45 protein-coding genes and 1 other RNA gene (1 of these 46 running past the window's edge) are annotated in these 57,671 nt (G+C 38.9%); 20 read left to right on the top strand and 26 right to left on the bottom strand.

Annotated features, from left to right (window positions below; translation table 11 throughout):
• From Q0976_RS12940 to Q0976_RS12930, 3 genes are all read left to right on the top strand, one after another.
• On the top strand, positions 1-1,041 hold the 3' portion of the coding sequence (locus tag Q0976_RS12940) for a DEAD/DEAH box helicase (protein ID WP_299494239.1). The gene continues 294 nt to the left of window position 1, outside the view; only the last 1,041 of its 1,335 coding nucleotides appear in the window; its start codon lies off the left edge, out of view; its stop codon occupies positions 1,039-1,041.
• A gap of 111 nt (positions 1,042-1,152) precedes the next feature.
• The gene (locus Q0976_RS12935; protein ID WP_299494238.1) at positions 1,153-1,590 is read left to right on the top strand and encodes a DUF3010 family protein; all 438 of its coding nucleotides are present in this window, start codon (positions 1,153-1,155) and stop codon (positions 1,588-1,590) included.
• 35 nt (positions 1,591-1,625) lie between these two features.
• The gene (locus Q0976_RS12930; protein ID WP_299494237.1) at positions 1,626-2,132 is read left to right on the top strand and encodes a M48 family metallopeptidase; all 507 of its coding nucleotides are present in this window, start codon (positions 1,626-1,628) and stop codon (positions 2,130-2,132) included.
• Here Q0976_RS12930 and Q0976_RS12925 read toward each other — a convergent pair.
• Complete coding sequence (locus tag Q0976_RS12925) at positions 2,126-2,446, bottom strand: cupin domain-containing protein (RefSeq protein WP_299494236.1); 321 nt, start codon at positions 2,444-2,446, stop codon at positions 2,126-2,128. The genes Q0976_RS12930 and Q0976_RS12925 overlap by 7 nt on opposite strands.
• Before the next feature lie 93 nt (positions 2,447-2,539).
• On the opposite strand from Q0976_RS12925, the gene Q0976_RS12920 reads away from it, so the two are divergent.
• Positions 2,540-3,100 carry a hypothetical protein gene (locus tag Q0976_RS12920; RefSeq protein WP_299494235.1) on the top strand — a complete coding sequence of 187 codons (561 nt, stop codon included), beginning with the start codon at positions 2,540-2,542 and terminating at the stop codon, positions 3,098-3,100.
• A gap of 17 nt (positions 3,101-3,117) precedes the next feature.
• Here Q0976_RS12920 and Q0976_RS12915 read toward each other — a convergent pair whose 3' ends face one another.
• Both Q0976_RS12915 and Q0976_RS12910 read right to left on the bottom strand, forming a co-directional pair.
• A complete protein-coding gene (locus Q0976_RS12915) occupies positions 3,118-4,371 on the bottom strand; it encodes a peptidoglycan DD-metalloendopeptidase family protein (RefSeq protein ID WP_299494314.1) in 1,254 nt (417 codons plus the stop codon).
• A gap of 579 nt (positions 4,372-4,950) precedes the next feature.
• Complete coding sequence (locus tag Q0976_RS12910) at positions 4,951-5,724, bottom strand: TSUP family transporter (protein WP_299494234.1); 774 nt, start codon at positions 5,722-5,724, stop codon at positions 4,951-4,953.
• 153 nt (positions 5,725-5,877) lie between these two features.
• On the opposite strand from Q0976_RS12910, the gene gcvA reads away from it, so the two are divergent.
• On the top strand, positions 5,878-6,777 hold the full coding sequence (gcvA, locus tag Q0976_RS12905) for a transcriptional regulator GcvA (protein WP_299494233.1): 900 nt from the start codon (positions 5,878-5,880) through the stop codon (positions 6,775-6,777).
• Between the two features lie 7 nt (positions 6,778-6,784).
• Here the strand turns inward: gcvA and Q0976_RS12900 are convergent, their stop codons facing one another.
• Positions 6,785-7,492 (bottom strand): DUF445 domain-containing protein, encoded by a 708-nt coding sequence (locus Q0976_RS12900; RefSeq protein WP_299494232.1) that lies wholly within the window; start codon positions 7,490-7,492, stop codon positions 6,785-6,787.
• A gap of 102 nt (positions 7,493-7,594) precedes the next feature.
• On the opposite strand from Q0976_RS12900, the gene Q0976_RS12895 reads away from it, so the two are divergent.
• Together Q0976_RS12895 and Q0976_RS12890 are read left to right on the top strand one after the other, a co-directional pair.
• Positions 7,595-10,630, top strand: coding sequence for a DUF748 domain-containing protein (locus Q0976_RS12895; protein WP_299494231.1), 3,036 nt, complete (start codon positions 7,595-7,597; stop codon positions 10,628-10,630).
• A 184-nt stretch (positions 10,631-10,814) separates the two neighbouring features.
• Positions 10,815-11,171 carry a glutathione S-transferase N-terminal domain-containing protein gene (locus Q0976_RS12890; protein WP_299494230.1) on the top strand — a complete coding sequence of 119 codons (357 nt, stop codon included), beginning with the start codon at positions 10,815-10,817 and terminating at the stop codon, positions 11,169-11,171.
• A gap of 45 nt (positions 11,172-11,216) precedes the next feature.
• Here the strand turns inward: Q0976_RS12890 and nagZ are convergent, their stop codons facing one another.
• On the bottom strand, positions 11,217-12,245 hold the full coding sequence (gene nagZ / locus Q0976_RS12885; RefSeq protein WP_299494229.1) for a beta-N-acetylhexosaminidase: 1,029 nt from the start codon (positions 12,243-12,245) through the stop codon (positions 11,217-11,219).
• Between the two features lie 246 nt (positions 12,246-12,491).
• Between nagZ and Q0976_RS12880 the strand changes: the two genes are divergently transcribed.
• Positions 12,492-13,868, top strand: a complete 1,377-nt coding sequence (locus tag Q0976_RS12880; protein ID WP_299494228.1) for an L-serine ammonia-lyase — start codon at positions 12,492-12,494, stop codon at positions 13,866-13,868.
• A 138-nt stretch (positions 13,869-14,006) separates the two neighbouring features.
• Here Q0976_RS12880 and cysB read toward each other — a convergent pair whose 3' ends face one another.
• Positions 14,007-14,981 carry an HTH-type transcriptional regulator CysB gene (gene cysB, locus Q0976_RS12875; protein ID WP_299494227.1) on the bottom strand — a complete coding sequence of 325 codons (975 nt, stop codon included), beginning with the start codon at positions 14,979-14,981 and terminating at the stop codon, positions 14,007-14,009.
• Positions 14,982-15,207: 226 nt separating this feature from the next.
• On the opposite strand from cysB, the gene Q0976_RS12870 reads away from it, so the two are divergent.
• On the top strand, positions 15,208-15,978 hold the full coding sequence (locus Q0976_RS12870; RefSeq protein ID WP_299494226.1) for a hypothetical protein: 771 nt from the start codon (positions 15,208-15,210) through the stop codon (positions 15,976-15,978).
• A gap of 50 nt (positions 15,979-16,028) precedes the next feature.
• On the opposite strand, the gene Q0976_RS12865 is transcribed toward Q0976_RS12870, so the two are convergent.
• The 5 genes from Q0976_RS12865 to Q0976_RS12845 form a co-directional block, all read right to left on the bottom strand.
• The gene (locus tag Q0976_RS12865) at positions 16,029-16,901 is read right to left on the bottom strand and encodes a hypothetical protein (RefSeq protein WP_299494225.1); all 873 of its coding nucleotides are present in this window, start codon (positions 16,899-16,901) and stop codon (positions 16,029-16,031) included.
• Positions 16,902-17,175: 274 nt separating this feature from the next.
• Positions 17,176-20,088 (bottom strand): TonB-dependent receptor, encoded by a 2,913-nt coding sequence (locus tag Q0976_RS12860; RefSeq protein WP_299494224.1) that lies wholly within the window; start codon positions 20,086-20,088, stop codon positions 17,176-17,178.
• Positions 20,089-21,223: 1,135 nt separating this feature from the next.
• Positions 21,224-24,043 (bottom strand): TonB-dependent receptor, encoded by a 2,820-nt coding sequence (locus tag Q0976_RS12855; protein WP_299494223.1) that lies wholly within the window; start codon positions 24,041-24,043, stop codon positions 21,224-21,226.
• Positions 24,044-25,098: 1,055 nt separating this feature from the next.
• Positions 25,099-26,298, bottom strand: a complete 1,200-nt coding sequence (locus tag Q0976_RS12850) for a porin (protein WP_299494222.1) — start codon at positions 26,296-26,298, stop codon at positions 25,099-25,101.
• Between the two features lie 252 nt (positions 26,299-26,550).
• Positions 26,551-28,932 carry a DNA polymerase II gene (locus Q0976_RS12845; RefSeq protein WP_299494313.1) on the bottom strand — a complete coding sequence of 794 codons (2,382 nt, stop codon included), beginning with the start codon at positions 28,930-28,932 and terminating at the stop codon, positions 26,551-26,553.
• Positions 28,933-29,086: 154 nt separating this feature from the next.
• On the opposite strand from Q0976_RS12845, the gene dinG reads away from it, so the two are divergent.
• From dinG to Q0976_RS12825, 4 genes are all read left to right on the top strand, one after another.
• Positions 29,087-31,159 carry an ATP-dependent DNA helicase DinG gene (gene dinG, locus Q0976_RS12840; RefSeq protein ID WP_299494221.1) on the top strand — a complete coding sequence of 691 codons (2,073 nt, stop codon included), beginning with the start codon at positions 29,087-29,089 and terminating at the stop codon, positions 31,157-31,159.
• 8 nt (positions 31,160-31,167) lie between these two features.
• Complete coding sequence (locus Q0976_RS12835) at positions 31,168-31,941, top strand: TSUP family transporter (RefSeq protein ID WP_299494220.1); 774 nt, start codon at positions 31,168-31,170, stop codon at positions 31,939-31,941.
• Positions 31,932-32,600: a primosomal replication protein gene (locus Q0976_RS12830; RefSeq protein ID WP_299494219.1), complete on the top strand. Its 669-nt coding sequence runs from the start codon at positions 31,932-31,934 to the stop codon at positions 32,598-32,600. The genes Q0976_RS12835 and Q0976_RS12830 overlap by 10 nt, the downstream gene beginning before the upstream one ends.
• Positions 32,601-32,692: 92 nt before the next feature.
• Complete coding sequence (locus Q0976_RS12825; protein WP_299494218.1) at positions 32,693-33,364, top strand: DUF2057 domain-containing protein; 672 nt, start codon at positions 32,693-32,695, stop codon at positions 33,362-33,364.
• A 99-nt stretch (positions 33,365-33,463) separates the two neighbouring features.
• Here the strand turns inward: Q0976_RS12825 and Q0976_RS12820 are convergent, their stop codons facing one another.
• The 14 genes from Q0976_RS12820 to pspA form a co-directional block, all read right to left on the bottom strand.
• Entirely contained in the window at positions 33,464-34,861 is a 1,398-nt protein-coding gene (locus Q0976_RS12820; protein WP_299494217.1) for a sugar porter family MFS transporter, read from the bottom strand.
• Between the two features lie 29 nt (positions 34,862-34,890).
• On the bottom strand, positions 34,891-36,291 hold the full coding sequence (locus Q0976_RS12815) for a sugar porter family MFS transporter (protein ID WP_299494216.1): 1,401 nt from the start codon (positions 36,289-36,291) through the stop codon (positions 34,891-34,893).
• 113 nt (positions 36,292-36,404) lie between these two features.
• Positions 36,405-37,796: a sugar porter family MFS transporter gene (locus tag Q0976_RS12810; protein ID WP_299494215.1), complete on the bottom strand. Its 1,392-nt coding sequence runs from the start codon at positions 37,794-37,796 to the stop codon at positions 36,405-36,407.
• Between the two features lie 709 nt (positions 37,797-38,505).
• Entirely contained in the window at positions 38,506-39,915 is a 1,410-nt protein-coding gene (locus Q0976_RS12805) for a sugar porter family MFS transporter (protein WP_299494213.1), read from the bottom strand.
• Between the two features lie 42 nt (positions 39,916-39,957).
• The gene (gene xylA, locus Q0976_RS12800) at positions 39,958-41,283 is read right to left on the bottom strand and encodes a xylose isomerase (protein ID WP_299494212.1); all 1,326 of its coding nucleotides are present in this window, start codon (positions 41,281-41,283) and stop codon (positions 39,958-39,960) included.
• 59 nt (positions 41,284-41,342) lie between these two features.
• On the bottom strand, positions 41,343-42,797 hold the full coding sequence (xylB, locus tag Q0976_RS12795; RefSeq protein WP_299494211.1) for a xylulokinase: 1,455 nt from the start codon (positions 42,795-42,797) through the stop codon (positions 41,343-41,345).
• A gap of 114 nt (positions 42,798-42,911) precedes the next feature.
• Positions 42,912-43,008, bottom strand: an RNA gene (ffs, locus tag Q0976_RS12790) — signal recognition particle sRNA small type.
• Between the two features lie 193 nt (positions 43,009-43,201).
• Complete coding sequence (locus Q0976_RS12785; RefSeq protein WP_299494210.1) at positions 43,202-43,528, bottom strand: ComEA family DNA-binding protein; 327 nt, start codon at positions 43,526-43,528, stop codon at positions 43,202-43,204.
• A 183-nt stretch (positions 43,529-43,711) separates the two neighbouring features.
• Positions 43,712-44,938 carry an aminotransferase class I/II-fold pyridoxal phosphate-dependent enzyme gene (locus tag Q0976_RS12780; protein ID WP_299494209.1) on the bottom strand — a complete coding sequence of 409 codons (1,227 nt, stop codon included), beginning with the start codon at positions 44,936-44,938 and terminating at the stop codon, positions 43,712-43,714.
• 92 nt (positions 44,939-45,030) lie between these two features.
• Positions 45,031-46,152 carry a TIGR01620 family protein gene (locus Q0976_RS12775; protein WP_299494208.1) on the bottom strand — a complete coding sequence of 374 codons (1,122 nt, stop codon included), beginning with the start codon at positions 46,150-46,152 and terminating at the stop codon, positions 45,031-45,033.
• Positions 46,153-46,175: 23 nt separating this feature from the next.
• The gene (locus tag Q0976_RS12770; protein ID WP_299494207.1) at positions 46,176-47,630 is read right to left on the bottom strand and encodes a YcjX family protein; all 1,455 of its coding nucleotides are present in this window, start codon (positions 47,628-47,630) and stop codon (positions 46,176-46,178) included.
• Between the two features lie 106 nt (positions 47,631-47,736).
• Positions 47,737-48,132, bottom strand: a complete 396-nt coding sequence (gene pspC, locus Q0976_RS12765) for an envelope stress response membrane protein PspC (protein WP_299494206.1) — start codon at positions 48,130-48,132, stop codon at positions 47,737-47,739.
• Positions 48,119-48,358: an envelope stress response membrane protein PspB gene (pspB, locus tag Q0976_RS12760; protein WP_299494205.1), complete on the bottom strand. Its 240-nt coding sequence runs from the start codon at positions 48,356-48,358 to the stop codon at positions 48,119-48,121. Before pspB ends, pspC begins: the two co-directional genes overlap by 14 nt.
• 15 nt (positions 48,359-48,373) lie before the next feature.
• Positions 48,374-49,057, bottom strand: a complete 684-nt coding sequence (pspA, locus tag Q0976_RS12755; RefSeq protein WP_299494204.1) for a phage shock protein PspA — start codon at positions 49,055-49,057, stop codon at positions 48,374-48,376.
• A gap of 177 nt (positions 49,058-49,234) precedes the next feature.
• Between pspA and pspF the strand changes: the two genes are divergently transcribed.
• The 7 genes from pspF (at position 49,235) to fabV (ending at position 57,035) form a co-directional block, all read left to right on the top strand.
• Positions 49,235-50,317, top strand: a complete 1,083-nt coding sequence (pspF, locus tag Q0976_RS12750) for a phage shock protein operon transcriptional activator (RefSeq protein ID WP_299494203.1) — start codon at positions 49,235-49,237, stop codon at positions 50,315-50,317.
• A 67-nt stretch (positions 50,318-50,384) separates the two neighbouring features.
• The gene (locus Q0976_RS12745) at positions 50,385-52,013 is read left to right on the top strand and encodes an ABC transporter substrate-binding protein (protein ID WP_299494202.1); all 1,629 of its coding nucleotides are present in this window, start codon (positions 50,385-50,387) and stop codon (positions 52,011-52,013) included.
• On the top strand, positions 52,013-53,044 hold the full coding sequence (locus tag Q0976_RS12740; protein WP_299494201.1) for an ABC transporter permease subunit: 1,032 nt from the start codon (positions 52,013-52,015) through the stop codon (positions 53,042-53,044). Before Q0976_RS12745 ends, Q0976_RS12740 begins: the two co-directional genes overlap by 1 nt.
• Positions 53,031-53,921 (top strand): ABC transporter permease subunit, encoded by an 891-nt coding sequence (locus tag Q0976_RS12735; RefSeq protein ID WP_299494200.1) that lies wholly within the window; start codon positions 53,031-53,033, stop codon positions 53,919-53,921. The genes Q0976_RS12740 and Q0976_RS12735 overlap by 14 nt, the downstream gene beginning before the upstream one ends.
• A 3-nt stretch (positions 53,922-53,924) precedes the next feature.
• Positions 53,925-54,950 (top strand): oligopeptide/dipeptide ABC transporter ATP-binding protein, encoded by a 1,026-nt coding sequence (locus Q0976_RS12730; protein ID WP_299494198.1) that lies wholly within the window; start codon positions 53,925-53,927, stop codon positions 54,948-54,950.
• A complete protein-coding gene (locus tag Q0976_RS12725) occupies positions 54,947-55,729 on the top strand; it encodes an ATP-binding cassette domain-containing protein (protein ID WP_299494197.1) in 783 nt (260 codons plus the stop codon). The genes Q0976_RS12730 and Q0976_RS12725 overlap by 4 nt, the downstream gene beginning before the upstream one ends.
• A gap of 103 nt (positions 55,730-55,832) precedes the next feature.
• Positions 55,833-57,035 (top strand): enoyl-ACP reductase FabV, encoded by a 1,203-nt coding sequence (fabV, locus tag Q0976_RS12720; protein ID WP_299494196.1) that lies wholly within the window; start codon positions 55,833-55,835, stop codon positions 57,033-57,035.
• 117 nt (positions 57,036-57,152) lie between these two features.
• On the opposite strand, the gene Q0976_RS12715 is transcribed toward fabV, so the two are convergent.
• A partial coding sequence (locus Q0976_RS12715; protein ID WP_299494195.1) for an IS630 family transposase occupies positions 57,153-57,671 on the bottom strand: 519 nt, incomplete at its 5' end.

Genomic DNA, 57,671 nt, shown 5'->3' with positions numbered 1-57,671 from the left:
AACACACAATATAAAGCCATTAAAATCCTAGGCGGAGAAAATTTTAATGATCAAGCCAAATCATTAGCCCGTGATCCACATTTTGTCGTTGCGACACCTGGCCGGCTCGCCGATCACCTTGCTCAACACCACCTCCACTTAAACGGATTAGAGCTTCTTATTCTTGATGAAGCGGATCGTATGCTCGATTTGGGGTTTGCCGCTCAATTAAAAGCCATTAATTGCACCGCCGATCATAAGCGCAGACAAACATTAATGTTTTCTGCAACCCTTGATCATACTGACATAAATGATATTGCCGCTGAGCTATTAACCGATCCTGAACATGTTGCCATTGGCGCAGCCAACATTTCCCATGCAGATATTACCCAACATGTCTATTTATGCGATCATTTAGATCATAAAGAAGCCATCCTCTCTCGACTATTAAGCCAAGAACAACATAAGCAAATTATTATTTTTACGGCAACTCGACAAGATACGAGTCGCTTAGCTGACAAATTAGCGCTACAGGGTTTCAAAACAGCGGCGCTCAGTGGCGACTTAACTCAAAGCCAACGTAACCAGATAATGGATCAATTTAGCCGTGGATTACAAAAAATACTCGTGACAACCGATGTGGCTTCTCGTGGCTTGGATTTACTCAATGTCTCATTAGTGATTAATTTTGATATGCCTAAGTTTTCTGAAGAATACGTTCACCGCATTGGTCGTACCGGCCGTGCTGGCAGTAAAGGCGATGCCATTTCTCTTGTTGGCCCTAAAGATTGGCGTAATTTTGAAAATGTTCAACAATTCCTACATAAAACCTTTACTCTCAGTATTTTTGAAGATTTAGCGCCTAAATTTTCAGGATTAAAAGAGAAACCTAAACAGACAAATAATAAAAAAGCCGTCGTAAAAAAACGCAAAAAAGTCGTTAATAATAAGTCAACCGTCAAGCGTACATCGGCTAAACGTGACAAACGCTTTCTTTCTGGTGTGGACATTGGTGATGCCCCCATGTTGAAGAAGCCCAAAAAACCATTACAAGATGATTAAGCGCTATTATCTTCGTAAGCCAAATAGATAAAAAAACCTATCTTTGAGGACAAAAATGATTTGTCATCAAAGATACCATTACGCCAATCCTGACAGTTTTATAGGTATATTATGAGAGTTTGTGGAGTTGAATTAAAAGGTGGTGAAGCCATCATCAGTTTACTTAGTTATGAAGGTGACACTTATAATGTCCCTGATTGTCGCCAACAATCTTTTGCCGTTTCACATTCAGATAAAACGGAGTCCATTCGCGATTTTCATTTTGCTTTTAACAAACTCATGCAAGACTATCATGTTGATGAAATAGTCATTATTTCTCGAGAGCAAAAAGGGAAATTAGCAGGAAGTGCGACCAGTTTTAAACTTGAAGCTGCGATTCAATTGATTGATACTCCCGTCTCATTTATCAATCCCGTCACAGTAAAAGAACAACTAAAACGTAACCCCCTTATGGTCGACTTTGATGGCCTAAGCATGAAACGTTTTCAAAAAAATGCCTTTGAAGCGGCGTATGCTTTTCACACCCTCAATATTTACCAACAGGATTAACATTAAAGGGCGTATTTTACGCCCTTATTTTTCTCATGACAGCACTCACATACCTCAGTGGTTATCCAGCTCACATCCAACAACAAGTCTCTCAACTACTGGAACAAGGCAAACTCGCTCAACATATCACAATACGCTACCCATATTTGCATGATATTCGAAACGATAAAGCCTTATATCGCTATACACAAGATATTAAAAATACGTTTTTAAAAAAAGCACAACCTGTCACCAAGGTCATTTATGATGATAAGCTCACACTGAGTCATCAGGCACTGGGACTTCATTCTTATGTTGCCCGCCAGCAAGGTAATAAGATCAAAGCCAAAAATGAAATTAGGATCAGCGCCAAATTAAAAAAAGTACCTGAAGCTTTCCTACGTATGCTTGTGGTACACGAACTCGCCCACTTAAAAGAAAAAGATCACAATAAAGCCTTCTACAAACTTTGCACCTTTATGGAGCCAGATTATCATCAATTAGAATTTGATCTAAGGCTGTATCTTACGCTAATCGACAATCACCAAAACCCCTATCAATAATGGATAGCCAACCATAATGTTTCTTCATTTGGCGCTGTCCAACTCACTCTATGCTTGCAATGCGCGGGAAGTTCTATCGCCTCGCCGACTGTCAAGCTGACTTTTTCCTCATTAAAAAAGGTGATTTCCGCTGCGCCTTTTAACACCATTACCCACTCACTTTTAGATTGATCGTACCATTGACCTTCTGGTGTCACATGTGCCTTTGAAATAATACGTTCTATCAATATATGGTCATTTTTAACTAAAGGTTGAAAGACTTCTTCAGTGAGATCGAGTGATGGAGGAAGATTAAATACATTCATTTTTTTCATAAATTGTTACCTTTTAACAGCCAAACTTGACTGATAATGATTTTCATTTAGAATTAAGGGCATTTATCTTTTACGGTATAAAGTCAGCACATCATGAGTAATGAACACCTCGAAAAACAACAAAAATATACCCGTAAATTACAAAAAGCCATAAACAAATTCAATCATTATGATTTATTGGGATGTGATACACATATCAATGATGAGCGACAAAAAAAGCGATGTAAATATCTATATAAAATAACCAAATATCAAAAAAAGTTAACTAAACTTAAATTGACATTGCAACAAGTGCCAAGCACCGCCCCCTTACCATATTTCAAAACGGTATTAAGTGTGACTCGATACGCTTGGCAACAAGCAGAGTTAAGACAACAAACAGCGATTGATGTACTAAGCCAGAACAAGCAAGCAATGACATCCTCAAAAATAACTCATCAAGCCTGTAACATGCTTAATATGACATCCACAGTTCAATCAAAACAGTCAATATTGAAGACTGCCCTCACCAATCGCTCTTCCAACGATACGTTAATGGGCCAATTGATTTCACCTCACCACTCAAGCATGAAAAGTCGGCGCTGTAAAAACTGCCCAGCGTTAAAAAAATTAGGCGCTTGTCGCTGCGAGAATAAACAACAACAAGCCAGTTAAACTTAATCGTCAGTCCATTATCCCATCATTTTTTTACATTTATCCACTATCAAAACAAAGGCTTTTTTATCTTTAGAAGACAGTTCTTTTGACATGGGGATCTTTGCTTTCATCGCATCGACTGCTCGACCATTAATTAAAAATTCATAATGCAGATGAGGTCCGGTGATCCTTCCCGTATTGCCCGTTAATGCAATCACTTGTCCTCGTGTCACCTTTTGCCCTTTATGGACAAGCGCCTTTGATAAATGTAGGAAACGCGTGCGGTATTTACTACCATAATCAACCACAATATATTTCCCTGCATAGGGATGATTTGTCACCATGGTCACCACTCCATCACCTGGAGCTATCACTTTTGTCCCTATGGGCGTGGCAAAATCAGTTCCATTATGAGGCGCGATCCTTCCTGTAACTGGATGAAGTCTTCTAGGGTTAAAACGAGAGCTAATGCGGTAATTATGCTTGAGTGGGATCCGCTGAAAAGCTCGTTGTAAACTTCGGCCTTTATCATCATAAAAATTACCATCTGTGTACCGAAAAGCATTAATATCTCGACTGCCTCGGTGAATATCGATAGCCAAGATATGACTGCTGCCTGTTGCTTGCCCTTCAATAAACTGATCGCTTAGCAAAACCGAAAATTTGTCTCCAGCACGAAGATCCCTTGCAAAGTTAATTTTATCTTTTAACAAGGCTTCTATACGTTGAATTTCTGACGCATTTAGTCCCATTTTGGATGCAGACAAGTAAAAAGAACCTTGAATATCACCTTTGACAGTACGGTTTTGCCAAATGCCATCAATATTAACTTCTTTCACATTAAAAGATACGTCATCAAAACGCGTAAAAATCACTTGCCTCGCTGGACTAAAATACACCTCTAACTTTTGTAATTGTCCCTTATCGTTAAGCCAGAATTGAATCGTATTCCCAGGCATCAGTGTATCAAGTGCTAATACATTTAAATCAGCTTCAAGCACTTGATAAAGGGTTTTCTGATCAATTTTAGCTTCTTCAAATAAACCACTGAGCGTATCTCCTTTCACCACCTCTTTTTCAAAGTCAGGCGCTTTTATCACATCATCCACGACCGTTGGAGTATATTCTAATTGTGATAGCCAGCTTTCTTTATCCAAAGCCACAGCGACACGCTTATCGTTAGGCGAATAACTATGCGGCCACAACAGCACGCCACCAATCAGTAATCCTAAACCTAAAACGATAGTTTTATGTTGTACAGGAAACTTGCTTACTTCCCATCGAGGCATTTTAAAAAATGAATTCTTATTCGACTGCAAAACCTTGCCCCATCTCTCTAAATTAAAATGAATAATATGAATTGACGCTAACTCAAAAAATAAATACGAAAAAACAATTCATAAGTAAAACAAAATGAGTGCTAGTTTATAGCAGAAAAAAACCTTCTTAAACTATTAAACTTCATTAATTGTACCTTAATTGGTTTCTTCAACATTCAGCCACTAAGTCATAACGGTTAGCCAACTCACCCCACATTTTTTAACACTAAAAACCAAATTAAAACAATTAAGATACCACACCCCACCATTCAGCAATATAATGATTACACTCAATTGGGAAAACAGAATAAAATAAAAGTTAAGGTACGTGTTTTCAGCTGAACCTTTGCTTGCCAACTTATTTAAATTATGAATAAACCAATCCATACCCAAAAAGCATAGACAATAATTCATCACCTAGATTACACTAAAACATCATCATTGATTAACAAAAAACCGACAGGAAACAAATTGTAAGAAATGTGAAAGGATCGATTTAGTCAATTTGAAAGAAGCCCGTACAGCTCCTTTCAAACAATCATGTGAAGGTTATCCAAATACCGCATATTGTGTCATTAATATTTTAATACTCATAAGCAAAGACATACTTACCACTAGAGGTTTCACCAATTTCGTCCCTTGGCTAAGCACCAAGCTTGCTCCCAATGAAGCCCCAACAGCTTGACCAAGCAACATTATTCCACCTAATAACCACAATACTTTCCCCCCTAATGCGAAAAAAATCAAAGACGCAATATTCGTCGCTAAATTCAATATCTTTGCGTGGGCCGTCGCTTTCGCTAAACCAAAACCTAATAAGGAAACAAACGCTAACGCAAAAAAACTGCCTGTACCTGGGCCAAAAAAGCCATCATAAAAACCAATACCCAGTGCAGCAGTTAATGCAAATACCCCCACACCAAACACTTGATGTCTATCTTGATCGCTCATCTTCTTTGAAAATAAAAAGTACCCACCTAAACCTAGAATTAAAAAAGGTAACAAAACTTCCAATATACTGGCATCAATCAGCTGAACAGCGATGGTTCCAAAAGAAGCACCAATAAAAGCACATAATATTGCCCATTTAATTTCCCCTATTTTAATGACTCCCTTACGAATAAAATAAAAACTGGCAAAAAAGCTCCCCCCACAGGCTTGTAATTTATTGGTCGCTAATGCCGCTGTAGGAGATAATCCTACCCACATTAATACAGGGATTGTCAGTAATCCCCCTCCACCCGCAATTGAATCAATAAAACCGGCAAAGATCGCCACAAAAAAAAGGATAATAACTAGGTTTATACTCAGTTCAAATTCCATAATAAATCGTATTCTGTTCATTATTGAGAGAGGCACATTAAACGCTTTTTGCAACAAAAGTTCAAAGGAGTTATTCTAGTATTAGTGTGAGTTTTTCTCTTGCAAAATCGCATTCATTCTTCTGACAAATAGGGTATTAACAGGTTCACTCTTATGTTTAAAGACTTACCTCCATTAAATGCATTACGTGCATTTGAATCTGCCGCACGACACTTAAGCTTTACGCTCGCAGGTAAAGAACTGTTTGTGACTCATGGCGCAGTGAGCAAACAAATAAAAATCTTAGAAACTTACCTAGGCTTACCCCTTTTTATTCGCCTACACAGACAATTAATATTGACCGATGAGGGACAACGCTACCTCCCCCATGTACAAACGGCACTTCAGTCACTAAACAATGCAACATATGATTTAAAGAACCAACCTTTATTGACACAAACGCTATCCATTAATGTCCTTCCTAGTTTAAGCATTAGCTGGCTTATTCCTCGAATTGAAGAGTTTAAATCTCAGTATCCTCACTTATTTGTTGATTTATCCATTGGTGATTTTCCTGTCGATTTGACAAAACAAAAATACGATATCGCTATTCGAAGTATGACAACTCCGCCAAAATCAATGAAAGTCATTGAGTTAATGGATGAAGATTTATGCTTAGTTTGCTCACCAACGCTGGCTAAAAAACTCAAGCACGTCGATGATATTAATAAAATGACCTTATTGAAACATACCACGCGTCCTGAACTTTGGGAAACATGGGCTGAAGCGGTGGGAGTCAAACTCACCGCAAATAAAAACTTTGCGGTGGAGCACTTTTATATGTTAAGTCAAGCTGCAGCAAGTGGTATCGGCATGGCGCTCATTCCGCGCTTTTTTATTGAAAAGGAATTAAAAGAGGGCAGCTTAGTACTGCCCTTTACTGAGACGTTTACGAGTCCTTATCGTTATTACATCTTAACGTCCAATACAAAACAGCTTGCATTAAAGACTCAAGTTTTTATTGACTGGCTCTTAGCGCTATTTTCAGATTATCGTAATAAACCTCATCACTGAGAACCTATTACACAGGTAAAACAGCCGCAATTAACCCTATCGCCCCCCCAAATACGCCGCCCCAAACAACTAACCAGCCTAAGTGAGTTTTAATCATATCCTGAATGATTTGCTTAACAAGCTGTGGCGTTAACTCATTCAAACGCTGGTTAACAATATCTTCAATTTGTACTTGTAGATCAGCGGACATATGACTATCAGAAAGCTGAGCTTGAAGCACATGATGAAAATCATCACTTTTCGCTATATCCGCTAAAGCCGATTTCATTTTTTCAATAAACGGCTCTTTTAAAGGCATAATCGCTTCACTTCCTCCAAACATGGCCAGCATTCCACCCAATTGAGAATTCTCAACCGTCGTCACTAATCCATCAAAAGCAGGGCTTAAGTCAACTTGCTCAATAACAGGCGCTAAATTCAAGGGTGCAGTATGCTCACTTTGACCAGAAATAAAACGTTCAATATTTTCACTGGTGAAAAATTGCTTCATCATTAAATGGGAGATACCGGCTTTAAATTCTTCAAAGCGTGAAGGCACGACCCCAGAACCATATAATCCTGGGACTTTTTCAAATAACATATGGATTGCTAACCAGTTTGTCACAGCCCCAGATAGCGCAAACAGCCCAATGGATAAAATAATCGGCTCAGGTAATAAATAACCAATAATGACTAATACAGCCGCAATCAGGTTAGTCGTTAAACTTTTATTCAATCTTTCTCTCCAGAACATTAGGTCAAAAACACATTATTTATCTATATTACCAATGAGGAAGCCGAATGAGCAACCACTTACCATTGGCCATAGGGAGAGAAAATGCCAGTAAAAATACCCAATAAAACAACTAGACTTACACGCCTCTTCAAAAATAAAACCTTTTATGCCTTACTCCTGTTTTTTGGTTTACTGTATTTATTACTATTAATGTCAGTCGGTTTTATCCTTCCGCACTTAGTCAAAACCTATGCTCCAGAACACATTGAAACTTGGTTAGAGCGGCCAGTACAACTGACTAAAATCAACATTAACCCCATTAATTTACATGTTAAAATTGAAGGGTTTGCATTACAGGAAAAAAATAACCAAGACTTCGTCGGCTTTAAGGGGCTCAACTTCACCTTTCATTTTTGGGCATCAATCTTCCACCAAGCAATTACGCTCTCAAATGTGAACCTTACAGAGCCGTATATGAATATCACTCGCTTACCTAATTCACCTAATATCACCTTCAATTTCTCCGATATACTTAAACGCCTTGCTAATAAAGATGACCCACAAAAGACCCGTCCTAATCATGGCGATCTAGATACTCTTCCACAGATTATTGTGGATCATATTCACATCAACAATGCCTCAGCTCACTTTACTGATCTCAACAACCAGCGCCGTCTGCAATATCAACATATTAACCTTTCATTGAACTCACTTAATTCAAAAATAAAAATTAAAAATGGCAATCCAGAAAAACATAACACTTATCAGATCAGCTTAGTGGGAGAAAATGGTGGGGAAATAGACACTCAAGGACAATTACAACTCTACCCATTTGACTTGAAAGGAAAAATTACACTCAAGCATTTATCATTACCCGTATTGTGGGAAGTGATTGCTGATGAGTTCCCAGTGCAATTACAACAGGGACACTTAGAAGGAAGCGCTCACTATCATCTCTTTACCTCAGAGAAGCAACAAACCAGGACTTCATCCCCCTTTATCAATGTGACGCTTAACAATGCTGAAATGAGCATTACCGATCTCACTTTATCTCATCAAAATACCCGCTTTTTATCATCACCTTTCATGAAAATTGACAATATCAATCTTAACCTGGGTAAACGAAGTATTAATATTGAACAATTTACCAGTCAAGCGCTTAATATACATGCGAATATCGATAAGCAAGGAATCGATATCATCAAATTTATCACCCCTTCCAAACAAATAACTCAACCTAATATGACCCACTCTTCCAGTAAGGCTCCCAACTGGAAAGTCAAGCTTAACAAAGCAGATATAAAACAAGCTAAACTTAATGTCACTGAAACACTTTTCTCGTCCCCACAATTATGGCAATTGGCTAATATTCACATCACAACAGGCCAAATGGATGCCGCTTTTAGCCAACCAATTCAGTACTCAGCTGCATTTTCTATCAATCAACAAGGACAGGTCAATGCTAAAGGTGCCATTGATTTACAAGATTTATCCAGCTCCTCTGATATTCATCTTTATAAAATTTCACTTGCTCAATTCAAACCTTACTTAGCCCCATATCTGCATTTTAATGAGCTCACAGGTACTCTTCAATCACAAGGTAAAGTCACCACCAATAAACAACAGCAAATGGATTTCACTGGTAAACTGGCCGTAAATGATTTCACGCTTACTATGTCAGAAAAAAAAGCATTATTGTCTTGGCAAGCGCTTTCTATTCCCAACATGACATTCAATCAACAAGCAAACAATCTGTTAATTGATACAATCAATCTCAAGCAAGCCAAAATAAACCTCATTCGGAATAAAAATGGACAATTTAACATTGAGTCTTTAATCCCTATCCCTTCCACAACCACCGAACAAGCTCAAACCAGCACTCAAGATCCCATACCATCAAGTGACAAGCCTCTTGAGATCAGCATTAATCAAGTTAATATTCATGACAGCAGCCATAAGTTTATTGATCGGTCTGTTTCACCAGTATTTATTAGCACCCTCGACAATATCAATGGCAGTATCACCCAAATCCATTCAACACCGCTTCACATGGCCCCTTTTAACCTGTCTGCAAAGATCAATACCCATACTCCCATGACAATAACAGGCTCAATCGCACCATTTTCAGCTCAGGCAAATACCCAATTTGATCTTAAACTAGAACAATTACACCTGCCCCCTATTTCTGCTTATTCAGGCCATTACGTAGGGTATGATATGACACAAGGTTTAATGTCTATTCAATCAAATTATCAAATTAAAGATCAAACACTCATAGGAGACAATCAAATAGTTATTGAACAAATACATGTCAAAAATACCCCAGATAGTGAGCCACAAATATCACTTCCCCTCCCCCTCGCCATTGCTTTACTTGAAGACAAACAAGGCATTATCACGTTAAATCTACCGGTCTCTGGAGATTTGAATGCCCCCGAATTTAATATCGCCAATATACTTAATACCAGTTTTATCAAACTTATCACAAAAACGATTAGCGCCCCTTTTACATTATTGTCCTCATTACTCACAACCGATATTCCACTTAATTCGCTCTATTTTGACGCTGCAAGTAGCCAAATAACCCAAGCACAACAACAGACACTATCCCAATTAGGCCGTGGACTTCGCCAACGCCCAAAACTCACAATATTAATAGCTCATACTGATACACAAGTTAGCGATAAAAAAGCACTATCAACAGAACAACTGCACGCAAAAATAGCCACTTTAAGCAATATCAATGTACAAAATATCGATCTCGGTAATATGGCTTCCTATGTTGATAATCAAGTACTTTCTAATGCTCTCATGCAAATATATGAAAAAGAATCCACTGAAAAGCCCATCACCCTCCCCTTTGAAAACTTATCTTTTGAAACGTTAGAACAACCAAACACGACAGAAGCAACCATTAAGTCACAGCAACAGATTAAGTATCAAGCACTCTATAATCACTTACTTGACATACAAACAGTATCACCAAGCCAAATACATACTCTTTGGGATACTCGATTAAACAAAGTCAAAGATTTCTTAGTCAACAAAGCACAAATTACAGCAGACAGGATCCAAGTCTCCAATACACTCAAGCATACTTCATCCAACCCTCTTACACTCCAACTGTTCGTTAACTAGGAGCGATTGATCTTTCGTGGTTAAATTATGTTCAGATAAGCGAGTTTTAATCGCGGCGGGAGAGGTGACGCCCCCTAGCGTGAGAACAAAAAATAAATTCGACACACAAAACACTGACAACGCTTTTATCCTTTCAAGCCTTAGGTTAAACTCTCGTCGATTTTTATTTTACTCAAGGACCACCATGTTCATTATACGTTGGCTGTTAGGCCGTATTATCTTACTGTTGAACTTTATTTTTACGCCTAAAAAACGTCAACGCTCAGCAGAAGAACAACAAAAAGTGAATGCCATCACACAACACTTTACTTTATTTGAATATAAAGCTTGCCCATTTTGTGTCAAAGTCAGGCGAGCTGCCCGCAGGCAAGCACTCAATATAACCACCCTTGATGCAAAACAGCCTGAGCACAAACAAACGCTACTCAATGAAGGTGGAAAAGTCCAAGTGCCGTGTTTAAGAATTGAAGAAAACAATGAAGTACGCTGGATGTATGAATCTTCAGCCATCATTGATTACTTAAACAAGCGCTGCGGATAACATAAGCCCCCTTCATATCGACTCAGATAAAAACTGAGTCGTTTATCACTGTGGTACTTCAAGATGCACTTTCTCAGCGATCCGTTTAGCTGCTTTCCAACGGGATTCATTATCCAAACTCAACATTACTTGCTGTGCACGTGCCCGCAAACGATTGGCATTATGTTCATGATCTTGGGCTAAAATGGGCCATTCAAAATGCGTTAAAATATCTGCAACACCTTTTGGATCGTTACAAACTAAGATCATATTGCAACCTGCTTCCAGCGCCGCCTGTGCTCGTTGACAATAATCTCCCGCTACAGCTGCGCCTTTCATCCCCAAATCATCAGAAAAAATAACACCATCAAACCCTAACTTATCCCTCAGCACTGTTTTAAGCCAATAAGGTGAAAAGCCTGCAGGCTTTGGAGACACGTTTGAATAAATCACATGTGCAGGCATGATCCCTTGTAATCGTTTTTTATTGATCAATATTTTGAAAGGTAACATATCACATTGCTCAATCACCTTTTCTTCTCTATCGTCTACAGGTTTAGCAATATGAGAATCTGCCGCAACGCTACCATGACCAGGAAAATGTTTTCCCACTGCCGCCATGCCCGCTTGCTCCATTCCCAAAATGAATAGCTCCGCAAGCAAAGTGACTTCGTGAGGATCGGCACTAAAACTTCTTAGCCCTATCACTTCACTGATACCATTAACATCTAATACAGGCGCAAAGCTTAAATCGATATCACAGGCTAATAATTCTACGGCCATCAAAAAACCTAACTCTAATGCCCACGGTTTTGCAACTGACATGCTCCCCTTTGCAGCCAATAGAATCTTCCCCATGGCTGGGATTGCAGTAAAGCCTTCTTTAAAACGTTGAACTCTGCCACCTTCATGATCGACTGCAATTAACAATTCAGGACGACGTTGCCTTAGAGATTGAACCAATTCAATCAATTGGCTTCGATTGATAAAATTACGGCTAAATAATATCACCCCGCCCACTTTTGGATCCATTATTTGCTCTACTTCAGCTTTTGACACCTGAGTTGACAATATATCTAGCATTAAATAACTCACAGAGACTCCAAATGATTTGCATCGTTCAATATTGATATACTTTAAGGTTTTTAGCGGATCATTAATAACATATTCTTATGCTAAGGTTAACTCTATTCATTATTCAGCTTAATTCTCAGCCTTTTCTCATTACTTTTGCTAATATCAAAAACATTAGCATAAAAAATATAATGGTTAGCTTAAGTATAAAATGTGGGATACTTTTCCCACAGTACAATCAAGAGTACAACAATAAGGTATGTTAAGATGATCAGTGTATTTGATATGTTTAAAATTGGTATTGGGCCATCAAGCTCCCATACTGTCGGCCCAATGAAAGCGGGTAATATTTTTATTGATACACTCATCAACTGTGATCTTATTGAAAAAATAGATGAATTAAGAGCCGAGTTATTTGGTTCCTTATCACAAACCGGTAAAGGACACGGTACTGATAAGGCTGTTATTTTAGGTCTTATGAGTGAAGCCCCTGACACCGTCAATACTGATAATGTACCCACTATTTTAAAAAAAGTATCAGACACAGAAACACTTTTACTAACCACAGGAAAAACCGTCTCATTTACACGAGAAAATGGCATTACTTTTCATCGCACTAAAACCTTAGATGCCCATGCCAATGCCATGACCTTGCATGCCTATAGCCAAGGACAATGTCTTTATTCTCGCACGTATTATTCTGTCGGCGGCGGCTTTATTTTAGATGAAGATGAAATCAAAGCCCAAGATGCGTCTCCTGCAGCACCTATAAAATCAGCCCCTTTTGACTTTAATTCTGCCGCTCAATTATTAGATTTATGCACTGAGCATGGCTTTAGTATCTCGTCGCTCATGATGCAAAATGAGCTCAGTATTCGCACTGAAACAGATATTCAAAACCAACTATGGCATATTTGGCAAACCATGAAAAACTGCGTTGAACGGGGTTATCAAAAAGAAGGCATTTTGCCTGGAGGCTTAAAGCTTAGACGTCGAGCACCTTCGATGTATCGCCGCTTGAAAGCGGAAGGAAAACATACTACCGATCCTTTAACCGCACTAGATTGGGTCGATCTTTTTGCCTTATCAGTTAATGAGCAAAATGCCGCAGGGGATCGCGTTGTCACCGCACCCACTAACGGCGCAGCAGGAATTATTCCTGCCGTTTTATGTTATTACGATACCTTTGTTGAATCTGTTGACATGGATATTTGTTGCCGGTACCTGCTTACTGCTGCCGCTATTGGTATTTTATACAAGAAGAATGCTTCCATTTCTGGGGCTGAGGTTGGCTGTCAAGGAGAAGTCGGTGTAGCTTGCTCAATGGCCGCAGCAGCCTTAACTGAAATTATGGGAGGCACAGTTGAACACGTCGAAAATGCAGCTGAAATTGGAATGGAACACAATCTTGGGCTTACTTGTGATCCTGTCGGTGGACTGGTACAAGTGCCTTGTATTGAACGTAATGCAATGGGCGCAGTTAAAGCCATTAATGCCTCAAGAATGGCCTTAAGGGGAGATGGTAACCATAAGGTCACCTTAGATAAAGTCATCAAGACCATGATGGATACAGGGCAAGACATGCGCAGTAAATATAAAGAAACAGCGAAAGGTGGCTTAGCCGTTAATATTGTGGAATGTTGAGCATCAATTGAAATGATGAAAGTTTGCTCAACACCTTGCGGATAAAACGAATCATTCCTGTAAGATCTTATCCCCAATCTAAGTAAACAAAAAAACACCGACAAACTGTCGGTGTTTTCATTATTCTATTTTAAGCCATTACCTAACGGGTAACTCCATATTGGCAAACATGGCTTCTATTTGCTGTGGATCTCTTAATGCAACGGCTTTTTCAATCATATCCCGAGTCAAATGAGGAGCAAAGTGCTCAATAAACTCATACATATAGGTTCGTAAGAAGTTACCTTTTCTGAAACCTATCTTAGTAGTACTGTGAGCAAATAAGTGACTGGCATCAATTGCCACTAAATCTTTATCCATATCCTCATCAATGGCCATAGAAGCTATCACCCCTACGCCTAACCCTAAGCGAACATAGGTTTTTAATACATCCGCACTGGTGGCACTAAATACCACCCTCGGCTCCAATCCTGCACGATTAAACGACTTTTCAATTTCAGATGCTCTATCAAAACCAAATACATAAGTCACCAATGGGAATTTCCCTAAATCTTCAATGGTAATTTGACTACGCGCCGCTAAAGGATGATCTCGCGTTACGACAATAGAGCGATTCCAGTGATAACAAGGCAACATGATCAAGTCAGAATATAAGTGCATGGCTTCTGTTGCAATAGCAAAGTCAGCATCCCCTCTGGCGGCCAATTCACTGATCTGCGACGGCGTACCTTGATGCATATGTAAATTAACTTTCGGATAGCGCTTAATAAACCCTCTAATAATATGCGGCAACGCATACCGAGCTTGGGTATCGGTTGTGGCAATATTCAACTCACCTTGATCCGGCTTAGTATACTCTTCAGCAACCTTTTTAATGCTCTCCACTTTACCCAAAATATCATTCGCAATCGCAATCACTTGAGAGCCTGCCGGAGTAACATGGGTTAAATGTTTACCACTTCGCCCAAAAATTTGGATCCCCAACTCATCTTCTAGCATACGAACCTGCTTACTAATACCAGGCTGCGACGTATACAAATTCTCTGCGGTAGCAGAAACATTCAGGTTATGATTTACAACTTCTGCAATATATCTAAGTTGCTGCAGTTTCATCTTTTGTCCTTCAATTCGCTCGTCATACACAACCAGAACAGCTGGCTCAATTGGCATTTAATTATATTAATTGGTTATAGTCTACCGAGATAATTAAATCAAATAGGAATATATCACAGAGAGGAATAATTACACCTAAGATAAGCACAATATCCTCAGTCGATTGCTATCCTAGCCAATTGATATGTAGTAATATTGATATAATTGTTACTTAACAGGTTATTTTATGATATTTACTTTAGTGTTGCTTTTAATTGGTGCGCTACTTCTACTGGTCATAGGCATCAATGTCATACAACAACATAAAGCAAAAATCGACGCTGAAAAACGCAGTGAGCTGGCTCGTCAGCGGGCCATTATCGATGAAACAGATGAAGTATTATCCCATATAGGATTAATCCCTCATTCATCACATATGATCCTTATCTTATACAGTAGAATTCAAATTGCATTGGATACAGCCGCAAAACTCACCCCAAAGTCACATACCGAATATGAACGACGTCGGCTGGATTTAGAGCAACAAATTCAAGCGTTAAAAAATGCCCCTAAAGCGTTTCCCCCCATTGAAGAGTTTCAATTGCCAGAGCAAGATAAACAGGTGTTAGTACTAGTACAAATGCTTAAAAAAATGAAGGCAATACTCAAAGCTGAGCACCATAGAGGCAAGGTGGATCCACAGCTTTATACGTTAGAAGAAAATCATATCGACAGCTTACAATTGAGGATCAATGTCGATGCTATGTTATCACGAAGCCGTGCAGCCTATTACATTAAACAATTCGGCTCAGCAAAACAAATGATCACCAAAGCATTGTCAACCTTGCACACGATTAAAGCACAAACGCCAAATGATCCTTTTATTATTCAAAAAGTGAACGAAGCAAAGGCCATGTTAAAGGACATTGTGGGAGAACAAGAAAATAGCCAAACTACAAAAGCGCCCCAAGAAGGTGCCGATATTGATGTGCTATTCCAACCTAAGAAAAAGTGGTGATCATACAGTGGAAGTCATATCACATATGACTTCCACTGTTATACTATTAACTAATCAGGTCTACAAAGCGAGCACGGTGGTGGTGTTGTCCCTCCCCCAGAATAAAGCATACCTAAATCATAGGAAGTGCTGTACGTACCATCATCGACAAATACAGTTAGATAATAAAGACCTCGCCCCTGATGAGCCGCCATAGATATTGTCACTTCGTTATTTAAGCTTGCTGATTCTACAGTTTTATAAGTTGCCTGGTGATATTGATCATCCACAGACTTCAGTGTTATCTTAACTTTCTGTCTAGAGTCTTTAGCAGCTTTTGAATAAGAGTCTACGGTATAATTAACCTTCGCAGTAATACCTGCAGTTGCAGTTGTTGTTCTCTTTGAAGCGCTATTTATTTTAGGCTTTTTCTGAACCCATACCGTTTCTGCCGAACATTCTCCACCGGAACGATTAACCCAAACCAACCCTGCTCCATGTGTTTTAGTAAATTTCATATTATGGTAGGAGTTACCTTCATAATTCGATTTATCTGTGCCAACATAACCATACTCTGAATTATTGAAATGTACATTTGCATACATATCAAACAAATTGCCTTTCGCTCTGAAGGTCTGATTTTGTATTACATGCTTAGGCACTTCAGCCCGTAAATAATCGAACGAAGACAATATGCCTTTTATTGCTTCTATTAACTGTGCCCAATTATTGACATCTTCATTTGACCGACCATTATCGTTTGCAATGTCATAACCCGCTTCTACTGCTCGATAAATATCATAAACGGGAGGATCATATGGCTTCACTTTTCCATATTCACAATTTTCAGGCAAAGCATAACTTCTTGCGTTAACGCTATTTGAAAACAAAAAACAAGATATACAGCTGGCGACTAGAATAGCCATTTTATTTTTAATTAACATTTCCATTCCTTTTAGTTCTAAATACCTCATCATGAGGAAGCAAAAGAATACCACAAAAAACAAAATAACAACAAAAAGAAAACAAAACAGAAACAAAATCGCAACAAAACAACAATAAAACAACAAAAGATCAGTAGGCAGCAATGGTAATGTATTGTTTGAAAACCGTTACTAGAGCGTCTTTCTATAAATGGTTTAGAGTTAAAATAAAAAAACCGAACATGATTGTTCGGTTTTTTTATGGTTAGCAATGAATTATATGACTCACATGAGCTTAAAAGACCACGGTACCACCTAAGTAAATATAGCGCCCTAGCACATCATAGGTTCCACTCCAAGTATTCCCATTAGAAATACTTGACGGTCCATTCACCATGACTTGCGGTGTTTTATCAAACACATTGTTCACACCTAGTTGGAAGTTCAAATATTCTGTCGCTTGCCAATTACCTGATAAATCAATATAACTCACCGCATCGAACGTCATAGGATCACTACTATCACGCTCATCAGCTTCACCAATATACCGCCAGCGGCCTGTTAGATTCACATCCCAAGGCGTTCCCCAAGTGGTGGTCATCATGTGGCGCCATTTTGGCCTCACTGCCTCACAGGTGCTGCGATCCCATTTACCCGCACATTCTATTGTCGTTCCACCTTTAATATTCTGAATAGTATAAGAGTCTAAATAGGTTCCCACTAAATTAAAGCGCACATCACCCATACTCGTTTCAAGTAGGTAGTTAATGTCAGTATCAACACCTTTGGTGCTTAAATTTCCCGTATTAATTTGCAATGAGGTAATATACCCACTGGCAGACGTACTACCAATCCATAAATCACCATTGGCTGCACTACGGTTAATTGCGGCGCACATTTCTGCATTACCATCTTTACCACAAAACTCAACAATATCGGTAGGTGCAATGGCATCAATCGCATCATCAACACTGATATCAAAATAATCAAATGCGATTGAGAAGTTGTCTAAAAACTCAGGAGTCAATACTAAACCAACAGAAATCGTATCTGAACTTTCAGGGTCCAAGTTCGGATTACCACCACCAAATTGATTATATTGACCAGCTGGGTTAACTAATAAAGCAGAACCGTAATCAGCCGCTGCTAACCCTGTTGCTTGACACTCTGCTAAGCTATAAGTTGGTGCGACAGTATTCCCATTAGCATCTGTAGTAGAACCGCAAGGATCGCCATTTCCCCAGTTAAAGAGTTCTAAGCCTTGAGATTCATATAGTTCACCTAGGTTAGGTGAGCGAACAGCATGCTGCAAGCTAGTCCGGATCCGCACTTGATCGTTCAGTTTCCAGTTTGCCCCCAGTTTATAGGTATTGGTCTGATTGTCAGTAGAGTAATCAGAGAAACGATACGCCCCTTCAAAGACTAACTCTTCTGCCATAAATTTATCTTCTAAAATAGGCAGATTCACTTCAATGAAGTAATCCATCACATGATAGCTACCATTGGTTGCTGTTGACGGCCCGCCCTGCCCAGCACCATCACCACTTTGATAACCTGCATCAGGGGAGTAGGTTAGGCTTTCACTACGATACTCAATACCAAACGCCAAGCCTAAACCTGTTGAGGCTGTCGGTAATGTCCAACCTGCATCGGTCATGTCACCAAATGCACTGGCACTTAATTGTACATTTTCAGTCTCACCCGTGGCATATAATGGTAATACAAGATAATCAATCGCCTCTTGCGTCACCCCACCGGTTGAGAAGATATCCCAAGGCACACAAGTCGTATCAGAGCCATCAACCACAGATTGACATGCCGCATTACCATCAGAGTCAGTAACCACATCTAATGACCTTGCAATACGGGTATTAGACATGTCATTAAGATAAGTTTCTTGAAAAACCACATTACCGTAATTAGCAAACGCATCATAGGACCATTCATCATTAATATTACCACGAACGCCTAATACCCCTCGATATGTCGTATGCCTTAGATCATCTTGTCTCGGCCCGCCTTCCACGTTTCGGCGACCAATGAACATATCAACATCACCCGTTGTAGCTGTGCCACAAAATTTGATCCGCTGCTGTGTGGACAATAATGGATTGTCACAATTGATTGTCGAGGTATTAAAAAAATTACCCGATGGGGCAATTTGCGCCACAGTATGATCATCCATCATACTCACTTCTGAATAAACTTCAGCGTGCTCATTGATTTCATAAAAACCCGTCGCACCCAATAACCTATTTTCATCAGGTCGTTGATAGTAATTCAGCGGACCATAATTAAATGTTGTTTGTCCTTCAACAAAATCTGTTCCAGAAACCGTGTAATAAGTCCCCGCATCATTAACAAAATTACCTGTAGCACTGGTCGCAGATCCTGAACAAGATGGATCACTGTAACTACCACCCAATGCACAACCACTAAAATCACGGCTACCATTAAGCGCCTCATCAACTTTACGATACACTGCATACATGGTCACATTACCATGACCGTCATCAAAACTTGACCCTAAACGCATGGAAAAATTATTGGTATCGCCGTCGGTTACATTGCCCGACTCCACATCATAACCCGCACTCGTTACCAAACTTTGCATATAAGAATCATCATTATCATGTTGATAAAAACTGTATTGATAATCAAATTCAAATCCTTCAAAATCTTTCTTTAAAATAAAGTTAACGACACCAGCTACCGCATCGGCACCATAAGTAGCCGATGAACCACCCGTTAATACATCTACCCGCTCAATCATATTCATGGCAATGTTATTTAAATCAGCAGCCGAACTGCCATTTACGGTTCCCGCAGGTAGTCGACGACCATTAACTAACACTAAGGTTCTGTCTGCCCCTAAACCTCGTAAATCCACCGTTGCAGTTCCAGTGGATCCATTTGAAACAGTTGAATTTTGCGCCGCTATTACCTGAGGCATTTCATTTAGAAAATCTTCAATTCGAGTAATACCCGTGGCTTTAATCTCTGCTGCACTAATAGCTAGAACGGGACTGGTGGTGACATTATTTGCTCTAACGATACGAGAACCTGTTACGGAAATACGTTCGACGGGGTCGACACTTTCTTCTTCTGTAACGGCTGATGCGAAAGGCAAAGCCAATGCACTCGCAGTCGCTCCCCCAATTAAAGCAAGCTTAATAGATTTCGTTATTATTTTTTTATAAAACATCATCAATCTCCATGATTTTATATATTATTTCCATAATTACCTACATCAATTACTCTAACCCTATTCATTAAAAACAAATCGAAAGAATAATTAGATAACACATAGACTTTATATTTTTTGCTAACTCTCCTTTACTCATCGTAAAAAGTGGGTTGGAGTTAATAAAGCAAACATATAATTAACATCTGATAAATATATTTGTCAATTTTTTAAATTAAAAACACTGATATTAAAAACAAAAAAACACTATGAAAATAAAAATATATTGAATAAATAACCAAACTGATATTTAAAGCTTACCGTTCTCTCTTTATGATTATTGCAATAATAAAAACGTTAATAATCACAAAAAAGTATTAATACTAAATAATGATGCAATTAGTATTTGTCATTTTAATTTTTCACATATAAAAAAGTCTGATTCCCTTTAAAAATCAAGCTTAATGAATATAGAATTTAGCGGTTATTTTTGTGAATAATTTATCCCATCGTATTGCTAATCTTTACTAATAATGCGCCATAGAGACAATTTCCGTTCCAGCTATCATTCAGCATAAAAATGTAAACCGAACAAAATATGATTTTAATGTAACAGTTAATCGATGTATGAATACATCATAATAAGCTCTTTGACTCTAATGAAATTGATGTGACCATTTAAAAACAACAACACTTTAGCATTAATACATTCCACTTATTAAATAGCACTGCCAATTAGCATTATTTAAATGACCGCTTAGGATGACAATGAATATAAAACCAATAATCGCATGTTACTCACACGAGAATCACACTTTATCGAATAAAATATAAAACATGAGTAAATAAAAAGTCAGTTGCCCTAGATGTAAAATTATCAATTCAATGGTATTGATTTTCATCGTCTAACATCATAACTATTTGGATATAGCCTAAAATATCGACGCTCATATCAAATGAAAAAGCAATCAAAATCGATATGCTTCCAGCACTAGCAACGATGTCCCTGTTCATCTTTGAAATGAACAACAAGCTCAACATATAGCTAAATCAATATAAAACGTGTCATTGATACAAAGAGCAAAATAAATAACACTTAAGCCATAAAAAAACGCCGCACTAGGCGACGTTTTGAGTAACTAATAAGATGACTGTAAGATTAGAATCTTACCGTACCTCTTAGGTAGTAATAACGACCCAGTACATCATAAATTGCAGGCGCTGTATTAGCCGAGTTGTAACCTGTGTAATACTCAGGTTCTTGGTCAAATAAGTTGTTCACACCCGCACCAAAGGAAACGGTTTCGTTAAGAATGTAAGTTCCTGACAGGTTATGATAGAAAACGGCATCTGTTTCTGCACCATAACATCCTGAATCACAAGCAGCTGACATTGACTCCATACCATCAATGTAACGAATTTGATAGGTTGCACTCCAATCATCACCCGCCGCTTTCAAATCTAAATTAGACTTGTATTTCGCATAGCCACCAATATCACTTGAGCTGGTAATTTTACCTGCATAATCCGTCACAGTACCGTTTTGATCGGTTGTTTCAAATTTAGTAATAATAGTGGTATCTGAATTGATTCTCCAATCAAGCCCTAACCCTTCAAAGGTATAAGCCATGTTGATATCAAAACCAGTTGTGCTTTCGCCGCCCACATTTCTTAAACCGTTATCAAAAATAATGCGTGTATCTGAGCCTACTGATACATTGGCATCTTGACAAACAGCATTACCACTATTTTGCAATTGACCTGTGTCACTCACGCATAAATTAGCAATATAATCGGCATCAAGTTCGGTAATGGCGTTAGTAATGTCAATATCAAAATAATCCACGGTTGCCGAGAAGTTCTCTAAGAAGCTGGGCTGCAGTACAACACCTAATGTTGTAATGTTAGCTTCTTCTGGCTTAAGGTTCTCATTGCCACCCACTGTTACTTTTGCTTGATCAAATGCTGAAGCAGCATGGTCAATAAAGCTGTAAGAATTACTTGCTCCGCCATATAATTCATCAACAGAAGGTGCCCTGAAAGCTGTCGAGCGAACACCACGTAACATGATGCTGTCATTCACTTGCCAAGTTAACCCTAACTTCCATGTATTATCATCACCAAAGGTATTGTAATCAAAGTAGCGAATAGCCGCACTTAAATCCACTTGTTGTGCCAATGGCAATTCACTCAATAGAGGCACAGCTAATTCAAGATACGCCGCTTTTACCGTATAAGAACCTGCTGTGGCTTCTTCACGATCATCACTGCCTAGCCCTTGTGCAGTAATTGGGTCTGGTGTTTTACCTGCCGATTCTTTACGATGACTCACACCTGTGGCAAAACCAAGCTCACCTGCAGGAAGTTCCATGATATCGCCTGACAAGTTTGCCGAGTAAATATCCATCTCAGTGTAACTTTTTTCTACCGAAGTATAATTATATTGCGCTAAATTTTCACCCGACCATGATGTTTGCAATACAGGATCAAACGTTCCCGCAATAATATCATCTGTAATGGCTGTCATATTATGCAAGTTTTCAGTGGTTGACGTTGCATCGTTACGGCCTTTATTTAAGGCAACATCCCATGTCCAACCATTATCGAATTCGCCTTCAAGACCTGCCACAATGCGAATAGTGTCAACAGACTGAGCAAAATTACGCGTACCAGACTCTAATAAGCGGCGGCCATAACTAACCGTCTCACCGGTTTGAACAGAGCCTACAAGCGCATCACTCATCCAACCCGCTTGAGAATAAGAAATCGTATCATTGATAGGAATGCTTATACCATTCCCACTCAGTGGATTATAAGCAAATTCAATACCTACTGGCTCTGGCGCCATTTGTTGGTTAGTCCAGCGCTTACTGTACATGCCCTCAGCGAAGAAAGTGACTGAATCAAATAACTCGTAAGTACCTGATGTAGTTAAATTAATACGCTCAAGTGGCGTATACAAATAACTGTATTCATTATAGTTAAACTTATCGTTATTATCACCTTCATAAATGTAATCATGATAAGTCCCACCACGACCACTTAAATCCGCTTTTTTGTTATTCTCATCGAAGTATTTAAATATCGGGTTGCCTGCACCATCATCAACATACTCGCCATAAAAGCCAGCATCACCTATAGCGTAAACCGGATTACCAAATTTATCGGTACCTGATTTTGTTATTTCAAAGTTTTCATCCCCTTTAACATGACCACCTAATGATGTCGAGCTACCGCCACAATAGAGACTAGTACCACCACTTTCAGCTAATGGACAAGAAGAATAATCACGATCGGCTTGGCCGGTTTCGCCTCGTTTAGTGTATTGAATGTTCATCACAAGGTTACCCTTGTCAAAACTATTACCCATGGTGACATCAATGATAGTTTCATCGCCATCACCATGTTCAGTCATGCCTGTTTGCGCATTGAGCTCAAATCCTTCAAAATCACGCTTTAAAATAACGTTAACCACACCGGCAATGGCATCTGAGCCGTAGGTTGCAGACGCGCCATCTTTTAGTACTTCAATACGCTCAACCATGGACACGGGAATAGTATTTAAATCAACGGTAGAAGATGCACCTGTTCCCGATGGGATCATACGGCGACCATTCACCAATACTAATGTACGCTCTTCACCTAAACCACGTAAGTTAACAGTTGCATTACCACGACCACCATTATTGGTCGTTGCACTTGTCATGCCGCCGCCGGATGCTGTTAACTGCTGCAATACGCCGTCAATAGAGGCACTACCCAAAGCTTGAATGGCTGATGCATCAATGACAGTCACTGGACTGGCTGTTTCCATGTCAGAGCGTTTAATACGTGAACCTGTTACAGAAATGCGCTCCACTTTAGCCGCTTTTTCTTCTGCTTCTGCAGCAAAAACTGATGGTACAGTAATAGCACTTGCTGTCACAGCGCTCATTAATGCAAACCGAACCGAATTGGCTAGATAATTATTCTTATACATATAGTCAATCTCCCTAGACTTTTTTTATTTTTTTAACGACACAGATTTTTAAAAGTAACTTCTGGGGCCACATTTGATACATCTGATACATCGGATACAGATAAAAACACAAAAAAAACATTTAATCAACAAAAAAACCCATGAAATTACAATGATTGCGGGCATATGAGACTTTTGTGAATAAGAAAAAGCTGAGAGGTTGAAAATGACAAAATCACGTTTTATTTACAAAAAAATTGCTAAAAATCTAACTAAGTAAAAAATGGCTGTTGATTAAAAGCACAAAGAATTCATTCAATATATTGATATATATCATAAAAAAACTAATCTTTATAAAAAGTATCTTTGATGATATTGACAACATTTAAATGGTTTCAATACCCCCAAAAAGAACTAGCTATAAATGACTAACTAAAAATAATGAACAAGTATAATAGGTAAACAAAGGTGAATATTTTTCTAATAGTTGTCGTCAGAGTCATTTCTATAAATAAAAGATAAGTCATACCATCAAAATGAAAAAACGCATTCTTCAGTTCGTACCCTAGGGAAATCTAGCCTAGCTTCTGATGGAGATGATCCAAACAGGCTAAAACTCATGTTTATCTATATTCATTGCACTTGATATCTAGGAACGGATCTTTGGTGATAATTTGCAGCAGTTTGTTGGGTTTCTATGCCAGTTCTCTACAAGGCAGAACTGATGTTATATCGTTATACTCGGCTTTGATTCCTGACGCCACTCAATCTTCTCCACCGAAGGTTTACAGACGAATACATGTCATATTCACATGAATGTGAAGAACGGGCTTGGGGTCGTACATCAATAAGCAATAACGCGATTAAAAGACACCAGAAACACTGTCTTCATTCTTTTAGCAGGATTAACTTAAGCGTGTTTTACACTTAACTGTAGCCTTAACTTAACCTGATTTGATGGTCTCCTCCCTCACATCATGTTACTTAGGCTGATATAAGCCATATAAAGATAAGTCAATCTACCATAAAAAAGCACCCTTTAAGGGTGCTCAGTCACTAATGTGATGTAAAAAAATTTATAGGTAATAACGTATGCCTATCGCAACTGCATCACTTTCATCATCATCCATGAGTGTTTGGATTGATGCAGTACTGCTTTTAGAGTCACTTAAATCTTTACGGGCTTCAATATAAACCACCGTTTTAGGTGTCCATACATAGTGTAATCCCAAGACTAAAAACTCACGTTTAAAAGTGTCACCGTTATAATCATCACCATAACTACTATCTGCTTTTAAGACGTTATAGGCAATAAGTGGACGTAAGCCATTCTCAAATTTATAGGAGAACAAAGATTCTAAACCCACGGCTTCTGGGATCAAACGGCCAGCAGGATCGGTATCATGATATTTTTGTTGGTTAACATTCGCCGCAGCATAAAAACCTTCACCGTTCCAACTACCATATGTCGCACCAGCACCATAAATTGAGTCGGTATAGCTATTTTTAGTCCAGTTAGCGCTACTTGATCCTACATCACCTGTCCATGCATCAAACTCGCCTCGGTTCCCCCCCGCGGTTAACACAAAGTTATTCGTTACTTGGTAAGTCATCGAAATGCCGTAGGTATTATAATAATCCAGTTGCTGCACACTCTGAGAAGTCACGAATAAACTACTATTATCTGTTGTGGTATTCGTCGTATAAGTATCTTGTTTAAGCTGTCCTTGCAATGCAAAGCTAAAGTCACCAAAGGCATTCCGGTATTGTACCGCTTTATCAGCACGCCCCGTGCCATTCACCGAACCATCTGCCGCATTATAAGTGTAGGTTCCTGAGGTGTTACCATCCCAGCCTAATAGGTTAGTATTGTAAACCACATCATACCAAACACCCCATTGCTTACCGATTGCCACCGAGCCATATGTGTCATTACTAAGGCCCACATAACCTAGTCGGTTGGTTAAAAATTCACTACTGCTTGAGGTTAAACCATTTGAATCATCATACGCAACACTGGTGTTGCCAACCATGTTAACGGCCCATTCAAGCTTAGAAAACGCTTTCCAGTCATGGGTCAGTTGACGAGTAAAATTGAAATTAATTCGAGTAGAGCCATTAGACACATCCGTTTCACCTTGAGTAGTGATCACTTTTGCGTCTATCCAACCACCAATACCAACTGCATTTTTATTATCTTTATAAATTTCAATAGCTGATGCTGATGGAACAAAAATAACTGCTGCTAATGCCGATGCAACTAGAGTCTTTTTCATATGATCCCTAACCTTATTTGTTTTTAGTATAATTAAAATTTGTTGTTTTAATATTTAACTTAATTTTAATCATTCCATTGTTTTTTTCGTCCTTTGTTGCATCAGATGTTAGCAACAAATAAGTATCGACTTAAAGACGAATATTACAAAAAACTGAGATTTCCGCATCACGTTAACTAAAGAAACCATACAACACCATGCAATAAAACCAAATTAGAACACTTAAAAAGTTTTTTCGCAACATAACACCAATCAAATTAACATCATTTGATTGGTTGCAACTTCATTAAAGCTTTTATTTAAGATTGTCAGTACTGGTTCAGCAACCGGTGCCAGTTGCTTTTCCACATAATAATCAAAATCAATACAAGAGCGTCTCAAATCGGCTGGTTCAGCACCATTCACTGTCATCACATATTCTACTCGAGTGCCCTTTTTTAAATAGTCCGCCTTTTTTGTCCATAAAGAGAGCCGCTTTGCTGCATCAATGTGAGGTGCTGACTTAATTTTATAATCACACACATCTCTTTTTAAACGTTTGCTAAACACCAATTCATTATTAAGTTGTTCATTTGTTAAATTATGCAAAATACCCTGCAAAAAAAGGATCACGTCCTGTCCCTGAAATAATCTTAAATAAAGTTCATACTGCACCCGTTTTGCCAAAGGGCTCCAATCACTCCTTACCTGCTCCATTCCCTTAAAAATCATGTTAAGGGAAGCATCATCTCGTGCTATCGCACCGACATAACGCTTTTTAGATCCTTCTTTAGAATCACGTAAGGTAGGCATAAAAAAATGTTGATAATGACATTCGTACTCTAATTCCAAAAAGCTATCCAATTGCCATTCGATTTTGAGCTTATCAGACCATTTATCCGTTACCATTATCGCTAATTGTTTGCCTAAATCATCAATTTCTTCTGAAGAACTTATGGTGGTATCACCTAACCACACAAAAGTAGAGTCAGTATCACCATAAATCACTTGATAGCCAAGATCTTGGATCCAAGCACGAGTTTGTTTCATTATTTCATGTCCCCGTAACGTAATTGAGCTCGCTAATCGAGGATCATGAAACACACACCCTGTAGACCCTAAAACACCATATAAGGAATTCATAATGATTTTTATCGCTTGGGATAAAGGGGCATTATCTTCTTGCTTGGCTTTCTCTCTTTGCAAAGCCAGATTGGTCACTATTTGAGGTAAAATCGCATTTTTTCGAGCAAATTTGGCCCCTAAAAAGCCATCAACAGTATCATTATTCTTTGCAAGAACACCTTCAATTAATCCTTTAGGATCAATTAAAAAGCTGCGAATAATAGACGGATATAAACTTTTAAAGTCAAGCACCAATACATCTTTGTATAACCCTGGAACTGAATCCATAACATATCCACCAGGACTATCCTTTATATCACCACTGGGCATCACTGGCGCAACATAACCCGCTCGATGTAGATGCGGCAAATAAAGATAATTAAACGCCGCTACTGAGCCTCCCACACGTCCTAGCTCTAATCCCGTTAATTTCGATCTTTCAATTGCAAATTCAAAAAGTTGTGTTTTTTCAAAAATATCCCACACTAATCGACTATCAGTTATGTTGTAATGAGCAAGTGCTATTTTATCATGCTGAAAAAGTGACACAATTTCATTGAGTCGATTCTCTACTTGATTAATCGCTTTTCCCTCACCTAATAAAGCATGGGCAACAAAATCTAAAGCATAACGCTCAAATTGATAAAAAGCCGCTTTCAACCAATCAATGCCTTCTAATACAACTCTCCCCGGTAATAATAAGGTTTCTGGGCGGTATTTATCGACCACTTTCCAGCCCAGCTCGCTATTATTACGGCCGATAGTTAAGGCAATACCATGTAATTTTGCTCGTTTATACAACAGCGCAAGATCAAAATTCACCACTGACCAACCAATAATAATATCGGGATCATAAAGCTTAAACCAAGTAATCAATGCATGGATAAGCATCACTTCATTTGTAACCCATTGTATATAGTCTGGGTACTTTCCATGCTCTTGGTATTCACCGACCATCAAAACTTTTTGATAAACACTGCCGTTGGGCTCTTTACCATACAATGCGACAGAATAGAGCTCCCCTTGTGGACTGCATTCAAAATCTAATGAAATCGCTTTCAACGCTAGCTCAATATTGGCTTGTCGTGCTCGATTGGCAATGAATACCTCACCAAATGCAGCTATATTGCTGTCAAAGCCGCTAAATTCGACATCTAACGCCACAAAACGCTCCATTAAAAAGCGGGTTTCAGCTTTAATATCCGACTCATAAAGCACGATATTGGCATCTGTTAACACTCGAATCAGTTGCCTGTGAATCGCCACTGTCGCAGAGTAAATAGCAGAAATGCAGTGACCTTGAAAATTTTTTAATGTTACTGTTTCTAATCGAATTTTTCGGTCTTTCATTAAGGTCTTAATGCGCTTGACATCCTCAGTTTTACAAAAGCAAATAACCTCACTTTTGACTAAAACCTGCCTAGGGCCTAACAACGTTTGTATAAAGTACTGCAGATAATAATCATCACCGTTGTAAATGCCTTGACGAGTTAATACTCGACCTTTTAGGCTGACAGGCTTTGTTGGCATTACATTCATGGCTAAACTCACTCAAGTACACTCATTGATTCAACCTCTATAGAGCATTGTCAAAACAAAAACACATAATTAACATTTAAAAGCTTCTTAGGCTAGGCCTTTTACTGTTATTATGTACAGCATTATTTCTTTTGTTTGTAAAATCATGTTATCGGCAGATGTTAAAACCCAAATACGTTCTATTTATAAAGGTATTGCAGACACACTTCCTCATTTTTGTCCGCGCAAAGAACAAAATTATATTGTGGCAGAAATATCGAAAACCTTAGCAGGCGAATACGATAAACACAGACGTATTATTGTTGTGGAAGCAGGCACAGGCATTGGAAAATCATTGGCTTATTTACTGGGCGCCATTCCATTAGCCCTTGCCAGTAAAAAGAAAGTCTGCATCGCCACAGCAACCGTTGCCTTACAAGAACAACTATTGCAAAAAGATCTGCCTTTTTTTCGTCAACAATCCAACTTAGATTTTAAGTATGGCTTAGTCAAAGGTCGCCAACGCTATGTGTGTGTGTCTAAATTAACCATGATGGCTGAAGAAACCAATACGACACAAATGGCATTATGGCAAACCAAGCCTGACTCTCACCAATTAGACACGTTAAAAATACTGCTTGATGACTATAATCAACAAAAATGGAATGGTGAGAGAGATACACTCAATCAACCAATTGCAGATCATTTGTGGCAACAAATTGCTTGTGATAAACACAGCTGTCATAAACAACATGCCAGTCACAGACATTGCCCTTTTCATAAGGCCCGTGAAGATCTGGATACATGGGATGTCCTTATTGCCAATCACAGTTTATTACTGGCTGATCTAGAATTAGGTGGCGGAGTGATCCTTCCCGAACCTGAAACCCTATTTTATATTGTGGATGAGGCCCATCACCTTCCTAATGTCGCTCGTGACTTTAGTAGTGCACAAGCCACATTACGCGGAGCAATTGATTGGCTAGATAAAATGAGTAAGACATGTGCAAAACTACAAAATCAAATCAAAAGTAATAATATCATTGCCCCTGCACAGGCTATGCAAGATCATATCGCTGAACTTTCAAATCAACTTAATCAAATTGCATCCTATTGCGACACGCAAAACGCTCGCTTTGATAACCCAGAAAATCGATTCCGCTTTGAACACGGTGTGTTACCCGAAGGTTTACTCATTCAAGCTGAAAATGCAGCAACAGCTTCCAATAATGCCCTTAAGCAATTTAATAAGATGCTATCACTACTCAATGAAGCGATTAAAGATGGTGATATAGCAAAACATCAATCTGAAGCCTTGCTTTCAGAGACGGGATTTATGCTACAGCGCCTGGAAAATCTACAAAAGCTGTGGAAAATGATGGCCAAAAAAGATAATCCTAAGGGCGCACCTCAAGCACGTTGGATAGAACAATTAACTGGCAAGCAAAGCGATTACTTATTTAACTCCTCACCCATTGAAGTCGGATTCATGCTTGAATCATTATTATGGGAAAAAGCGGCTGGTGTTGTATTGTGTAGTGCAACCTTAAGAGCATTAAATAATTTCAATCACTTTACTCATCAAGTTGGCCTGTCTCTCACTGATGGCAGCCGTTACTTAGCAATGAATTCCCCTTTTGATTTTGAAAATAATGCTACATTATACTTGCCCAAAATGGACACAGAGCCCACCCATGAAGCCTTCACGGAAGAACTCGCAAAAAAAATTATGACCTTAATTGAAGATGAACAAGCCAGTTTGGTCTTATTTGCTTCCTATTGGCAAATGGAAAAAGTCGCTGGACTCATTGAAGCCAAACTCGCTCAACCACTTCTTATTCAAGGTACAGCATCAAGACAAGCTATATTATCGGATCACAAAAAGCGCTGTGATAAACAAGAACCAAGTGTTATTTTTGGCACCGGCAGCTTTTCTGAAGGCTTAGACTTGCCAGGTGATTATTTAACCAACCTCATCATCACAAAACTGCCTTTTGCCGTTCCAACCTCCCCCGTTGAACAAGCTCACGCTGAATACATAAAAATAAAAGGGGGAAATCCTTTCTTACAACTGACTATTCCAGATGCTTCGCGTAAACTAATACAAAGTTGCGGTAGATTATTACGTAAAGAACAAGATTATGGTCGAATAACCATTTTAGATAGACGATTAGTCAGTAAACGCTATGGGAAATCTTTACTCAATTCTCTCCCACCATTTCGACAAGTGATTGAATAGGAAACCTTTTGGATTTATTACTTGAACCCAGTTCTTGGGCTATTCTGGCATTAATTGGATTTATTGCAGGGTTTATTGATGCTGTAGTCGGCGGAGGCGGCCTCTTATCTATTCCTGCGTTACTCACTATGGGAGTGAATCCACATATGGCATTAGGTACAAACAAACTTGCCGCCTCTTTTGGATCTTCCATGGCTGCTTTTACCTATTATAAGCAGAAATTATTTTCCCCAAGCCTTTGGTATCACAGTTTTATTGCGGCTTTTATTGGTGCAGTGATTGGATCTTTCTCTGTTTACCTCGTTAATAATGTATGGCTAGAGAAAGCATTACCTGTCATTATTATCCTCATCGCACTCTATACCTTACTGCAGCCTAATGCGATGGGCGATCAAAACTCAACACCGCCCACCAGCCCCGTTTCTCCTTTAAAACAATGGTTACAAGCCATCCCTCTAGGGTTCTATGATGGCTTTGCCGGTCCCGGTACAGGCGCCTTTTGGACAGTATCAAGCAGCCGTTTACATCAATTACCATTATTGCATAGTTGTGGCCTCGCCCGCGCGATGACCTTTACCAGTAATGTGACTTCATTAATCATTTTTTTCCTGCTACAAAAAGTCAATATCACACTCGGTTTATCCATGGGAATATGTATGATGTTAGGGGCTTATATTGGTGCTCACTCAGCCATTAAATTTGGCTTTCCTTTCATTCGACCTATTTTCATAACCATCATCATTATCATTGCCGCTAAACTCGCTTGGAGTGCATGGATTTGACTAAAAACACACTGATTAATAAGCTCAAGCAACAGCTTAAGCGGCTTGAACAAGATGTCCTCCAACATGATAGTCAACTGCCTAAAACACAACAAAAAATGCTACTTGATGTTGAACGTTTTAATAGTGCTCTATTTATTCAATCTGGCGCGAAACTCTTCCCTTGTATTGAACAAATCGCTAAAAATATTAATCAACTAGAAAAACAGCTCAGCTTCAAGCAAACGTCTCAAGCACTGATTTATCAATGTCAACGGATCCAAGATCAATTTACGGCAGTAAAACGTGCTTTACAAGCGACTTCTTTGGACGTTAAAACGGCACAACATACCAAAACAATTAAACGAAAACTCGCAATAAAGCGTCACCAACTTGCCCACCAAGATAGTGGTTTTAATTGGATTGCATCCACAGTGATGCAAAACAGTCATAAACTCTATGAAGAACTCAATAAGCATCTGAACTGGCAAAAGAAAATGCAATATAAAATTGACATATTGCAATCAAATTTAACCCAGTGTCATAAAAATGAAAAAATTACCCTGCAGAATGACATTTTATTATTACACCGACGTTTAGGTAAATGTTGCCAAGCCATTACCTATATAGAAGAACGTATTCAACTTTTTGAAAGACCCAACAAAAATCGAAATTATTAACAAAATATGCCATGATAACCTCATCAAGTTAATAACCTCATTTGTATGAATAAATATAATCCCTAGACTCTGTTAGTGCTTAAGGAATGAACATGAAATCAATACGTATCATCACAGCTGTATTCACTCTCATTGCAAGTGTACCTAGCCTAGCGGCTACTTTGACGATTCCAATGTCATTTGAATATCTCGCCATTGATGGGCAAAAAATAAAAACAAATTTTTTTACCCATAAATCTACTCTCAAATTACAACCAGGTAGTCATAAGATTGCGATTCGATACAGTGATATGATTGAAGATGATTACAGTGATAGTGAATACAGGGTTGAATCATCACCCTTTATCGTCACCTTAGAGGTCAAAGAAAACCAAAAATACCAATTAGAGCCAGTTGGCGGAGTGCCGGTAAAGGATCCCAAGGCTTTTGCCAAATCACCACAGGTGATCATTAAGCAAAATAACAATGGTCATGTCTCCTTTCAAGTAAAACAAACAGACTTTACTGAAGACAGTTTTGTATCGCAATTATTCACTCGAAATAAACAGGACATCAGTCCGGAAGCCGCAGCCGCCGCAGCAACAGTAAAAGGTAATGCGCAAACCATCACTTCCCAACCAATACAAGATCCAATTCGTCAGGCCACATCCCCAGACACAAGTCCGTCAGCAAAAGAAGCCCAAAAAATGTTAAAGTATTGGTGGCAACAAGCAGATGAACCCACAAGAAAGGCTTTTATGAGCTGGGCTATACAGCAGATGTAATAAACCATAGCAAACAATAATGCTCATTCGTTAATCGCTCTGATAGGACGATTAACGACCTACCATTTTAAAATCGACTTATACAGAGCCCCATGCCATTCAATACTGCATTGCTTCTAATTCTTTTCCTTTTGTTTCATATATATATTTATATACAAAAATAATAGACAACAATGCGATCCCACTATAAAGCCCATATGCGGTAATCAGTCCCAATTGAGACAAAATGATAGGGAATGTCATCACAGTCAATAAATTCGAGCTCCATAAAGCCACACCAGTTACAGCTAACGCAGAACCTCTAATGGGATTGGGGAACATCTCACCTAATAACACCCACATTACAGGTCCCCAAGACAAACTAAAAAAGAATACATAGGCATTAACAGCAATCAGTATAATCCAATTCAATGCTTCCAAAGTAAACAGATCTGACGGTTCTTTTGATGTGAAATAAAAAGTTGTCCCCATGGCGACTAATGACACTGTCATGCCAATAGATCCTATTAACAGAAATACTTTTCTCCCCCACTTATCAATAAAAAATAAAGTAAAGACGCAGGCTATTAAACACGTCAGGCCCACAATAATGTTAATCAATAATGCATCAAGTTCAGTAAAACCAGCGTTTTTCCAAAATAACACTCCATAATAAAAAATAACATTAATCCCCGTTATTTGCTGAAAAATGGCTAAACCCAATCCAATCCAAACAACCTTATACAGCTTCCCTGTTTGCTTATCCTTTAAATCTGAAAAACGAGGCATATGTGATTCTGATAAAGTCAGTGAAATCTCAAGGTACATAGCTTCGCCAATAAACTGACCATACAATTTAGTCAACACCGCTATTGCTTTTTGATGTTGCCCAGATAACACCAAATAACGAGGAGTTTCAGGAATAAATAATAAACCCAATAAAAAAATAAATGCAGGTAATAACTCCATCCAAAACATCCAACGCCATACTTCAAATCCAAACCAAAATTTATGGCTAGCTCCTCCAGCAATTTTCACTAAAATATAGTTACTCACAAAAGCAAGAAACAAACCTAAAATTACTGCAATCTGCTGAATAACACCTAACGAACCTCGATAGCGAGCCGGGGCGACCTCAGCGATATACATAGGAACAATAACAGATGCTGCTCCCACCCCTATTCCCCCCAATAGACGAAATGCAATAAACCATGAAGACGTCGTTGCAAAACCCGTTCCCCAAGAACTTAAAACAAACAAGATTGAGATAAAAATTAATAAGGTACGCCGACCATATAAATCAGCCAAATGACCAGCAAAAAAAGCACCAATGGCGCAGCCTACTAACAAAGACGCAACATTAATGCTCAATCCCATAAAATGAGAGTCAAACGCCAATGCTAACCCACCTAAACTTCCGTTAATAACACCTGTATAAAAACCAAATAAAAAAGAGCCTATCGCGGCAATAAAACTGATCATGGTAATGAAAAATATCTTTTCATTATTGTGGCTCATATCATAATCTCCATACGTATTATGATTTTTTACATACTCATCTCTTCTAGTTCTTTACCTTTCGTTTCATTTAAATATCGATAAACAAATATAATCGAAAGAAAAGCAAATAAACTATAACTGGTGTAAGCACCCACTAAGCCAACATTGCTCAGTATTAATGGAAAACTCATTGTAATAATAAAATTGGCTACCCAATGAATAAAACCTGTCACCGCTAACCCTGAACCTCGTATTTGATTTGGGAACATTTCCCCCAAAATCACCCACATGACAGGCCCCCAAGATAAATTAAAGAAAAAAACATAAGCATTAGCCGCAATTAACGCTAACATGTCGTAATGGCCTAAATCCAACACTCCATACATATCTGGAGCGGCTTGAAAAAATACAAATACAAGCAATAATAAACAAACGGTAATTCCCACTGAACCAACTAATAAAAAAGGCCGCCTGCCCCACTTGTCTACAAAAAGAATCGTAAAGATACACGCCCCAACACTTAACCCAGCACTGATCACATTAATTAACAGCGCATCCGATTCAGAAAACCCCGCCACTTCCCATAAAATGGCACCATAATAAAAAACCACATTAATACCGATTAACTGCTGGAAAGCAGCAATACCCATGCCTATCCATACCACTCGCCTCACTTTTCCTGTCGAAGGATTTTTTAAGTCAGATAACCTAGGTTTATGATCCGCTGATAACGACAATGAAATTTCCATTAATTTGGCTTCACCAAAAAACTGCCCATACAGTTTAGTGAGTACCTTAAGAGCTTGCTTATTCTTTTCTCTAACCACTAAGTAACGTGGGCTTTCCGGTACAAAAAAAAGAGTAAATAGAAAAACAAATGCTGGAACTAACTCTCCCCATAGCATCCAACGCCATGCTTCATAACCTAACCAAAATGCATTAATTGACGTTCCAGCCCAATGAACAAGTAAATAATTACTGATAAAAACAAAAAACAAACCAACATTGATAGCAACTTGTTGTAAAGCAGCATAAGCCCCACGATAACGTGCAGGCACCACCTCAGCAATGTACATAGGCACCAAAATAGAGGCCGCCCCAACGGCTAGTCCCCCTATCATTCGATAAACAATAAATTCATTGGAAGAGCCCGCAATTCCAGAACCCCAAGCACTCACAATAAATAATATTGCCGAAATCACCATCATGAATCGACGACCATAGATATCAGCCAGCCGACCGGCATAAAAAGCCCCAATTGCGCAGCCAAGTAATGTCGATGCAACATTAAAGCTTGATGCCACTAAGGTTAAGTTAAACGCTAACCTTAATCCTCCAACCGTGCCATTAATGACCCCAGTATCAAAACCAAATAAAAAAGCCCCCATAGCAGCAACGCAACTAATAGACATAATAAGGATGGTATTTTCATTACTGTGTTTGTTCATACTTTTTATCCAGTATTAGTCACTACAATCGCACTTCAAAAACTCATCAATCAAACGTTAAAAATGACAAAAAATATTACGCAAATGGATTTAATGGCCAAATTAACTCAATATTAAATATCTTCTAATTCTTTTTCTTTAGTTTCACTTAAGTAATAAAAAACAAAAAAACCTGCGATCAATGTAAACCCACTGTATACACTAAATACACCCACCATACCCATTGAGCGAAGCAGTAGAGGAAAAGTCATCACGATCATAAAATTTGCAATCCAATGCATCAAACCTGCTAACGCTAAAGCTGAGCCTCTAATTTGATTGGGGAACATTTCACCCAACATTATCCAAACGACAGGCCCCCAAGATAAATTAAAAATAAATACGTATAAATTAACAACAATTAACGTTAACACTTTATATTGTCCTAAATTTATGACGCCATAAACATCTTTCTCTACGTTCATAAAAATAAAAGCAAGGGTTAATAAACTAAGAAATATCATCACACTACCAAACTTTAATAGTGGCCTTCTTCCCCAAATATCCACCAAAAAAATCATAATAAGACAACCCACACCACCAACACAAGCTACAATAATATTAATAAATAACGCATTAAGTTCTGAAAAACCGATAAGCTCCCATAAAACAGAACCATAATAAAATATAACATTGATACCTATAAGCTGCTGAAAAATAGCAATAAAAACACCAACCCACACCACTCTATGGACTTTCCCTGTTACTCTATGCTTTAAATCTGATAATCTTGGCGCATGATCACTTGAAAGTGACATAGAAATATCCAATAGCTTAGCTTCGCCTAAAAATTGTCCATACAGTTTAATGAGCACCTTTAAGGCCAACTTATTTTTTCCTTTAACCACTAAATATCGTGGGCTTTCGGGGATCCAAAATAAAGTAATAAGAAAAATAACGGCTGGCAATAACTCTCCCCATATCATCCAGCGCCATGTTTCAAATCCAAACCAAAACTCATTGATTGACGTACCTGAAAACTTAACCAATAAATAGTTGCTAATATAAACCACCAAAAAGCCTAAAATAATGCCAAATTGCTGTAACGTACCGTAAGCTCCTCGGTAATGAGCAGGCGCAATTTCAGCAATATACATTGGCACAAGTATTGAGACTGAGCCCACAGCTAAACCACCAATGAGTCGATAGAAAATAAAAACATCTGAGGTATCTGCTATTCCCGAACCTGCAGCACTGACGATAAATAACACCGCTGCGACGATTAACATTGTGCGTCGCCCAAAACGATCGGATAACCAACCAGAATAAAAAGCTCCCACTCCACAGCCTAATAACATTGAGGCGATATTGAAACTTGATACAAAAAGACTAGAGTCAAACGCAAGCCTTAATCCGCCTACCGTCCCGTTTATAACGCCTGTATCAAATCCAAATAAAAAAGATCCCATTGCAGCAATGCAACTAATCGACATAATAAGAGGAAAGTTATTATTGCTATATTTCATTATTCGTGTGTATTCCTCTCTAGTCACAGACAAGTCAAAATACAATGGAAAAAATCAGCACTCTTAGGGTCTGTGACTCCTTCGAGGTTAAATCATGCTCATGTGAACATATTTTAATCACAATAAGAGGGATCACGCCTAGTCATTCTAAGTCCCCTTTCTTTGATAGAGGACTCTCAACAAAGAGTCAAACACGTTTAACAGGCTTCAGCGGGCAGCGCTTGACACTCCTTTCTGCAACGTTATCGCTTATTCATTAAGAATCAACAACACTGCCTTTTATAAAGAAGCGACAAACTGCAATAAAAAATACACAATAGATCCACATGCCCTAGGAAGCTCCCTTCCTAATCATAGAAGATTTATACTTAATTCACTTCATAATCCAAAAAATTTGATCAAAAAGTTTCTCAATTTATCAGCACTTACTTTACAGATCCTCACCATACTTATCGCTATAATACTTCGAATGCAGAATTCAGCTCAAATGAAAAACCTTTTAGACAAGGTTATTCATTGCTCCTGCATAAATGACATTTCCATCATCCTTGATTGTCAACTGAACAGCGATCCTCGTCATTCCAAGTTGATGTCCAATAACATATAAAAATATTTTAATTTATCCAATATAATCAAACGCTTGACACCAAATAAACATACCGACTTCTGCTTTGAATCATCTTAAGTTATTATGGGGTACTTTAGCACTTTAATAAGGCATTACTTCCAGCTCTTTCCCTTTGGTTTCATAAACATAAATAATCACAAATGCCACCGATACTAACGCCGCAATCGCATATAAACTGTAGGTGATGGCTAAACCAAATAAAGAAAGAAACAGAGGAAAACTTATCGTCACACAAAAATTGGCCCCCCATTGCACAAGTCCTGCAACCGCTAATCCTGATCCCCTAATTTGATTAGGGAACATTTCTCCTAATATTACCCACATTACAGGTCCCCAAGACACATTAAAAAAGAAAACATAAGCATTAGCTGACATTAAGGCTAGTAATCCAAAACGCCCTAATTGAAGATCACCGTTAGCATCAATACCTGCCTTTGAAAAAGCATAAACCATTAATAGCAAAGTGACTGACATGCCGATAGACCCTAATAATAGAAAAGGTTTCCTTCCCCATAAATCAATTAATAACATGGTGACAATACAGGCGGTAATACTCACAACCCCAGTTAGAACATTAATCAATAATGCATTATCTTCCGAAAATCCAGCTGCTTGCCAAAGCACGCTCCCATAATAAAAAATAACATTGATGCCGATAAATTGCTGTAAAGCCGCTATTCCAACCCCTACCCAAACAACATGATGTAGCTTACCTGTTTCAGTATTTTTTAAATCAGTAAAGCTGGGAGGATGATCTGATAATAACGATCCATGTATCTCACTCATTTTAATCCGCCCTTGATGTAAACCATATAAGCGGGTTAATACCTTTCTTGCCCTTGCATTTTGATTTTCAGCCACTAAGTATCTGGGGCTTTCTGGAATGAAAAAAAGCGCAAACAAAAATAATAATGCTGGAATAATTTCAACCCAGAACATCCATCGCCATGCTTCAAAACCTAACCAAAAAATCGCAATAGAAGAACCCGCTATTTTTGCCAACGTATAATTGCTGAAAAATGCAGCTAATAACCCTGCTAATATGGAAACTTGCTGTAAAGATGCTAGCGCTCCTCGATAACGAGCAGGGGCCACTTCTGCAATGTAAATAGGCGAAATAATAGAGGCTGCGCCAACAGCAAGACCCCCTAACACTCTAAAAAAAACGAAGGTACCTGATGTTGCTGCAATGCCTGCTCCCCAACCACTAATGATAAAGAGTATTGCAGCGATAATTAATACTGTTCGTCTGCCCCACTTATCCGCTAACCTTCCAGCAAAAAATGCTCCTATAGCACAGCCAAACAACATAGAAGCGACATTAAAGCCCGCTCCAACAGAATTGGAATGATACGCTTGTTGTAAGCCTTCAACAGTGCCATTAATCACACCACTATCAAAACCAAAAAGAAAGCCACCGATAGCCGCAATACCACTAATGAGGATCACAAAAAAAACATTTTCACCTTGATGATTTTTATCCTGTAACACAGGTCCCCCTAGTTAATGAATGCATCTTGACGGATCTCGTCATTAACCATCACGATAAATCATATGATTAATATAATTTTCTAATGCTTCTTGCTGTCCACTCTTTATATGAGGGGCTAACTTATTTTTCTCTGCATAATCCATTAACACCTGCAAGCTTACCTCTCCATTTAAAATATCTTGCCCAAATAAAGTATTCCACTTTTCATATCTTGCTGTTACCACCTTTGATAAGTGTTCATCTAAAATCATTTTTTCTGCATTTATTAAAGCTAAAGCAATTGTATCCATTGCACCGATATGGGAATGAAATAGATCATTTTTATCAATACTCTGCCTACGCAGTTTAGTATCAAAATTAAAACCTCCAGCTTGAAATCCACCATGTTTTAAAATTTCATAACAGATTAATGTCATTTCTTCTACGCTATTAGGAAATTGATCCGTATCCCAGCCCAATTGAGGATCACCTCTATTGGCATCCAAAGAACCAAAGACCTCCAAAGCAAACGCATTACACACTTCATGATGAAAAGAGTGACCCGCTAAGGTGGCATGATTTGCTTCAATATTAAGTAAAAACTCTTTATCTAACCCATATTGACTCAAAAAAGCATAAACGGCAGAGGTATCGTAATCATACTGGTGCTTAGTGGGCTCTTTGGGCTTAGGCTCAATCAGCAATGGACCTTCAAATCCAATTTTATATTTATGTTCCACAATCAAATGTAAAAAACGAGCCATTTGGGCTCTTTCTTGCTTTAAATCTGTATTTAATAAGGTCTCATAACCCTCTCTTCCTCCCCAAATAAGATAATTTTCACCGCCTAGTTCATGAGTCGCCTTCATTGCAGAACAGACTTGCATAGCCGCATAAGCAAAAATATCAGGATCAGGGTTCGTCGCAGCGCCAGACATATACCGCTTATGGCTAAATAAATTAGCGGTTCCCCACAAAGGTACTAAGCCTGTTTCTTGCTGCTTTGCGGCTAACACTTCTTGCATTGTATTAAAATTATAAAGGTAATTTTCGACGCTATCCCCTTCTGGCGAGACATCTGTATCATGAAAGGTATAAAACGGCACATTCAATTTATCAAAAAACTCAAATGCCACATCCGCTTTATATTTGGCCATTTCTAGCGAAGCACTCACTTCATGCCAAGGTCGATTAAAAGCAGGCTCTCCAAACATATCTCCGCCAGTCCAACAAAAACTGTGCCAATAACAAGCAGAAAATCGGCATAACGCTTTCATTGAACGGCCTAAAACTAATCGGTTTTCATCGTAAAAGCGAAAAGAAAATGGCTTTGAATCGCCAGTACCTAAATATTGAACCCTATTGAGATCACTAAAGTATTCAGCCATCGCCAACTCCTATAGACATAATCAGTCTCACTCAGAAAAGCAACTTCATTCGTTACTGTTTAAAATACGCCCACTAGACCTTGATACAAATGATGAAATTTAACTCGGCTCTCTAAATGCATCTCATGTGATCGCATATCCGGTTCATAAGCCGCAATCAATGTGGGCTTAAAAAAAATATCTTCTATCTTATTGTTAGGCATAAGTGCTGATTTAGCCAATCTTGCCGCCCCTAATGCCGGCCCAATATCCCCGCCTTCTAAATACTCAATCTTAATCGCTAGCACATTGGCTAATAGTTGACGCCAATACGCACTTTTGGCGCCGCCTCCAATCAATGAAATCGACTTCGGTGCATTTTGCACTTTATGAGCAGCATTAAGACCTTCAGCAAGTGCATAGCTCACCCCTTCAAGTACCGCTTTAGTCATGTCTACACGGGTCGTTGAATGGGATAAACCAAAAAAAACACCTCTTGCATGAGGATTATTGTGAGGAGTGCGTTCGCCTGATAAATAAGGTAAAAAGAGTATCTTTGAAGGGGAGTTATCCTTTGATGCTTCGACTTCTGCAAGTAACTGGCTTACAGATAAACTTCCGATTATTGTCGCAAACCAATTCAAGCACTCTGCCGCACTTAATATCACCGACATTAAATGCCATTGCTTTGGCAATGCATGGCAAAAGCTGTGAACGGCATCATCAGGATTTTGCTTTGCCCCATCACTTACCACAAAATACACACCCGACGTACCTAAAGACAACATGGCTTGTCTTGGATGACATATTCCCATTCCTAGTGCTCCCGCTGCATTATCACCTGCCCCCGCAACAATAGGCACACTGGACATTTTCCACCTTTTAGCTAAAGAGCTCAGCAAATACCCACTGATTTCATTCCCTTCATGTAACTGAGGCATTTGCTCAACATTCATTCCAGTTACATTTAGCAGTGCTTCACTCCAACAACGCTGCTTCACATTCAACCAGCCCGTACCCGATGCATCTGACAGATCAGAACCAAATTCACCACTTAATTTAAATCTAATAAAGTCTTTTGGTAATAATACCTTATGGATTTTATAAAAAATATCAGGTTCGTTTTTAGCCAGCCATAATAACTTTGGAGCAGTGAAACCTGGCATCATTTGATTGCTGGATAATATTCTTGCTTGAGGTAATAGACGTTCGATTTCTTCACATTGCAAAGCACTTCGACCATCATTCCATAATATAGCGGGACGTAATATTTGATTGCTGCTATCGAGTAATATTGCGCCATGCATTTGACCGGTTAAGCCGATACTTTTTATGTTAACAAGTGAATGGGATAATGATAATCGATCAAATAGGCTAACCAACACCTGCCACCATTCATCAGGTGACTGTTCTGACCAAAAAGGATGAGGGCGTGATATCGATAATGCTTGTTCTTCAATTGCTATCAAATGATTATCGTCAGCAAGTAACATCACTTTTATTGCTGAGGTGCCTAAATCAATACCTAGATACACAGCCCATCTCCGCCTAATAGAACTGATTTAAGCTTAGCTAAACAATGTCACTAAAAAAAGTAAAAGCGGTGGTAATGAAAAATACTAGAAAGAGGATGATGATTTTTGGAGGTTCCCCTAGAGCCACACCTCGGCACATGAGTCACTTGCTGCGGTTGCTCCCTTCCAGGCCTGGCCGAGTTCACAAGTTATCATTGCGAGGGGACCCTAAGGTCACCAGAGGTTTCATTGAGAATCTAACTAACTCCTCAAGAACAAGCGCATTATCTACTATGCGCTTACTGCAATCAAGTGATAATTCACAATTTCACCTCAATTTAAAACTAACTGATTACTTCGCCATCAAGCTGATGATAATCACCACAATAAGAGGAATGATTCACCATCAAAAGTAAAGCCATCAATTAAAATTCAATACGATCTTTATTTTGTTCAATCACACTTGCACCGATCCCGTTCACCTTTTCTAAATCAGCAAGAGATGAAAAATCCCCATGGCTCTGTTGATACTGCTTAATGGCCTGAGCTTTGACGGAACCCACACCTTTTAAACTTGCCAACTCTGATACAGAAGCTGTATTCACATTAATTTTATCTGGCTGAACTTGAGCGGTTTGAACTGTTGAAGTATCTCGTGTGACTGGATTTGTGTCAGAAGTTGAAGCACTACCAGCATATACATTACCCACAAATAATAGGGCAAATAACAGACTACATAGACTGAATTTCATAATTCATCTCCATATAAATTTTGAATGGGCATCAACCTTTTTCAAACTGAAGAGGTCAATACGTGTCATTCCAATGTAGAGTAGAAGTGCCCTATTCGCCAATAATTATGCTTTTTTACTAAGAAAAAAGCATCGCATCGAAACGGAAAAATTAGAAAAATTTATCCTAATTCATTGTTTAAACTAATCTATTGCGTTCTCTATTTCAGCATTAAGTTCAACTCGATAATACTCGATACTGCTTAATGCTTGATTTAAATCTTCAATAATATCTTCTACAGATTCCAGCCCTACAGAAATACGTAATAAACTATCACTAATACCAGCTTCAACTCGCTCTTCTAATGAATAAGGTGAATGTGTCATTGAAGCAGGATGTTGGATCAGAGTCTCCGCATCCCCTAAACTCACCGCAATTGCAATCATCGATAACCGATTAACAAATAAAATCGATTGCTCTAAGCTCGCTTGCAACTCAAACGCGATCACTCCCCCACCTCGCTTCATTTGAGAGCCCACAAGCGCAAATCCATTATGTGTCTCCATGCGAGGATAATACACTTTGGACACAAGTGGATGTGCCTCTAAAAATGCTGCCACTTTTTCAGCATTATCACAATGCCGAGTTAACCTCACATCAAGGGTTTTTAGTCCTCTTAAAATGAGCCACGCATCATGAGGAGAGAGTACGCCACCGAAATCTTTAATTACTTCATATCTAATCACTTCCATTTGAGCTGCGCTGGCACAAATCATTCCCGCAATAACGTCTCCATGACCATTCAAATATTTCGTTGCACTATGAACCACAATATCAATACCATGACTAATTGGTCGCTGTAAAAGTGGCGTCATAAACGTATTATCCACAATACTAATCAAATCATAGCGTTTCGCTATATCTGCAATAGCACTTAAATCAAACACATCTAAATGAGGGTTAACAGGGGTTTCGCAAAATAACACTTTCGTTTCAGGTCTAATGGCAGCACAAATGGCATGATGATCATTAAAATCCACTAAGGTGACTTGTATACCAAATTTAGCCAGTTGTCCTGTCATTAATGAAAATGTGCAACCATAAACCGCTTTTGATGCGACGAGGTGATCACCATGGGCCAAATTAGCCAGTAAAGCAGAAGAAATCGCCGCCATACCTGATGCAACAGCCACCGCTTCTTCACTGCCTTCTAACACCGCCATTTTTCGTTCTAATTCTGCGGTTGTTGGATTGCCTAATCGCGTATAAATATAGCCTTGCTCATCACCTGAAAATCGGGCGCCACCTTGCTCAGCATTATCGAAAACAAACGTTGCACTTTGGCATAGAGGCGTCACTAATGCCCCTTCACTATTTTTTTGATGACCCGCATGAATAGTTTGTGTCGCAAGCTTCCATTTATTTTGCATTTTTCTACCCCAATAGGTTCAATATATTTTCACTGAAGCACCATGAACCATGATGGATAAAAATCACACTAAAATAGAAAAATAATTTTTATTTAAGGTGTAAAATCCTTTTTACGTTGACGATTTTTCTTTTGCTTATTCATTGCCAATACACTGCTTGAAAGCGTTTTTAACTCTAATAGCAGCTCCTTATGGATACCAGATAACTTCGGCTTTGAATCCGCATCAAATGCCAAAGGCCGACATAAAGCCATCGCTTGATAGCCCAATCTCGCCGTTAATAAGCCCCCACCTAACCCTTGCGCTAGTCTCGCTGATAATTTTCCAGACATTTCGACAGATAAAAGTTGTGTACCCAGATCCGTCATCACCTCAGACGTTCCGGCATAAATAATATTCACTAAAATACCCCGAACTAGCTTAATACGGCTCCAATAACCTAATTCAATCCCATAGCATGCTGCAACGTCATTTATCATCCGTTGATTACGCCACAACATAAAAGCCATATCCACAAAAGCTAATGGACTGGCCGCTAATAAAAGCGTGGACTGCCCAGCAAAGCGTCTCACTAATTTCTTTGCAGCCAGATCTCTGTCTTGCAACACCCACTTCTCAAATAAAACCAGTTTTTCAGCATCATTGTGCTCATCACTACACGCAGCAAAATAAGCCTTGATTGCAGGTGATGGGGGTAAACGCGCCACAATATTATCAACAAACGGATCCGCCTCCCCCATTTGCATACTGTCAGATAATCGCATACCCACTTGTTGCGTTTCTTCAACGCCTCTAAGTTTGATAAGTTTTCGCCATTCAAGTACAACCCATTTTAATACGCCAATACTCACTAGTAGGACTAAACTCGTATAAAGAGCAAACAGCCAATGACTTTGTTTCCACGCAGCTTGCAGCCCCAAATACAGTTCAGAACCTATTAATAAAACAAACAAGACGAATATTAACCTCATCCACCAATGACGTTTTTTAGGCCCCTTAGCACTAGGTTTAAAGAGGTTACCATTGACTTCATCCATGGTATTTAATACTGATCCTGAAAAAACGTCCTCTGTGGACTCATTTTTACTATCAATCTCATCATAAGCATCTTGAGTACTAAAATATTGGCTGGGCTTTAATGACTCATCACGACGTTCAAGATCAGAAGAAAATACCTGTTTGAGCTTTAGTATACTTGATTTATTTTTTTCCATTATTCACCTCTAAACGAACAGGATCATATGAGCTTATCTCCAATAAGATACTGTAATAAGTGATCCATACGAATATGTTCAAAATCAGCCCCTTTTATGGAAGCTTGTCGCTTAGGCGGCGCAAAATTAACAAATTCAAATCCTTGTTTATCCCAAAAATTACGCTGTGGTAACGTTTGTGGGACTTCTCCAGGAAATACCGTAATTTGCTCCCGCGTCAACAAGTCTTCACCTTGAAGTACTTCAATTTGCTGTTGGGACTGTTTAACCATTTTATGGGTTGTTGCTTTAATCGCACTGATCGCCATCGTTTCCACGTCACATCCTTCAAACTTAACCTCCTGATGTGTCGATTTAATCAACTCTGATAATAAGGACAAAACATGACTTTGTTGTGAACGGGTAACATGATCAACTTTACTCGCAGCAAACAGTAATTTATCGATTCGAGGTGCAAAAAGCCGCCTTAATAAATGAGACTGCCCAAAAGAAAAACTCTGCATAATATCATTAATCGCCTGCTGCATGTCTTCAAACTGTGCCTTACCCTTATTCAAGGGCGTCAAACAATCAACCAGTAATACTTGCCTGTCAAAACGTGAAAAGTGATGTTGATAAAAAGGTTTAACAACTTTTTTTACATATTCTTGATAACGTGTTTTGAGTACCTGATAATGACTGTCTGGCGCACTGGACTCAAGTTGTTCAAACGTGTGACCACCCATTTCAATGAGTGGAAAAAAAGCCAACACTGGAGTATCAATTAATTCTCCAGGTAACAACATTCTGCCAGGCTGAGCATGATAAAAACCCAATTGGCTCACACTGTCGACTAATAAAGCTTGATACTGATCCGCAATGGCTTTCAGCTGACCTTCATCCGCTTTTGCCATTAAGTCCAATTGAGAAAATGCCCGTTGAAATCGCTCATATTGATCGGATTGAGAGAATATCGATAAACGCTGTTGCTGTAATAAGCACCAACTTTTGAAAGACAATTTTAATAAAGGTAAATCCAATAACCATTCGCCAGGGTAATCAATAATATCCAGATATAAAGTGGCATTATCGGTAAATTTCGCCAATACCCCTTTTTCAGGTTGATAACGTATGGCCAATCTCAGTTCACTAATATTATTCGTTGAGTGTGGCCATTGAGCCGGAGTTGCCGTTAACATTGACATTGCATGCTGATAATTAAAACTGGCTATGGTTAAGTCCGGTTGAAGAACCCTTTTAACGCCCAGTAAACGGCCTTCTCTTGCCACATGCCATAAGGGTAAATGCGCATAATCCCCTTGGTTTCCAGCCTCAAGCAATTGATTCACGAGCCCAGAAATAAAAGCGGTTTTCCCCGCTCCTGACAACCCGGTAACAGCTAACCGTAAGTGTTTATCAGCGCTTCGATGCATCAATGATTGCGCCTTTCGGTTGATACGATTAACAGCCCTTTCTACTGCCTGTTCAATGTTCAGCATAATCGCTCAAATTACCTCAAATTCAAAACCCAATAAACAGCGCTAAATCACAGCGCTGTGAGCCAAGGAAGGATACGTCATTACTCATTATGAAATAAATAGTAGGTTATAAGTTATTAATTTGATTTTTTAAATCAAAATTATCAGAAGTCACATGTCGCTCCATGCGTTGTAATCGCCACTCTAAAGATTTAAATTGTGCATCCACATCCTGAAGTACTGTTTGAGCAGGTTCACCGGGGCGCCACACTGTCTTTTTTATTTCGACATCTTGATGTTCAGCTCCCGTCTTTGCTGCCAAGGGCTTAATATCTAAAATCATCCACAATAAAACATAAATAATAAATACAATGCCGTATCCTCCTAAAAGAAACATGGATGCAGCCACTACCCTGACGAGCCAAACTTCAATATTGAAATAATCAGCCACTCCCGCACACACACCTGCTATTTTACCTAAAGTCGGTATACGATATAAGGTTTTCCCGTTAGTGCCCTTCATCACTTTTCCTCCATTGCGGGACCTGTGAATCAAGTATCGTTTCTAATGTCTCAATACGTTGTGACATTTTATCTGCTTGTTGTTTTAAATCATTAAGCAATACAAACTCATCTTCCGTTAACCCTTGTCCCACTTGTCGTTTACTGCGGTAATGCAGCACTAGCCAAATAGGTGCAACAATGACTAAAAAAATAATAATTGGTACGATTAATATTTCCGTATCCATGTCCCCTCCGCCTTTCTATTGCTCTGTTTTCGTTTTTTTCTTCGCTTGTATTTTCTTTTTTAATGCTTCTAGCTCTGCATTAACAGAATCTTCAGCTTCTAAGGCAGCAAACTCATCTTTCAATGAGGGTTGCTTACCTAAATCATAAGCATCGACTTGAGATTCTAACCCTTCAATACGACGTTCATATTGCTCAAATTTGTTCATCGCCTTATCAATCTTGCCAGAATCCAACTGACGTTTCACTTCGAGACGAGAACTGGCTGTTTGCTTACGCATTATCATGGCTTTTTGACGCACTTTAGCATCAGCCAGCTTTTCTTGTAAGGTTGTGATCTCTTCTTTTAATTTTTGAATTTGTTCTTCAATGATCCGTAATTCATCTTTTAAGCGAATACTGACATCGTCTGCTTTTCGTTTTTCAGCTAACGCTGCTTTAGCAAGATCTTCCCGATCTTTTGATAAGGCCAATTCAGCTTTGTCTTGCCAATCTTGTGCTTGTACATCAGCATGGCTTACTCGGCGCAAAATTTCTTTTTTTTCCGCTAATACTTTAGCGGATGTTGAGCGAACCTCAACTAACGTATCTTCCATCTCTTGAATAATAAGACGAACCATTTTTTCAGGATCTTCTGCTTTATCGAGTAATGCACTAATGTTTGAATTTACAATATCTGCAAATCGAGAAAAAATACCCATAATTTTATCCTTTAGATTTATTTGATTTCAAATTAACACAATCACATTTCATGCCAACTATGAATATTCTTTATATTATAGTTATTTAAGTAATATGTTAAGTTTTACTTTCTTTTACTCAGTCAGCACCTTATTATTATTTTCACTACTTATTAGCGTAAAAGACTAAAATTGACTGTGGCAAATTCATTCCAACAAGACAACCTTATTGGTCAATCTAATGCATTATTAGAAGTTCTTGAACATATTTCTCAAGTTGCCCCCCTCTCAAAACCCGTATTGATCATTGGTGAACGAGGAACGGGAAAAGAGCTTATCGCTGAACGTTTACATTATTTATCGAAACGTTGGGAACAAAGCTTCATTAAACTCAATTGCGGTGCATTAAGTGAAAACTTATTAGAAAGTGAGCTCTTTGGTCACGATGCTGGCGCCTTTACTGGCGCCAATAAGAAACACCAAGGCCGCTTCGAACGAGCCGACGGCGGCACTTTATTTTTAGACGAATTAGCCAATACCTCCGCTTTAGTCCAAGAAAAGTTATTAAGAGTTATTGAATATGGTGAATTTGAACGTGTCGGTGGCAGTCAAACAATACACGCTGATGTGAGACTAATTTGTGCGGCAAATGAAGATTTACCCTCCTTGGCTGATGCTGGAGAGTTTCGCGCTGATTTATTAGATAGGTTAGCATTTGATGTCATCACCTTGCCACCATTAAGGCATCGTTTGGACGATATTATGCCACTGGCTGAACACTTTGCCATCAATATGGCAAAACAGCTCGAGCAATCATTGTTTACAGGCTTTTCTCCTCACGCTTTGAGTCAACTCATGGATTATGCTTGGCCGGGTAATATTCGTGAATTAAAAAATGTGGTTGAACGCAGTGTTTACCGCCATGGAGACTCCCCCGATGCGATAACTGATATCATTATCGACCCTTTTGAGTCGCCCTACCGGCCTAAAAAACAAATAAAACTGCCTGCATCAGACACGCATGTCATCTGCTCACCTGACAATGATGTAACCCAAAAACGTAACTCAGTGTCTCATCCCATCAAAGACTTTACAGATCTGACAAATACAGTCTCTTTCCCTGCCGATTTTAAAAAGCTCAGCGAAACCTATGAGACACAGGTTTTACAACAAGCCTTAAAAGCGGGACAATTTAACCAGAAAAAAACAGCTGAGCTATTAAACTTAAGTTACCATCAATTAAGAGGCATATTGAAAAAATACAATTTGCTGGATAAATAACAACATTGGGGTTTTTGAACTGCACTGCTAGAATAATATTTACCCATAGTTATGCATAAAGACTTCAATGACACAGCCGTTACCACGATCCACTCATTTTATCCTCGGCCTCTTTATTTTGTGCATATTGTCGGGTTGTGAACGTTCAAATGCCCCCTCAGGACTGGTATATTGCTCTGAAGGTAATCCTGAATCATTCAATCCCCAAACAACGGCATCCAACATTACAACAGATGCTACTTTTCATCAAATTTACAATGGGTTAGTTAATTACAGAACCAGAGCTGGCGACATAGAAGGCGCTTTAGCTAAAAGCTGGCAAATCAGTCAAGATGGACTCACATATACCTTTACTTTACGTGATGACATTCAATTTCATCAAACAGCTTACTTTACCCCAACTCGCCCTCTCAACGCCGACGATGTACTGTTCTCTTTTAACCGAATTCTCAATAAAAAACACCCTTTTCACTCAGTCTCAATCACAGGTTACCCTTTTTTTGAAAGTTTAGCTTTTTCTAAACGAGTTAAAAACATCGTCAAACTGAACAATCATCAAGTAGCATTTCATCTCTACCAACCTGATGCGCCCTTTTTATCAACACTATCATCGGCCCATGCTGTTATTTTATCTAAAGAGTATGCTGAACAGTTAATTTCAAAGAATATTCCATTGCGCACTATTGATTGGCGTCCTGTTGGCACTGGCGCCTTTATTTTTGTTGAATATTTGCCCAATGAATATATTCGTTACCGCCGCAATGAACATTACTGGAACTCACCGCCAATATTTAACCAACTCATATTTAATATCTTTACAAATAATGTTCAGCGGCTTTCACATTTTATTACCGGTGACTGCGAGATTTCAGCATTACCAAAAATAAGTGATGTTAACTATTTAACAGACAATGACAATGTCTTTATTGATACCCAAAGCGGTCATAATTTGGCCTACTTAGCGTTTAACATGGAAAGGCCTCCACTTGACAATATTCTTGTCAGACAAGCTATAGCATTTGCCATAAACAGAAGAAATTTGTTGCATTCTGTGTATAAAAATACAGCGATACAAGCCGATAATATATTACCTCCCTCCTCATGGGCTTTCTCAAAGGCCAATCAAATCATCCACTATAATCCAAGCAAAGCAAAAACATTATTAAAAACTGCTGGGATCGATCAATTATCCCTTAATATTTGGGTACAATATTCTGCTAGAGTGTATAATACCGATGCTGAAAAAATGGCTGAACTTATCCAATCCGATTTAAATCATATTGGTATAAACACTCGCATTATTCCCTTTAGCTGGGGAAGCTTTGAGCATCGAAATATTCAAAGCTACGATATGATATTAACAGGCTGGAATTCGGCAAATACTGATCCTAATGATTTTTTCTATCCATTATTTAGCTGTGCAGGCATTGCTCCTTCTAGTAATCTTTCTCGATGGTGTGATCCTAAATTAGATGCTCTTCTTAATAAAGCTCGCTCAATACAAGATAAGGCGCAAAGAAAAACATTATATCGCCAAGCTGAAGATATGATTGGAAGAATGTACCCTATTTTCCCCATTGCCCATGCAAAGGAAATCACATTACTCAATAAATCATTATCATCCTTTCAAATTAATCCTTATAATGGCATTGCTTTCGAAAATATCCGTATAAAAGCCTTTAAGGAAAAACAATAATGGGCCGCTATTTACTTCGCCGCTTCAACCTTTTTATCGCGACTTCCATTATTTTAATCGCTGTTCTGTTTACCGCTACGGAATTATTCCCTGCTAATAAACCCTTTATTCTGAGTGGTATACCACATCCAACCATTTCTGAGTCACTGAAAATAAGCGATGAATTCCAGCTACAAGAGAGCAAACCCCAACAATTTCTTGCCTATTTATGGCAAAAAATAAACGGTAATATGGGGGTTTCAGTCACCTCACAACAACCCATTAATGAAGAGTTATTGAGAGTTTTACCAGCCTCTTATGAATTAGCACTCACAGCAGGATTTTTAGCCTTTTTCTTTGGGTTTCCTATCGGGATGCTGGTGTCTTTAAGTAAGAACAAAATTGGTCAACATACCGTCATGGCCTTTATATTAGCGGGTTATTCTAATCCTGTTATCTGGTTGGGGCCCCTTATTGCACTCGGATTTGGTATTAAACTTGGCTGGTTACCCACTTCAGGACAAATTAATTTACTTTATAATATTAAGCCTGTTACCGGTTTCATGCTTATTGACACTTTATTATCCGATTCGCCTCATCGTCTTTCGGCTTTTTATAGTGCGATACGCCACATTATTTTACCTGCAATCACTTTAGCCATACTGCCTTTTACCGCTATCGTTAGGATCACCCGCGCCGCGATGATGAATATTATGAATCAATCTTTCATTCAAGCTGCAGAAGCTAGGGGCCTTCATACCCGCAATATTGTACTGCGTCATGCATTGCCTAACACTTTTATCCCTGTAGTAAAAAATTTAGGTTTGATGTTAGGTAGTTTCACCGGTTACGGTATTCTTGTTGAAATGGTCTTTGCTTGGCCCGGTGTCGGCTTTTGGTTAATCTCTGGTATAGAGCAACGTGATTACACTGTGATCCAAGGAGGAATATTGGCAGTATCATTAAACATCATTTTTTTAAGTATTATGATTGATATAATTCACACAGCTTATAATCCATTAAGCAAAAAGGAAATATATGCCTCAAATTAAAACCTATCAAGAGGATACTATTCCTTCTCCGAGGCAAAGGTTATGGCAAAACTTTTCAAGCAACCCTTTTTCAATTGTGGGTTTATGGATTGTCATTGGCTTTATTATTATTGCTATTTGGGGGCCTTGGCTAGCACCGTACCCAGCTCAACAACAAGATCCTTTAGCCATCCTTCTGCCTCCCTCTTGGGAAGTGTCTGGCACCGTTGAGCACTTTTTGGGGACCGACGACTTAGGTCGAGATATTTTTAGTTTGATTTTACACGGTGCTTCTCTCACTTTTGGAATGGCACTCATTGTGGTTGCCGCCTCACTGAGTATTGGCTTTTTAATCGGTTCTTTATCGGGCATGATGAAAGGCTTAAAGTCCAGCATTTTAAGCCACTTACTCGATGTATTACTTTCTATTCCTTCTTTATTAATGGCCATCTTAGTGGTTGCCATCAAAGGGCCTGGGTTAAGCAACGTATTTTGGGCCGTTGGCATCGCTCTGACCCCTCTATTTGTTCGTGCTATTCATCAGGCCGTGCATGAAGAAAGACAAAAAGAATATGTCATCGCAGCTAAACTCGATGGAGCGAATACATTACAAGTCTTTTGGTTTGTCATTATGCCGAATGTCTGGGAAAAGCTCATCATTCAAACCACGTTAGCCATTTCCACGGCTATTTTAGAAATTGCGGCAATGGGTTTTTTAAATCTTGGAGCACAAGCGCCTAGCCCAGAATGGGGATCATTGCTATCCCAAGGTTATGATGATTTATTAACTGCTTCTTGGACAATGGCAGCTCCAGGGTTTGCTATTCTCATCAGTGTATTTGCCATCAATTTAGTCGGTGATGGTCTTCGATCGGCTCTTGTGCCCATTAGACATTAAATTATGCCTTTACTCGATATCAGAAACCTCACCATTGAACTCGATACGCCCTATGGCCGCGTCAATGCCATTGACAGAGTCAGCCTCAGTATCAATACAGGCGAATTACATGGACTCGTCGGTGAATCAGGCTCAGGCCGAAGTTTATTAGCCCGAGCTATTTTAGGGATCCCCGGACAAAATTGGCATATTAGGGCCGATCGTATGATGTGGGACGGGCACAATTTGTTGGAAATGTCTTTAAAACAAAGACGCAATCTCATGGGCAGTGATATTGCCATGATTTTTCAAGATCCTTCCAGCTGTCTTGATCCCATTAGAACCGTTGGCAGCCAAATGATTGAAGCGATGCCTACAGATAAGACAATCCCATTTTGGAAACGTCGCGCTCAAAAAAAAGACACCGCGATAAAATGGTTACACAGAGTGGGCATTAAGCATGCGGATAATCTTATTTCTCGCTATGCCTGGGAGCTGTCTGAAGGTGAATGCCAAAAGATTATGATCGCCATGGCCGTTGCCAACAAACCGCGGCTACTTATTGCTGATGAGCCAACAGATTCTATGGAACTCAGTACCCAAGCCCAAATATTTCGGCTACTCAGTAAACTCAATCAAAATCAAAATGTCTCAATTTTACTCATTAGCCACGAGCTCGATACCATTGCCAACTGGTGTCATAAGCTCACGGTACTTTATTGCGGACAAGTCATGGAATCAGGTATCACAACTCAAGTCCTTGATAAACCCTATCATCATTATACGAAAGCCCTGCTAGATAATATCCCTAATTATTCCGGCGCTATCCAACACAAATCCTTAATGAAAACCTTAGCGGGCTCCTCGCCAGCCTTGCAACATTTACCCATAGGCTGTCGATTGGGACCTCGTTGTCCTGAAGCGCAAAAAAAGTGTGTTAATCCTCCTTCCACAACTCAGAAAAAAAACCGATCTTTTGCTTGCCATTTTCCTTATAATAGCGAGCAAGATAAGATACTCACAAGCAAAGATCCGAGTAAGAACCAATGACACCAATCTTACAGGTTAACGATTTAAGTAAAAGCTATTTTGTCGGCTATAAAGGCTTTAGGCGCCAATATACTCAAGCATTATCCCCTATTTCTTTTTCATTAAATAAAGGGGAAACCTTAGCAATTGTCGGTAATACGGGATCCGGTAAAAGTACTCTTGCTCGTTTACTGGTGGGAGCTGAATCACCAACCCAAGGCAGTATTCTTTTTGAAGGGCAGTACTTAAAAAATCATGATCTAAAACATCGCTGCCGATTGATTCGTATGATTTTCCAAGATCCAAACACATCATTAAACCCAAGGATCACCATCGGTGCTTTACTTGAAGAACCACTGCGTTTTAACACTCGCCTAAATAAGAAACAAAGACAATTTCAAGTATATGAAAAATTAATGAAAGTCGGACTTTTACCGGAACACAGTAACTTCTATCCTCACATGATTTCTGAGGGACAAAAACAGCGTGTCGCCATGGCAAGAGCACTCATGCTTAACCCTAAAATAATCATTGCAGATGAAGCCTTAAGTGATTTAGACTTATCGGTACGAGCCCAGATCCTCAACTTGCTCATTAAATTACAAAAAGACATCGGCCTTTCCTATATCTTTGTGTCTCACAACTTAAATATTGTTCGCCATTTTAGTGACAAAGTCATGGTGCTTCAAAAAGGGGTACTTATTGAAAAAGCAAATACAGAACAATTATTTACAGAACCTAAACACGAGTACACTCAACGACTGATTCAAGAGCAATCTTTATATTCACGTAAAAAGTAAACTGCTCCAACCACTGACAAAATCACTGTTTTTTCCTAAAAAAAAGTGTCATTTTACGTCGGTTTATTTATCCTAGCGTTAATTTTTCAAGAGAAATATAAACATGATCATTAAACCTAAAATTCGCGGTTTTATTTGTACCACAACCCACCCTGTTGGTTGTGAAGCCAATGTCTTAGAACAGATTAACTTCGTCAAATCTCAGGGTATCAATGACAATGCCCCTAAGAAAGTATTAGTTATCGGTTCTTCAAGTGGTTATGGCCTTGCTTCTCGTATTACAGCTGCATTTGGCAATCAAGCGGCCACATTAGGCATCTTTTTTGAAAAGCCAGGTACAGAGAAAAAAGCAGGTACCGCAGGTTGGTACAATTCAGCTGCATTTGATAAATTCGCAAAAGCAGAAAATCTCTATTCAAAAAGCATTAATTGTGATGCTTTTAGTCATGAAGCAAAAGACAAGACCATAGAGCTTATCAAACAAGACTTAGGTCAAGTCGATATGGTGGTTTACTCCTTAGCATCACCTGTCCGTAAAATGCCAGACAGCGGAGAAGTTATCCGCTCAGTCTTAAAACCCATTGGACAAACCTATACCACCACTGCTGTCGATACCAATAAAGACGAGATTATTCAAACCAGTGTTGAAGCTGCCAATGAGCAAGAAATTGCTGATACAGTTAAAGTCATGGGCGGAGAAGATTGGGAGCTTTGGATACAAGCCCTCAGTGAAGCAGGCGTATTAGCTCCGACGTGTAAAACTGTTGCTTATAGCTATATCGGCACAGAAATTACTTGGCCGATATACTGGCATGGTGCATTGGGTGAAGCGAAAAAAGATCTTGATAGAGCTGCCCACGCCCTCAATGATCAACTGTCTCAAACAGGTGGTAGTGCCAATGTCGCCGTATTAAAAAGTGTTGTGACCCAAGCCAGCTCAGCTATTCCTGTTATGCCATTATACATTGCGATGGTCTTTAAGAAGATGAGAGAAGAAGGCATTGATGAAGGATGTATTGAGCAAATCAACCGTATGTTTACCCAGCGTTTATATCGTAATGACGGCCAAGCACCTACGGTAGATGATAATAACCGACTACGCCTTGATGATTGGGAAATGCGCGATGATATTCAGCAGCACTGCCAGTCACTATGGTCACAGATCACCACTGAAAACTTAAGTGAACTCACTGACTACCGAGAGTACAAAGAAGAGTTCTTGAAGTTATTTGGTTTTGGTATTGACGGCATTGATTATGAACAAGACGTTAACCCTAACGTTGAATTTGATGTTATCCAGCTATAGCAAGAAATATCATTACAGCATAATTTGATAAACAAAAATAGCGACACAACACGTCGCTATTTTTTATTCATCATCAATAAATTTTCCTATGCCAGCCACTTATACCAATCTGGAAAACTAACTGATCAACTTTGCCCAATCTCTTGAACACATTTTCGTGATTCTTGCTGGACTCTCGATAAACGTATTCCAAGCATCGCAAACGCTATCAACAATGTCTTCGTAACCTTTGAAAACCCTATTGGCCAGACAATGCTGACGCATCCAGTCCCATACCTGCTCTATTGAATTAAGCTCAGGTGAATAGGGCGGTAATTTGATGATACTAATATTCTTAAATTCATCTGCAATATTATCGGTATGCCAGCCCGCACCATCCATGATCACGACTGCGTGTCGCTCTGCGTCAGTCACTTCCGAGATCTGCTTTAGGTGTAATCTCATGCCTTCTTTGCTTGTCCATGGCATAACGATAGCTTGCCCGATCCCCCTGCTTGGACAAACTGAACCAAATAGATAAGCATATTCATACTGTTGTTGGCGTACCACTCGTGGCCTAGTGCCTTTTCTGGCCCAGATCCTCGTTGTCGTGTTTTGTTGACCAAAGCGAGCTTCATCTTGAAACCAAATATCGAC

It is taken from the genome of uncultured Shewanella sp., assembly GCF_947501665.1.
Lineage (GTDB): Bacteria > Pseudomonadota > Gammaproteobacteria > Enterobacterales > Shewanellaceae > Shewanella.
This window is presented reverse-complemented; position numbering and strand designations above follow the sequence as displayed.

Excerpts from the sequence above, each read along its gene's own strand:
- Q0976_RS12895 (WP_299494231.1), top strand. The coding sequence starts at position 7,595 with ATGCCAGTAAAAATACCCAATAAAACAACTAGACTTACACGCCTCTTC.
- Q0976_RS12935 (WP_299494238.1), top strand. The coding sequence starts at position 1,153 with ATGAGAGTTTGTGGAGTTGAATTAAAAGGTGGTGAAGCCATCATCAGT.
- Q0976_RS12830 (WP_299494219.1), top strand. The coding sequence starts at position 31,932 with ATGGATTTGACTAAAAACACACTGATTAATAAGCTCAAGCAACAGCTT.
- pspA (WP_299494204.1), bottom strand. The coding sequence starts at position 49,057 with ATGGGTATTTTTTCTCGATTTGCAGATATTGTAAATTCAAACATTAGT.
- Q0976_RS12860 (WP_299494224.1), bottom strand. The coding sequence starts at position 20,088 with ATGATGTTTTATAAAAAAATAATAACGAAATCTATTAAGCTTGCTTTA.
- Q0976_RS12730 (WP_299494198.1), top strand. The coding sequence starts at position 53,925 with ATGCCTTTACTCGATATCAGAAACCTCACCATTGAACTCGATACGCCC.
- Q0976_RS12735 (WP_299494200.1), top strand. The coding sequence starts at position 53,031 with ATGCCTCAAATTAAAACCTATCAAGAGGATACTATTCCTTCTCCGAGG.
- Q0976_RS12930 (WP_299494237.1), top strand. The coding sequence starts at position 1,626 with ATGACAGCACTCACATACCTCAGTGGTTATCCAGCTCACATCCAACAA.
- Q0976_RS12815 (WP_299494216.1), bottom strand. The coding sequence starts at position 36,291 with ATGAACAAACACAGTAATGAAAATACCATCCTTATTATGTCTATTAGT.
- Q0976_RS12770 (WP_299494207.1), bottom strand. The coding sequence starts at position 47,630 with ATGCTGAACATTGAACAGGCAGTAGAAAGGGCTGTTAATCGTATCAAC.
- Q0976_RS12825 (WP_299494218.1), top strand. The coding sequence starts at position 32,693 with ATGAAATCAATACGTATCATCACAGCTGTATTCACTCTCATTGCAAGT.
- Q0976_RS12850 (WP_299494222.1), bottom strand. The coding sequence starts at position 26,298 with ATGAAAAAGACTCTAGTTGCATCGGCATTAGCAGCAGTTATTTTTGTT.
- cysB (WP_299494227.1), bottom strand. The coding sequence starts at position 14,981 with ATGAAACTGCAGCAACTTAGATATATTGCAGAAGTTGTAAATCATAAC.
- Q0976_RS12785 (WP_299494210.1), bottom strand. The coding sequence starts at position 43,528 with ATGAAATTCAGTCTATGTAGTCTGTTATTTGCCCTATTATTTGTGGGT.
- Q0976_RS12845 (WP_299494313.1), bottom strand. The coding sequence starts at position 28,932 with ATGCCAACAAAGCCTGTCAGCCTAAAAGGTCGAGTATTAACTCGTCAA.
- Q0976_RS12910 (WP_299494234.1), bottom strand. The coding sequence starts at position 5,724 with ATGGAATTTGAACTGAGTATAAACCTAGTTATTATCCTTTTTTTTGTG.
- xylA (WP_299494212.1), bottom strand. The coding sequence starts at position 41,283 with ATGGCTGAATACTTTAGTGATCTCAATAGGGTTCAATATTTAGGTACT.
- Q0976_RS12890 (WP_299494230.1), top strand. The coding sequence starts at position 10,815 with ATGTTCATTATACGTTGGCTGTTAGGCCGTATTATCTTACTGTTGAAC.
- Q0976_RS12855 (WP_299494223.1), bottom strand. The coding sequence starts at position 24,043 with ATGTATAAGAATAATTATCTAGCCAATTCGGTTCGGTTTGCATTAATG.
- Q0976_RS12920 (WP_299494235.1), top strand. The coding sequence starts at position 2,540 with ATGAGTAATGAACACCTCGAAAAACAACAAAAATATACCCGTAAATTA.
- pspC (WP_299494206.1), bottom strand. The coding sequence starts at position 48,132 with ATGAAGGGCACTAACGGGAAAACCTTATATCGTATACCGACTTTAGGT.
- Q0976_RS12745 (WP_299494202.1), top strand. The coding sequence starts at position 50,385 with ATGACACAGCCGTTACCACGATCCACTCATTTTATCCTCGGCCTCTTT.
- Q0976_RS12780 (WP_299494209.1), bottom strand. The coding sequence starts at position 44,938 with ATGCAAAATAAATGGAAGCTTGCGACACAAACTATTCATGCGGGTCAT.
- gcvA (WP_299494233.1), top strand. The coding sequence starts at position 5,878 with ATGTTTAAAGACTTACCTCCATTAAATGCATTACGTGCATTTGAATCT.
- dinG (WP_299494221.1), top strand. The coding sequence starts at position 29,087 with ATGTTATCGGCAGATGTTAAAACCCAAATACGTTCTATTTATAAAGGT.
- Q0976_RS12775 (WP_299494208.1), bottom strand. The coding sequence starts at position 46,152 with ATGGAAAAAAATAAATCAAGTATACTAAAGCTCAAACAGGTATTTTCT.
- fabV (WP_299494196.1), top strand. The coding sequence starts at position 55,833 with ATGATCATTAAACCTAAAATTCGCGGTTTTATTTGTACCACAACCCAC.
- Q0976_RS12870 (WP_299494226.1), top strand. The coding sequence starts at position 15,208 with ATGATATTTACTTTAGTGTTGCTTTTAATTGGTGCGCTACTTCTACTG.
- pspB (WP_299494205.1), bottom strand. The coding sequence starts at position 48,358 with ATGGATACGGAAATATTAATCGTACCAATTATTATTTTTTTAGTCATT.
- Q0976_RS12740 (WP_299494201.1), top strand. The coding sequence starts at position 52,013 with ATGGGCCGCTATTTACTTCGCCGCTTCAACCTTTTTATCGCGACTTCC.
- Q0976_RS12725 (WP_299494197.1), top strand. The coding sequence starts at position 54,947 with ATGACACCAATCTTACAGGTTAACGATTTAAGTAAAAGCTATTTTGTC.
- Q0976_RS12865 (WP_299494225.1), bottom strand. The coding sequence starts at position 16,901 with ATGTTAATTAAAAATAAAATGGCTATTCTAGTCGCCAGCTGTATATCT.
- Q0976_RS12810 (WP_299494215.1), bottom strand. The coding sequence starts at position 37,796 with ATGAAATATAGCAATAATAACTTTCCTCTTATTATGTCGATTAGTTGC.
- Q0976_RS12880 (WP_299494228.1), top strand. The coding sequence starts at position 12,492 with ATGATCAGTGTATTTGATATGTTTAAAATTGGTATTGGGCCATCAAGC.
- Q0976_RS12820 (WP_299494217.1), bottom strand. The coding sequence starts at position 34,861 with ATGAGCCACAATAATGAAAAGATATTTTTCATTACCATGATCAGTTTT.
- Q0976_RS12915 (WP_299494314.1), bottom strand. The coding sequence starts at position 4,371 with ATGCCTCGATGGGAAGTAAGCAAGTTTCCTGTACAACATAAAACTATC.
- Q0976_RS12925 (WP_299494236.1), bottom strand. The coding sequence starts at position 2,446 with ATGAAAAAAATGAATGTATTTAATCTTCCTCCATCACTCGATCTCACT.